Raw genomic sequence first — 57,671 nt, forward strand, 5'->3', positions numbered from 1 at the left:
CTCCAGGTTTTCGAAAGTCTTGCCTGGTACGGAAGCGTCGGAAATACCAACGGTCAGGGAGCCCGAGTCTTTGAAGACGTCATCGCCCTGAGCAGGAGCCTTGTACTCGACTTGGGTCTGGCCCGCAGCGATGGTGACCTTGTCGCCGTTGCTCAAGGTGACAGTCAGCGGACGATCCAGCGGCTGGTTCACTTTCACGGTGAACGACGGCTGCTGATCTTCAGTGACATTGCCATTGCTGACGATGGTGACGGAAACCTTGTCACCCTCGTTGCCAGTGCCCGGAGTACCAGTGCCTGGCTCATCGGTGACGTCGGTTTTCACTTCGCCCTGACCCAGAGTCAGTTTTTCGAAGTTATCGGCGCCAGTGACGGACTCCAGCTTGTTCACGATCGATGGCTGACCGCCAACGTATACGTCGTCCGGCGCATGGATGGTGATGGTGCCGGTGGCGCTGCCAGCCGGAACAGTCACTTTCGTGCCATCTGACAGAGTGAAGGTCAGACCGCCGTGGCCTTTGACGTCAAGGCCTTGGGCATTGCTCAGAGTAACGGTGTAAGTGATCTCACCGCCTTCGGAGACTGTGGTCTTGTCGGCGGTGAGGGTCGCGATCACTTCGCTTTCGGTGTCAGCAATCTGAACAGTGGCCGAACCACCGAGCTCGAGGTTTTCGAAGGTTTTGCCCGGAACACTGGCATCGGTGATGCCGACAGTCAGAGAGCCCGAGTCTTTGAAGACGTCGTCGCCCTGAGCAGGAGCCTTGTACTCGACTTGGGTCTGGCCCGCGGCGATGGTGACTTTGTCGCCGTTGCTCAGAGTGACTGTCAGCGGACGATCCAGCGGCTGGTTCACTTTGACAGTGAAGCTTGGCTGCTGGTCTTCGGTGACGTTGCCGTTGCTGACGATGGTGACGGAAACCTTGTCGCCTTCGTTGCCGGTGCCTGGAGTGCCAGTACCCGGCTCGTCGGTCACGGTAGTGGTGACGGTACCGTCACCGAGGTTCAGTTTCTCGAAGTTATCTGCACCCGTAACGCCTTCGAGTTTGTTGACGATCGAAGGTTGGCCGCCAACGTAGACATCGTCAGGAGCGTGAATGGTGATGGTGCCAGTGGCGCTGCCTGCTGGAACGGTAACTTTGGTGCCGTCGCTAAGCGTAAAGACCAACCCATTGTGGCCTTTGACGTCCAAGCCCTGAGCGTTGGTCAGCGTGACGGTATAGGTGATCTCGCCGCCTTCGGACACAGTGGTCTTGTCGGCAGTCAGGGTTGCGACAACCTCACTTTCGGTGTCAGCGATCTGCACGGTTGCCGAACCACCGAGCTCCAGGTTCTCGAAAGTCTTGCCTGGTACGGAAGCGTCGGCAATACCAACGGTCAGGGAGCCCGAGTCTTTGAAGACGTCATCGCCTTGAGCTGGGGCTTTGTACTCAACTTGGGTTTGACCCGCAGCGATGGTGACCTTGTCGCCGTTGCTCAAGGTGACAGTCAGCGGACGATCCAGCGGCTGGTTCACTTTGACAGTGAACGATGGTTGCTGGTCTTCGGTGACGTTGCCGTTGCTGACGATGGTGACGGAAACCTTGTCGCCTTCGTTGCCGGTGCCCGGAGTACCGGTACCCGGCTCGTCAGTCACCGTCGTGGTGACGGTGCCGTCACCCAGCGTCAGTTTCTCGAAGTTATCCGCGCCAGTAACACCTTCCAGCTTGTTCACGATCGACGGCTGGCCGCCAACATAAACGTCGTCAGGAGCGTTAATGGTGATGGTGCCGGTGGCGCTGCCCGCGGGAACGGTGACTTTTGTGCCGTCCGAAAGGGTAAATACCAGGCCGCCATGACCTTTGACGTCCAGGCCCTGGGCGTTGGTCAGAGTCACGGTGTAAGTGATCTCGCCGCCTTCGCTGACAGTGGTTTTGTCAGCAGTCAGGGTGGCGACAACTTCACTTTCGGTGTCAGCAATCTGAACAGTGGCGGAGCTTCCCAGCTCAAGGTTTTCGAAGGTTTTGCCCGGAACACTGGCATCGGTCACGCCAATGGTGAGCGAGCCAGAATCCTTGAAGACGTCATCGCCCTGGGCTGGCGCCTTGTACTCGACCTGAGTCTGGCCCGCCGCGATGGTGACCTTGTCGCCGTTGCTCAAGGTGACAGTCAGCGGACGATCCAGCGGCTGGTTCACTTTGACAGTGAAGCTTGGCTGCTGGTCTTCGGTGACGTTGCCGTTGCTGACGATGGTGACGGAAACCTTGTCACCTTCGTTGCCGGTGCCCGGAGTACCGGTACCCGGCTCGTCAGTCACCGTCGTGGTGACGGTGCCGTCACCCAGCGTCAGTTTCTCGAAGTTATCCGCACCAGTAACACCTTCCAGCTTGTTCACGATCGACGGCTGGCCGCCAACATAAACGTCGTCTGGAGCAGTGATAGTGACCGTACCGGTAGCACTGCCCGCCGGAATGGTGACCTTGGTGCCATCCGAAAGGGTGAAGGTCAGGCCGCCATGGCCAGTGACATCCAGGCCCTGACCATTGGTCAGGGTGACGGTGTAGGTGATCTGGCCGCCTTCGGACACGGTGGTCTTGTCGGCAGTCAGGGTCGCGACGACTTCGCTCTCGGTATCGCTGATCTGGACGGTGGCCGCACCGCCAAGCTTCAGATCCTCGAAAGTCTTGCCCGGTACGCTGGCGTCGGTCACGCCCAGGGTCACGGAGCCTGCGTCCTTGAATACGTCGTCACCCTGCGCCGGCAGGCTGTAGGTAGCCTGGGTCTGGCCAGCAGCAATGGTGACCTTGTCGCCATTGCTCAGGGTCACGGTCAGGTCGTGGTCGAGCTTCTGGCTGACTGAAACGGTGAAGGTCGGCTGCTGAGCTTCCGTCACGTTACCGTTGCTGGCAATGCTGACAGTCACAGTGTCGATGCTGTCGCTGACCACGGTCTGAGCCGGGGTCGGGTTCGGCACCAGATTCTCGAAGTTGCCGCCGGTGGTGCCGGTAATAGTGGTGCTGACCGTGCTGCCATTGACGAAGACATCATTGGCCGGGGTCTGGAAGTCGACCGAGCCACTGGTCTTGCCGGCTTCGACGGTGACGGTCTGGCCGTTGGACAGGGTGACGGTGACTGGCGTCTGTGCCGGGTTGGTCAAGGTCACGGTATAGGTGATCACGCCGCCTTCGGTGACGCTTGGCGAAGCAGTCAGGGTGGCGGTGGTGGTGTCGACCGAGTCGTTGATCACGGTCTGCGCCGGGGCCGGGTTCGGCACCAGGTTCTCGAAGTTGCCACCGGTGGCGCCGGTGATGGTGGTGCTGACCGTGCTGCCGTTGTTGTAGACGTCGTTGGGCGGGGTCTGGAAGTCGACCGAGCCGCTGGACTTGCCAGCCTCGACGGTGATTGTCTGGCCGTTGGACAGGGTGACGGTGACCGGCGTCTGTGCCGGGTTGGTCAGGGTCACGGTGTAGGTGATCACGCCGCCTTCGGTGACGCTTGGCGTCGCGGTCAAGGTGGCGGTGGTGGTGTCGATGGTGTCGGTGATCTGGGTCACCGCCGGGGTCGGGTTCGGGGTAATGACCAAGCCGTTGCCGCCGGTGGTGCCGGTAATGGTGGTGGAAATCTGGCCGCCATCGATGTAAGGCGTGTCGTTGGCCGGGATGTTGACGTTGACCGAGCCGCTGGTCTGGCCAGCCGGGATCACGATCACCGCGCCGTTGGACAGGGTGACGGTCAGGTTGCTCTGCGGCGCCTGGCCGACGGTGGCGGTATAGACGATGACGCCACCCGCTTCGCTGATCGAAGGGGTGGCGCTCAGGCTCAGGCCGGTTGGAATGGGATTGTTGTTGGTGGTGGTGTCGTTGTTGCTATCCAGCCCACCGACTTCTTCGTTTGCCAGGCCTGCGGCGAAGCCCAGGGGGCCGGTGGGGAACCCGATGCTCGGGTCGACCACGCCTGCGGTTTCTTCCAGCAGCACGAAGCTGTGACCACCACCGACCGAACCGCCACCTGCGGCAGCAGGGCCGGCAGCAGGCGCTTCCAGCTCGGTGGTCGGGTCGACACCGGAGGCAATGGCCTGTTGCAGCTCTTCGACCGAGGGCGCGGCCTGCGCGGTGGCCTGGGCCAGGTCGGTGCTGCTGTCGGGCGCATCGGCGCTCCATTGAGTGTCGCGGCCCAGGTCGAGCATGCGACCGTCGGCCAATTCCAGGGTCACGGCGCCGCCCGGGCCGGTAAGGACTTCCTCGCCTGCGAACAGGCGATCGCCTTCGATCAGCACGCGCTTGATGCCTTCCGGGGATACTGCGATGACTTGGCCAACAATGCTTTTGACGATGGCAACGACAGTGCTCATGGAAATCTCCGGGATGTGTCTCAATTGGCTTCCGGCCGGCGTGCGAACCTGCTTCCGCTGGAATGTTACAAAAATGATTTGACGCTTTTATTCGTCAAATTTCTGTCAATAATTTTCGGCTATTAAGTTTATGCCAAAGTATTGACCTTCGTCTCGCCATCCTAAACAATCGGCAAACTAATGTCACATTGATATTTGAGTAAAAACCTCTTCCTTTCGTATTAATTACGTACAGTCTCGCAAGCTCGCCAATCGTTGAGTTTAGGCCGCCATTTTCAGGGGCCAGACCCGCTTCGGCCGTGATTTGGGACAACAGCGCCACTTGGGAATCAGTAAAAATGCGTGCGTCACTTTTCACCGTTCTTCCTCTCGCCCTTGCAGCCTCCATTGCCCAAGCACAAACCCTGCCGCAAGCCATGCAACAGGCCTTGGACGTGCACCCGGAAATCCAGGCCGGGGTCAACGCCCGCACCGCCGCGGACTATCAACTGCGCGCCGCGCAGGGTGGTTACCTGCCGCGCGTCGACATGACCGCCGGCTACGGCCGCGAGGGCAGCGATTCGCCGAGTACGTCGCATCGCTGGGAGACCTTGAACCGGGGTGAGTCAAGTATCCGTCTCCGCCAAATGGTTTTTGACGGTTTTGCCACCTCCAGCGAAGTGGGCCGTCAGCAAGCCACGGTCAACGCTCGTGCCTACTCCCTGATGGGCACCTCCGAGCGCACCGCGCTGACCGTTGCCCAGGTCTATCTCGATGTCCTGTCGCGCCGCGAGATGGTGCGCCTGGCCGAAGACAACCTGCGCAACCACGAACGCATCCTCGACCAGATCAAGCTGCGCACCAGCCGTGGCGTCGGCCGTCTGGCCGACCTCGACCAGGCCGAAGCGCGCCTGGCGCAGGCGCGTAACAACCTGATCACCGAGCAGACCAACCTGGCCGATGCCAATACCAACTACCTGAGCGTGATCGGGCAAATGCCTGACGAACTGAGCGCGCCTGCGCCGTTCATCGACCTGCTGCCGGCCACCCTGGACGAGGCTCGTCACCAGATGGTCGAGAGCAGCCCGATCCTGCGCTCGGCAGAATCCGACATCGCTGCCGCCGAGAAGCAATACGAAGCGGCAAAGTCTAGTTTCTATCCGCGTTTTGATGCAGAGCTCGGACGGACGGCAGACAACAACCTCGACGGTTCGGTCGGCCACAACAATGAGTGGCAGGCCATGCTGCGCATGAACTTCAACCTTTACGCCGGTGGCAGCAACAAGGCCGACCTGGAATCGAAGTCGTATCTGGCCAACCAGGCGCTGGATATTCGCAACAACGCCTTGCGTCAGCTCAATGAGGAGTTAGGCTTGGCATGGAATGCTCTGGACAACGCCAACGCCCAGTTGCCGATCGCCCAGCAGTATGTCGATCACAGCACCCGGGTGCGCAGCGCCTACCAGCAGCAGTTCGGCCTGGGCGAGCGAACCCTGCTTGACCTGCTCGACAGCGAGAATGAAACCTTCACTGCGCAACGTCGTCTGGTAGAAGTGAAGAACACTCAGTTGTTTACTCAGTACCGAATCAAGGCGACCATTGGTCAACTGCTGAAGAGCCAGGGTGTCGTAGCCCCCATGGCGACCGTCGTACAGAACGACCTGAAGCCAAAGGTGAACCTGCCAGGCATGAACTGAAGGCGCACCTGTCCTATCCAACCGCAAGGATGAAGAGAGCGCCGCGTGGAATCTGAAGTCAGTCGAGTACAACTCAACCATGATCCACGCAGTCAGCATGACGATCCGCTACTGGACAGCCTGCTGACCCTGTGTGTCCTGCACCAGAAACCCGCCAGCCGGGCCATGCTCACCACCGGCCTGCCGCTGCCGGCGCAGCGCCTGAGCGTCGAGCTGCTGCCGCGTGCCGCAGCTCGCGCGGGTCTGCAGGGGCGCCTGCTGCAGCGCAAGCTCGAGCAGATCCCCAGCATCGCCATGCCGGCGATGCTGCTTCTTAAGGAAGGGCGCAGTGCTGTCCTGCTCGGCTGGGAAAATGAAGACACCGCACGCCTGTTGCTCAGCGAGAGCGACGGCGGGGAAGTGCTGGTCACCCGCGAGGCGCTGCTCAGCGACTACAGCGGCAAGGTGTTCTTCGCCCAGCCGCAGCACAAGTTCGACGTCAACCACGGCAACCTGATCCCGCGCGCGCGCTCCTGGTTCCGCGACACCCTGATGCGCAGCAAATGGCTGTACATCGACGCCATCGCCGCCAGCCTGGTGATCAACCTGATTGCCCTGGCGGCGCCGCTGTTCGTGATGAACGTCTATGACCGCGTGGTGCCCAACCAAGCCACCTCGACGCTGTGGGTGCTGGCAGTGGGCATCGCCGGTGCCTACGTCTTCGACCTCATCCTCAAGGGGCTGCGCAGCCTCTGTCTGGACCTTGCCGGCAAGAAGACCGACCTGATCATTTCCGCGACGCTGTTCGAGCGTATCGTCGGCATGTCGATGAAATACCGCCCCGCGCGGGTCGGCAGCTTTGCGCAGAACATCCACGAGTTCCAGGGGCTGCGCGACTTCCTCGCTTCGCTCACCCTCACCAGCCTGATCGACCTGCCGTTTACCCTGCTGATCCTGACGGTGATCGCCATCATCGGTGGGCACCTGGTATGGATCCCGATATTGGCCTTCCCGCTCGCCCTGGGCATCGGCTATGCCCTGCAGAAACCATTGATGGCGACGATGGAGCGCACCATGGCGCTGGCTTCCGAGCGCCAGTCCAGCCTCATCGAGACCCTTGCCGGGCTGGATGCGGTCAAGGTCAACAACGCCGAGAGCGAGCGCCAGTACATGTGGGAGCAGACCCTCGGCACCCTCAGCCGCCTCGAACTGCGGGTCAAGGTACTGTCGGGCCTGGCGATGAACATCACCATGCTGATCCAGCAGCTCGCCGGTGTGGCGATGATCTGCGTTGGCGTGTACCTGATCATCGACGGCAACCTCAGCATGGGCGGCCTGGTGGCCTGCTACATGCTCAGTGGTCGCGCGCTTGGCCCGCTGGGCCAGCTCAATGGTCTGCTGGCCCGCTACCAGCAGGCCAAGGTGACCATGGTCGCCACCGACCAGATGATGGAGCTGCCCCAGGAGCGCAATTTCGAAGAGCGTCCGCTGAGTCGCCAGGTGCTGCAGGGTGCGGTCGAGTTCCGTGGCGTCGAGTTCACCTATCCGAACCAGCAGAACCAGGCGCTCAAGGGCATCAACCTGGTCATTCGACCTGGCGAGAAGGTCGGCATCATCGGCCGCAGTGGTTCGGGCAAGAGCTCGCTGGCCAAGTTGATCGTCGGCCTGTATGAAGCCGACGGCGGCTCGCTGCTGGTCGATGGCGTCGATATCCGCCAGATCGACGTCAGCGAGTTGCGCCACAATATCGGCTATGTGCCCCAGGATATCCAGTTGCTGGCCGGGACCCTGCGCGACAACCTGGTCAGCGGCGCCCGCTACATCGAGGATGAGCTGATCCTGCAGGCTGCAGAGCTGGCCGGCGTGCATGAATTCGCCCGTCTTCACCCTGACGGCTATGAGCTGCAGGTTGGCGAGCGCGGCCAGAATCTCTCCGGCGGCCAGCGCCAGAACGTCGCCCTGGCCCGTGCCTTGCTGCTCAATCCGCAGATCCTGCTGCTCGACGAACCCACCAGCGCCATGGACAACACCGGCGAAGAACGCCTCAAGCAGCGCCTGGGTGCGGTGATCGAAGGCAAGACCGTGTTGCTGGTCACGCACCGGGCTTCGTTGCTGTCGCTGGTGGACCGGTTGATCGTCATCGATCGTGGACAGATCGTCGCGGATGGCCCGAAAGCCGCCGTCATGGAAGCGCTGAAGAAGGGGCAGATCAGTGTTGCATAAGCTGGATTTCGGGCGTTTCAAGGACAACCTGCGCCGCTATTTCAAGGGCTCCGAATCGCTGGCAGGCCAGCCGCTGCCAGAGGTCAACAAGGCGCTGATCGAGGATGCGCCGCGCATCGTGCGCCTGACCATCTGGGGCGTGATTGCCTTTTTCGTGTTCCTGATCGTCTGGGCCAGCGTTGCGCCCATCGATGAAGTGACGCGCGGCGAAGGCAAGGCTATTCCTTCGTCCAAGGTACAGAAGGTGCAGAACCTCGAGGGTGGCATCGTCGCGCAGATCTACGCGAAGGAAGGCGAGATCGTCGAAGTCGGCCAACCGCTGCTGCGTCTGGACGAAACCCGCTTCGCCTCCAACGTCGACGAGACCGAGGCCTCGCGCCTGGCCATGGCCCTGCGCGTGCAGCGCCTGAGCGCTGAGGTCGACGACACGCCGCTGCAGATCGATGAAGAACTGCGCAAGGCCGCGCCGAGCCAGGCTGCCAGCGAGCAGTCGCTGTACCAGAGCCGACGCCAGCAGTTGCATGACGAGATCAGTGGTCTGGAGCAGCAACTGGTGCAGAAGCAGCAGGAACTGCGCGAGTTCAACTCCAAGCGCGCCCAGTACGCCAACAGCCTGCAGTTGCTGCGCCAGGAAATCGCCATGTCCGAGCCGCTGGTGGCCCAGGGGGCGATCTCGCAGGTCGAGGTGCTGCGCCTGCGCCGTGCGGAAGTCGAGAACCGTGGCCAGATGGACTCTACCGCCCTGGCCATTCCCCGTGCCGAAGCGGCGATCAAGGAAGTGCAGAGCAAGATCGAGGAGACCCGCGGCAAGTTCCGCAGCGAGGCCCTCACCCAGCTCAACGAGGCTCGCACTGAGCTGAACAAGGCGACGGCCACCAGCAAGGCGCTGGATGACCGGGTCAACCGCACCATGGTCACATCGCCCGTGCGCGGTATCGTCAAGCAACTGCTGGTGAACACCATCGGCGGCGTGATCCAGCCGGGCAGCGACATCATCGAGATCGTGCCGCTGGACGACACGCTGGTGGTAGAGGCGAAGATCCTGCCCAAGGATATCGCCTTCCTGCACCCCGGCCAGGAAGCCACGGTGAAGTTCACTGCCTACGACTACACCATCTATGGCGGCATGAAGGCCAAGCTCGAACAGATCGGTGCCGACACCATCACCGACGAAGACAAGAAGACCACCTACTACCTGATCAAGCTGCGCACCGACAGAAGCCACCTGGGCTCTGACGAGAAGCCGCTGCTGATCATCCCCGGCATGGTCGCCACGGTGGATATCCTTACCGGCAAGAAGACCATCATGAGCTACCTGCTCAAGCCGATCATCAAGGCGCGTTCCGAGGCGTTGCGCGAGCGGTGATCCTGTGTGGGAGCGGCGCTCCTATAAGCCCGCTCCTGTATATGCATATTCGCTAAAGATATTTAAACTTCCATTCTTATGACTTTATAGTCACTCCCACTGCGTACCTGCCGACCAATCGGCGCGCCGCACGACTCGAACCCACACGGGAAATCCCCGTGCGTTTCTGAATCGATGCGCGCCCCTGAAAGTCGCGCACTGCGTGGGAGTGAACAATGTCAGCCGCCTCGAACGCCTTGTCGTCCATCGACAGCGCACAGCCGCAACGCTTCGAAATCCGCCCGTTCTCCGGTGCCGTGGGTGCCGAGATCATTGGGCTGGACCTGTCCCGGCCGGTCAACGCCGAAGATTTCAACCGTATTCATCGCGCCCACCTGGACCATCACGTCCTGGTGTTCCGCGACCAGCGCATCACCCCCGAACAGCAGATCGCCTTCAGCCGCCGTTTCGGCGTACTGCAGATCCATGTGCTCAAGCAGTTCCTGCTGGAAAACCATCCCGAGATTCTGATCGTTTCCAACATCATCGAAGACGGTCGCAACATTGGCCTGGGTGATGCCGGCAAGTTCTGGCATTCGGACCTCTCCTACAAAGAGCTGCCGAGCCTCGGCTCGATGCTGCACGCCCAGGAACTGCCCAGCGAGGGTGGCGACACCCTGTTCGCCGACATGCACAAGGCCTGGGACGCGGTGCCCGATGCGCTGCGCAAGGTGGTCGAGGGGCGCAGCGCTGCGCATTCCTATACCGCTCGTTATTCGGAAACCAAGTTCGAGGGCAACTGGCGCCCGACCCTGACCGCCGAGCAACTGGCCCAGGTCAACGAAGTCATCCACCCGGTGGTACGCACTCACCCGGAGAACGGCCGCAAGGCGCTGTTCGTCAGTGAGGGCTTCACCACTCGCATCGTCGGCCTGCCCGATGACGAAAGCCGCGATGTACTGCAGCAGCTCTACGCCCTGAGCGTGCTTGAGCAGAACATCTACCGCCACGCCTGGCAGCCCCACGACATGGTGTTCTGGGACAACCGTTCGCTGATCCACCTGGCTGCCGGCTGCCCCGCGCACCTGCGCCGCAAGCTCTACCGCACCACCATCCAGGGCGATGCCCCGTTCTGACGACTGAGGACTCTCATCATGCGTAAATCCATCAGCCGCCTGGCGGCCAGCATCGGCCTGGGCGCCAGCCTGATCGTAGGCGGCCTCGCGGCGCCGGCGGTGGCCCAGGCCGAAGGCAAGATCCGTATCGCCGAGCAGTTCGGCATCGTGTACCTGTTGCTCAACGTCGTTCGTGACCAGCAACTGATCGAGAAGCACGGCAAGGAGCAGGGCATCGACATTCAGGTCGACTGGGCGCAGCTTTCCGGGGGCGCGGCGATCAACGATGCGTTGCTGTCGGGCTCTGTGGACATCGCCGGCGCCGGCGTCGGGCCGTTGCTCACCGTCTGGGATCGCACCTACGGCCGGCAGAACGTCAAGGCCGTGGCCTCGCTGGGCAACTTCCCGTACTACCTGGTCAGCAGCAACCCCAATGTGAAGACCATCGCCGACATTTCCGAGAAGGACCGTATCGCCGTGCCGGCGGTGGGTGTTTCGGTACAGTCGCGCTTCCTGCAATACGCGGCGGCCAAGCAGTGGGGCGACAAGGAGTACAACCGCCTCGACAAGTACACCCTGGCCGTGCCGCATCCAGATGCCACAGCCGCGCTGCTGGCCGGCGGCACCGAACTCAACGGGCATTTCTCCAACCCACCGTTCCAGGACCAGGCGCTGGCCAACAAGAACGTGCACATCGTGCTCAACAGCTACGACCTGCTCGGCCCCAACTCGCCAACCCTGCTGTTCGCCACCGAGAAGTTCCGCAAGGACAACCCCAAGACCTACAAGGCGTTCGTCGATGCGCTCGCCGAAGCCGCCGACTTCGCCCAGAAAGACAAGGCCGCAGCCGCCGATACCTACATCCGCGTGACCAAGGCCAAGATCGATCGCAACGCGTTGATCAAGCTGATCGACAACCCGCAGTACGAGTTCACCATCACGCCGAAGAACACTTACCCACTGGCCGAATTCCTCTACCGGGTCGGCGCCATCAAGCACAAGCCCGAGTCGTGGAAGGACTACTTCTTCCAGGATGAGCGCCCATTGCAAGGGAGCTGATCGACCATGACCGCCCCATTGCCAGCCCACACAGCCAGCAACCTGAGCCGTGTCGACACCCTACCGCTGCTCAAGGTGGACAATCTCAGCCTCGAATACCGCACCGCGCAGCGCGTGGTGCGGGCCACTCACCAAGTCAGCTTCGAAGTCGATCGCGCCGACCGCTTCGTACTGTTGGGCCCGTCCGGGTGCGGCAAGTCGACCTTGCTCAAGGCCGTGGCCGGTTTCATCGAGCCGCGCGAAGGGCAGATCCTGTTGCAGGGCCAGCCGGTCAAGGGCCCAGGTCCTGACCGCATTGTCGTGTTCCAGGAGTTCGACCAGTTGCCGCCATGGAAGACGGTCAAGCAGAACGTCATGTTTCCGCTGCTGGTCTCTGGCCAACTCAAGCGCGCCGAGGCCGAGGCGCGGGCGCTGCACTATCTGGAGAAGGTCGGCCTGGCCGCTTTTGCCGATGCCTACCCGCACACCTTGTCTGGCGGCATGAAGGCGCGCGTGGCGATTGCCCGCGCGTTGGCCACGCAGCCGAAGGTGCTGCTGATGGACGAGCCCTTCGCGGCGCTCGACGCCCTGACCCGGCGCAAGATGCAGGAAGAATTGCTGCTGTTGTGGGAAGAGGTGCGCTTCACGCTGCTGTTCGTCACCCACTCTATCGAGGAGGCGCTGGTGGTGGGCAACCGCATCCTCTTGCTGTCGCCGCATCCGGGACGGGTACGGGCCGAGGTGCACAGCCACCAATACGATCTGGGCAGCCTGGGTGGCAGCGATTTCCAGGCCAGCGCCCGGCGTATCCATCGCCTGCTGTTCGACGAGGCCGGTGAGCCGGAGCAGGCCTCGGACCTGGGCTTCAACGATATCCGCATCGCTTACTGACAGGAGGAGCCTGCGCATGACGACCACACCTGCACGCCAGGAATACGAAGTGCCGCTGCAGCCCCTGCCAGGGCTTTCGCTGGAGCGTGATCTGCCGCTTGCCCAACGTCTGTGGCAACAGGCCTGGTTGCGCAAGACCGTGATTCTTGTGCTGCTCGCCTTGATCTGGGAGGCGGTGGCGCGCTACACCGCCAACGACCTGCTGCTGCCGACCTTTCTGCAAACGGCGGTGGCGTTCTGGGACGGGATGGTCAGTGGCGAGCTGCCGGCGAAAGTCGGGGTCTCGCTGGTGGTGCTGCTCAAGGGCTATGTGCTGGGGATCGTACTGGCCTTCGGTTTGACCAGCCTGGCGGTCTCGACCCAGTTCGGCCGCGACCTGCTGGGTACCCTGACCTCCATGTTCAACCCACTGCCGGCCATCGCACTGTTGCCGCTAGCCCTCTTGTGGTTTGGCCTGGGCGACAACAGCCTGATCTTCGTGCTGGTGCACTCGGTGCTCTGGGCACTGGCGCTCAACACCTACGCGGGCTTTCTCGGGGTGTCCGAGACCCTGCGCATGGCCGGGCGCAACTATGGCCTGCGTGGGTTGCGCCTGGTGCTGCACATCCTGGTGCCGGCGGCATTGCCGTCGATTCTCTCGGGTCTGAAGATCGGCTGGGCCTTCGCCTGGCGCACCCTGATCGCCGCCGAGCTGGTGTTCGGCGCCAGCAGCGGCAAGGGCGGGCTGGGCTGGTACATCTTCCAGAACCGCAACGAGCTGTATACCGACAAGGTGTTTGCCGGGTTGGCGGTGGTGATCCTGATTGGCTTGCTGGTGGAGGGCCTGGTGTTCAATACCCTCGAGCGGTTGACCGTACGGCGTTGGGGGATGCAGAGGTAGTTCCGCGCGCAAGCAGGTTGGGTGCCTGTTCCGCGTTATCAGGTCAGGTATCGGGCGGCCGCATTACTCAGCGTCTTGTGAATCTCATCTCTCAGCGCCTCCGGCTGCTCGACCACCACGGCCTCACCCTGGCCCAATACCCACCAGCGTAACGTCCAGCCGTCTTCTACTGTCGCCCGCAGTCGATGGCCATGGTGCAGCGCCGTCAACTGCATGTTCGCGCTCAACGGCACTTCTCGCAGCTGTCGCGCCAGCTGATCGCTGACCCACGCCTGCAGTTCCAGCCCCGTGCCCTGACGGGGCTGCTGCGGGTCGCCACGCAGGTAGTCCAGCAAGTCGAAATTGCCACGCGGCTCGCCCATGGCGCTGGCCGACCAATGCCAGCCGAATGGAATGCTCTTGTCATTGCGCTCCAGCGGGAAGATCAGCGACAGCTCGTTGAGGTCGCGCTCGACCGTACGCTTGCTGACATTGAAGCCGACATCGCGCAGGCGCCAGACCAGTTCGGCGCTGGTGACTCCCGGTGAGCGGCTGGGCAATTGACGCAGCAGCGCCCACTGGCGGCTGAGGGTGGCGCGGGTAGTGGCGAACGGCAAAGGGTAACGTCCTTGTCTAGGCTTGCGGCATTAGCATGGCGGGCACCGCGGCAGATGGCAATTCGCTACTTTGCGCTGAGATCGCGGAACCGCGATTTGGTTGCGTCGAGGTGAATCGTTCGCGACAGGTTTCGTCGTGTCGTCGCGCAGAATCGCCTCATCACAGTCGAGGTCGGAACTGTGGGACGTTCAATGAGGATGAACATGTCTGCTGCCAGCAATATCCATTCGCTGCTCGCCCGTCTCCTGCCCGAGCGCATCGTGCCTGCGCCAGCCATTCCCCGGCGACACCTGCGCCTGTTCGCTGGCGTCGGCATGCCCACCCAGTGGGCGGTGCTGGGTGAGCGCTCTGCGCTGGTGAGCCGTCTGGACGAGGCAGTGGATGTGCAGGCGATCTACACCGACCTGCGGCGCCAGGCACTGGAGGGCAATGCCGCGGTGCTCAACGACCTGGGCTGGATCTGGCTCAATGGCCGCTACTGGCGCGCCGACACGGCGCTGGCCAGCCATCTGCTGCGCATGGCCGCGCTGCAGGGCAACGCCGCGGCCTGGTTCAACCTGGGGCAACAGCACTATTTCGGCAAGGGTGTGACGGTGTGCTATGCCACCGCCGCGGAGCATTACCGGCATGCTTTCGAACGTGGCCTGTCGCACGCTGCTGCGGCCCTGGGCGACCTGTACGAGGAAGAAGTCTGCGATGCCGATCAGGACTGGGAGGTAAACCCGGCCGAGGCATACCAGTGGTTCCTGCGCGGGGCCCAGCGTGGCGAGGCACGTTGCCGGTTCGAGGTGGGCTACCGGCTGTTGCATGGGCTGCATGTCGAGTCGGATACGCGGGCGGCGCTGTACTGGCTGGAGCTTGCCGCGGGGGCGGGGGTGATGCAGGCGGCCGAGGAGCTGGCGGTGCATTTCAGTCGCAGCGATGAAGGACGCTACCTGGAGTGGCGGGACCAGGCGATCGCGCTGGGCAGCACCCTGGCCTTGACCATGAAGCTGGAGGACCAGGTTCAGCCTTGAGTCCGGTGGGATGGTGGTGAGGCCTTCGCGGGCAAGCCCGCTCCCACGAACACACTGTTCATCGCCCCCGGTTGACGAAGGGGGGAGGGCTGGGCGTATATTGATAGTTAGCAAACTATGAATATCCTCGGTTCTTCCACATGACACTCGACGCACTGCACCTGAAAGTCAGCAGCGGCATGGTCGTTGCCGGTCGCCACTGGCGGCGCATCTGCCATGCGGCACTGACCGGCTATGGCATCTCCGAAGCCTGTGCGGTGCCGTTGCTGATGATCGTGCGCCTGGGCGATGGTGTGCACCAGGTGGCCGTGGCCCAGGCCGCGGGCCTGGAAAGCCCGTCGCTGGTGCGTCTGCTCGACCAACTGTGCAAGGCCGGGCTGGTGTGCCGCACCGAGGATCCGCTCGACCGACGTGCCAAGGCGCTGAGCCTGACCGCCGAAGGCCGCACCCTGGCCGAATCCATCGAGCGCGAGCTGGTACGTCTGCGCCGCGAGGTGCTGCACGGTATCTCGGCCGCCGACCTGGAAGCCACCCTGCGGGTCATCCACGCCTTCGAAGTCGCTGCACAGGGGGCGCCGGTGTGAACGGCTTCTTCAGTTCGGTACCGCCGGCGCGCGACTGGTTCTACGGCGTGCGTACCTTCGCCGCGTCGATGATTGCCCTGTACATCGCCTTGCTGATGCAACTGCCGCGCCCCTACTGGGCGATGGCCACGGTCTACATCGTGTCCAGCCCCTTCGTCGGCCCCACCAGTTCCAAGGCCTTGTACCGCGCAGTCGGCACGCTGCTCGGTGCTGGCGGCGCGGTGCTGCTGGTGCCGCCGCTGGTGCAGTCACCGTTGTTGCTGAGCATCGCCATCGCCCTGTGGACCGGCACCTTGCTGTTCCTCTCGCTGAACCTGCGCACGGCCAACAACTACATGCTGATGCTGGCCGGCTACACCTTGCCGATGATCGCCCTGGCCGTGGTCGACAACCCGCTCGCGGTGTTCGATGTCGCCTCGTCGCGGGCGCAGGAAATCTGCCTTGGCATCGTCTGCGCCGCGGTGGTGGGTGCGATCTTCTGGCCGCGTCGCCTGGCGCCGGTGGTGGTGGGCGCCACGGGCACCTGGTTTGGCGAGGCGATCCGCTACAGCGATCTGTACCTGAGCCGAGACACTGACGCCGGAAAGGTCGCGGGCCTGCGCGGCTCGATGGTTGCCACTTTCAACAGCCTGGAGCTGATGATCGGCCAGCTCGGCCACGAAGGCGCCGGCCCGCACACCGTGAAGAACGCCCGGGAACTGCGCGGCCGCATGATCCACCTGCTGCCGGTGATCGATGCCCTTGATGATGCGCTGGTCGCGCTCGAAGGTCGCGCGCCGGAGCAGTTCGCACAAGTCCAGCCGCTGCTGGCATCGGCCCGAGAGTGGCTCAAGGGCACCGCCGACAGCGCTTCGGTCGCGCGCTGGACCGCGCTGCACGAGCAGATCGCCCGCCTGCAACCGCACGCCGATGCGCTCGATCAGCGCCATGCCCTGCTGCTGTCCAACGCCCTCTACCGCCTCAGCGAATGGCTCGATCTCTGGCAGGATTGCTGCACCCTGCAGCATGCCCTGCGCCTGGACGATACCAAGCCCTGGCGTGCGGTCTACCGTCATTGGCGGCTGGGCCGCCTGACGCCATTCTTCGATCGCGGCCTTATGCTGTATTCGGTGTTCTCCACCGTCACCGCGATCGTCGTCGCCTGTGGCCTGTGGATCGGCCTGGGATGGAACGACGGCGCCAGTGCCGTGATCCTCGCCGCCGTGGCCTGCAGCTTCTTTGCGGCGATGGATGATCCGGCGCCGCAGATCTACCGCTTTTTCTTCTGGACGCTGATGTCGGTGATCTTCTCCAGCGTCTACCTGTTCCTGGTGCTGCCGAACCTGCACGACTTCCCGATGCTGGTGCTGGCATTCGCCGTACCCTTCATCGTGGTCGGCACCCTCACCGTGCAGCCGCGTTTCTACCTCGGCACCCTGCTGACCATCGTCAACACCTCGACCTTCATCAGCATCCAGGGCGCCTACGACGCCGACTTCTTCACCTTCCTCAATGCCAACCTGGCAGGCCCGGTCGGGCTGCTGTTTGCCTTCATCTGGACCCTGGTGGTGCGCCCGTTCGGTGTGGAGCTGGCCGCCAAGCGCATGACCCGCTTCACCTGGCGCGACATCGTCGAGATGACCGAGCCTGCGACCTTGGCTGAACAGCGCAAGGTCGGTGTGCAGATGCTCGACCGCCTGATGCAGCATCTGCCGCGCCTGTCGCAGACCGGCCAGGACAGCGGCGTTGCCCTGCGCGACCTGCGTGTGGGCCTGAACCTGCTCGACCTGCTGGCCTACATGCCGCGTGTCGGCCAGCAGGCCCGCCAGCGCTTGCAGACGGTCATCGAGGAAGTCGGCGGTCACTACTCGAGCTGCCTGCGCGCCGGCGAGCGCCTGCACGCACCTGCAGCGCTGCTGCGCAACATGGAGCGGGCACGCCTGGCGTTGGCACTGGACGAGCTGAACGAGCGCGGCGAGCCCCGCGTTCACCTGCTGCATGCCCTGGCCGGCTTGCGTCTAGCGCTGTTGCCGGGCGTCGAGGTGATGCTCGAGCCGGTCGAACAACCGCAACTGCCACCTGGAATCGACGGAGCGCCGCTGTGATCGGTGAACTGGATATCAGCGGGGTGTTCCTGCCCACGCTGCTGGTGATGATGTTTGCCACCTACCTGCTGTTCCTGGGCGTGCACGCTGTGCTGGTGCGCCTGCATTTCTACCGCCTGGTCTGGCACCGGGCGTTGTTCAACGTTGCTCTCTACGCCGTACTGCTGGGTGCGGTGGATCACTTTTGCCGAAGCCTGATGCTGCCATGAAAAAACCGTTGTTGACCTTGGGCCGTGTGGTCCTGACATTGCTGGTGGTGACCTTCGCGGCCGTGCTGGTCTGGCAGATGGTCGTGTATTACATGTTCGCGCCCTGGACCCGCGACGGCCATATCCGCGCCGACGTGATCCAGATCGCCCCGGATGTGTCCGGGCTGATCCAGAAGGTGGAGGTGCGCGACAACCAGGTGGTCAAGCGTGGTGACGTGCTGTTCACCATCGATCAGGACCGCTTTGGTCTGGCCTTGCGCCAGGCCCGGGCGACCCTGGCCGAGCGCGAGGAAACCCTGGCCCAGGCCGCCCGCGAAACCCGGCGCAATCGCAAGCTGGGCAACCTGGTGGCGGCCGAGCAGCTCGAAGAGAGCCAGTCGCGCGAGGCTCGTGCCCGCTCGGCGGTGAGCGAGGCGCAGGTGGCGGTCGATACCGCCCAGCTCAACCTCGACCGTTCGGTGGTGCGCAGCCCGGTGGACGGCTACCTCAACGACCGCGCTCCGCGGGCCCATGAGTTCGTCACTGCGGGCCGACCGGTGCTGTCGGTGGTCGACAGCGCCTCGTACCATGTCGATGGCTACTTCGAGGAAACCAAGCTCAGTGGCATCCATGTTGGTGATGCCGTGGACATCCGCGTGATGGGCGATGACACACGCCTGCGCGGCCATGTCGAAAGCCTGTCGGCAGGGATCGAGGACCGTGACCGCGTCAGTGGTGCCAATCTGCTGCCCAACGTCAACCCGGCGTTCAGCTGGGTGCGCCTGGCCCAGCGGATCCCGGTGCGGATCGCCTTCGATGAGGTGCCGGCAGATTTCCGCATGATCGCCGGGCGTACCGCCACGGTGTCGATCATCGAGGGCCAGCGGCCATGAAACGCCTGATGCTTGCAGGGCTGGCGCTGTCGCTGGGGGCCTGCGCCATGGTCGGTCCCGATTACCAGGTACCCGAGGATGCCGCGGTGCAGCGCAGCGACCTGAACGGCCCGTTGCGCCAGGATGCCGCGAGCGTGGTGTCGGCGCCGGTGCCGGATGACTGGTGGCAGTTGTACCAGGACCCGCGTCTCAATGCGCTGGTGCGCCAGGCGTTGAGCGCCAATACCGAGCTGCGCGTGGCGGCGGCGAACATCGCCAAGGCTCGCGCACAGGTCGAGGTCGCCGAGTCGCAGGGGGGCTTCAGCGGCGGCGCGAAGGCCGGCGCCCAGCGCCTGCAGGAGTCTGGCGAAGCTTTCCTGCTGCCGGAAAAAGTCCCGGTGGCCAACATCGGCGAGGCGATCCTCAGCGCCTCGTACCAGTTCGACCTGTGGGGTACCTTCAAGCGCGGCACCGAAGCTGCCAAGGCCAATGCCGACGCGGTGCAGGCCGCCGCCGACACCGCGCGCATCACCCTGGTGGCCGATGTGGTCAAGGCCTACACCCAGGTGTGCTCGGCCAATGAGGAATACCACATCGCCCGCGAATCGCTCGACCTGCAGCAGCAAAGCGTGCAGTTGAACCAGCGCCTGCGTGATGCTGGCCGTGGCGACGAGACCCTCGTTACCCGCTCGCAAACCCAGTTCAAGTCGTTGCGCGCCGAGTTGCCGCGCTTCAAGGCCGAGCGCGAGGCCGGGCTCTATACCCTCGCCGCATTGCTGGCCAAACCGGTCGACCAGTTGCCGCCGGGCACCGCCGAGTGCGCCGAGCTGCCGCATCTGGCCCAACTGATTCCGGTGGGCGATGGCGCGGCGCTGCTCAAGCGCCGTCCCGACGTGCGTCAGGCCGAGCGCCAACTGGCGGCTGCCACTGCGACCATTGGCGTGGCCACCGGCGCCCTGTATCCGAACATCAGCATTGGCGCCCAGGTCGGCACCATCGGCATTCTTGAAAACCTCGGCGAGCCTTCGACCAACCGCTGGGGCTTTGGCCCGCAGATCAGCTGGGCCATCCCCACCAACGGCACCCGTGCCCGGATTCGCGAAGCCGAAGCCTCGACCCAGGCCGCGCTGGCGCATTTCGATGGCGTGGTGCTCAACGCCATCCGCGAAACCCAGACCCGCCTGGCGCAGTACAGCGCCTTGCTGGACCGTCGCGATGCACTGGCCGATGCCGAGCGCTCGGCGCGGGAAGCGGCCGACCAGACCCATCGCCGCTATGAGGCCGGGCGTGAGTCATTCCTTGCCGACCTGCAGGCGACCCGCGCCTATACCGACGTGCGTGCGCAATTGGCGGCGGCCAATACCCAGGTGGCGATGGGGCAGATTGGTGTGTTCCTGGCCTTGGGTGGCGGCTGGAAGGCGACAGCGGTGCAGTGAGTGGCACCGCGTCGTGGTATTCGTGGGCCTGTAGGAGCGGGCTTGTCCCGCGAACACGGGCGTAGCCCGTGCCAGGCAGCGCGGTGTCTTTTTCGCGGGTAAATCGGAGCGCCGAACCGCCGCCCCACAAGGTCTGCGCTATCTCTGGAGCGGGCTTGCCCGCGAAGCAGACGCCCCCATTCCACGAGCAAACCGCGTAGAAAACGTTTGCGTATTTCCCGGTCCGACACTCAAGTATTCCTCCGCGACGCCGATCTACTAGCACCAGCGTCCCGGAAGAGGGCGCGATTTCCCGTTCAATAATAAAGCGGGTGGTCAGCGTGATCAGGATGATCCCGGCCTCTTGCCAGGAGCTTCGCCATGTCTCGACCCCGTGCCCGGATTGCCTCGCAACTCGGCGTCGCCCTCGCCATCGTGCTGGCGCTGGTGATCACCGGCAGTACCCTGTTCGCCCTGCGCTCGCTGGACGACGCCAACCTCGCCACCCGCCAGCAACACCTGGCCAGTGAAGCGCGGCTGCTGGCCGACCAGCTCGACACCTTCCACGGCTCGCTCAAGGACAACACCCAGCGCTTGAGTGGCCTGTTCGAGCGCCGCTTCGCCTCGGGCCTGTCGCTGCATGCCGGCGAGACCGTGCAGGTGGCCGGCCAGGCCACGCCTGCCCTGTACCTGGGCGATCAGCTGATGAACAACGACTTTCGGGTAGTCGATGAATTCCAGCAGATGACCGCCGGCATCGCGACGCTGTTCGTGCGCAGCGGCGACGACTTCGTGCGCATCACCACCAACCTCAAGAAACAGGACGGGAGCCGGGCCATTGGCACCCAGCTGGACCGCCAGCACCCGGCCTACAGCAAGCTGCTCGCCGGGCAGATGTATGTAGGGCGTGCGGTGCTGTTCGACCGTAACTACATGACCCGTTACGTGCCGGTGAGCGATGCCAGCGGCCGGGTGATCGCCGTGCTGTTCGTCGGTTTCGACTACACCGATGCGCAGAACGCGCAGTTCGCCAATCTCAAGCGCTTCCGCATCGGCCAGACCGGCTCGCTGGCGCTGCTCGACAACCAGGGCCAGTGGCTGGTGCCGCCTGCCGGCGTGGCCGATGCGCAGGCTGCGGTTGCCGCTGTGGCCGGCCTGGGCGACAAAGGCCGCTTCTGGACCAACGGCCAGCAGCAACTGTTCAGCGTGGTCGAGCCCTTTGCCGAGGGCCCGTGGACCGTGGTGGCGAGCATGCCCGAGGCGGAAATTCGCGACGTGACCTGGAGTGTCGGCCTACGCCTGGCGATCGGCAGCCTGCTGGCGATGGTCCTGGCCGTGCTCGCCACGCTCTGGCTGCTGCGGCGCAAGCTTCGCCCACTGGACGACCTGGTGCGCCAGGCCGAAGCCCTGGGCGCGGGTGACCTCAGTGCACGCCTGGCGGTGACCAGCGAAGACGAGATCGGCCAGTTGGCGCGCAGCTTCAACCAGATGGGGGATGCCCTGGCGACCATGGTCGAGCACATTCGCAGTGCTTCCGAGCAGGTCAGCGCGCGCTCGCGCTCCCTGGCCGGGCTTTCGTCCGGTGCCTGCGAGGGCATGGAGCAGCAGTCAGGCGAGATCACCAGCATGGCTGGCGCCGTCGAGGAGTTCAGCGCCACCTCGATGAACATCGCCGAGAACATGGCCGGCACCGAGCGCATGGCCCAGGACAATGCCCAGCAGACGCGCATCGGCCGCAGCGCCATGGACCAGGCCTCCGTCTCGCTCAAGCAGATCGCCGAAGCGCTGGGTGGCACCGCCACAGTGATGGACAGCCTGGGCGCGCGTTCGCAGGAAATCGGCGGCATCGTCGGGGTCATCACCGCGATTGCCGAGCAGACCAACCTGCTGGCGCTCAACGCCGCCATCGAGGCGGCCCGCGCTGGCGAGCAGGGCCGTGGCTTCGCCGTGGTTGCCGACGAAGTACGTGGCCTGGCCGCGCGAACCCGCCAGGCCACCGATGAAATTTCCGGAATGATCGCCAGTATCCAGCAGCAGACCGGGCACGCGATCAGCACCCTGGAGCAGGGCAATCGCCTGATGCAGGAAGGCTTGGAACGCAACGAAAAGGTCGCCGAGGCACTGGCGCGCATCGACGAGCAGAGCCGCGCGGCGGGCGAGCAGTTCACCGCCATCAGCACTGCGACCCAGGAGCAGAGCAGCACCGCGAACTTGCTCAGCCGTAACCTGCAGAGCATCGCCCAGGCCAACAGCGAGCAGCACGACGTAGCCAATGAGCTGGCGGCCACGGCCAAGGAGCTCGAGGGCCTGGCCGGGCAGTTGCGCCAGGAAGTGGATCGCTTCCGGGTAGAGGGGTGATCTGATCTGAACAGGGCTGCAATGCAGCCCTGTACGCAAGTTTTTCCGCACTGTCGTCGATCCCTTCCTAGACTTGTAAGTCTCCACGAGAACTGGTCCAGGAAGAGAAGATCGCCATGTCCCAGTCGCCATCCCTGCTGCAACTGCAAGTACCCAACCCTTTTCTGCAGCGTCATCTGGGCCCGGATGCCCGCGAACAGAGCGCCATGCTCGCGGCCCTGGGGGTCGCCAGTCGCGATGCCCTGATCGAGCAGACCGTCCCGCCAGGTATCCGTTTCGGTCGCCCGCTTGACCTGCCCCCGGCCCTCGACGAGCAGGCAGCCCTGGCCAGACTGGCCGGATACGCCGGGCAGAACCAGGTGTGGACCAGCCTGATCGGCATGGGCTATCACGGTACCGTCACGCCAACCGTCATCCTGCGCAACGTGCTGGAAAACCCCGGCTGGTACACCGCCTACACACCGTATCAGCCGGAGATAGCCCAAGGCCGCCTCGAGGCGCTGCTCAATTTCCAGCAGATGATCATCGACCTCAGCGGCCTGCCGCTGGCCAACGCCTCGCTGCTCGATGAGGCGACGGCCGCCGCCGAGGCCATGGCCTTGGCCAAGCGGGTCGCACGCAGCAAGAGCAATGCGTTCTTCGCCGACGAACACTGCCACCCCCAGACGCTCTCGGTCTTGCGAACCCGTGCCGAAGGTTTCGGCTTCGAGCTGATCGTCGATTCGCTGGAGAACCTGGGCAAGCATCAAGTATTCGGTGCGCTGCTGCAGTACCCCGACACCCATGGCGAGGTCCGCGACCTGCGGCCGTTGATCGAGCAGTTGCATGGCCAGCAGGCGCTGGCCTGCGTTGCCGCCGACCTGTTGAGCCTGGTGGTGCTGACGCCGCCTGGCGAAACCGGGGCCGACGTAGTGCTCGGCTCGAGCCAGCGCTTCGGTGTGCCGATGGGCTATGGCGGACCTCATGCGGCGTATTTCGCCTGCCGTGACGACTACAAGCGGGCGATGCCCGGACGCATCATCGGCGTGTCCCGCGATGCCCGCGGCAACACCGCCCTGCGCATGGCCCTGCAGACCCGCGAGCAACACATCCGCCGCGAGAAGGCCAATTCCAACATCTGTACCGCCCAGGTACTGCTGGCCAATATCGCCGGTTTCTACGCCGTCTACCATGGCCCCGAAGGCCTGCGGCGCATTGCCCAGCGTGTGCAGCGCCTGACCCAGATCCTGGCGGCCGGGCTGCAGTCCAAGGGCATCAAGCGCCTCAATCAGCACTTCTTCGACACCCTCACCCTCGACGTTGGCGGCACCCAGGCCGCGATCATCGAAAGTGCCGAAGAAGCACGCATCAACCTGCGCATTGTAGGGCGCGGGCATCTGGGCGTGAGCCTGGACGAGACCTGTGACGAAGCGACGGTGCTCAAACTGTTCGACATCTTCCTCGGTGTCGACCACGGGCTGGATGTCGCCACCCTCGATCAGCAGCCCCTGCCCCCGGCAGTGCCGGACACTCTGCTACGCAGCACGCCGCTGCTCGAACATCCGGTGTTCAACCTGCACCACAGCGAAACCGAGATGCTGCGTTACCTCAAGCAGCTGGAGAACAAGGACCTGGCGCTGAACCAGTCGATGATTCCGCTGGGCTCGTGCACCATGAAACTCAACGCCACCAGCGAAATGATTCCCATCACCTGGCCTGGCTTTGCCCTGCTGCATCCCTTTGCACCGGCTGCACAGGTGCAGGGCTACAAGGCGATGATCGACGAGCTGGAGGGCTGGCTGTGCGCGATCACCGGTTTCGATGCGATCTGCATGCAGCCCAACTCCGGCGCCCAGGGTGAATATGCCGGGCTGATGGCCATCACCCGCTATCACCGCAGCCGCCATCAACCCCAGCGCACCCTGTGCCTGATTCCGTCGTCGGCCCACGGCACCAACCCGGCCTCGGCGCAGATGGCGGGCATGGAGGTGGTGATCGTCGACTGCGACGAGGCGGGCAACGTCGACCTCGATGATCTCAAGGCCAAGGCGCGCCAAGCCGGGGATCGATTGTCGTGCCTGATGATCACCTACCCCTCGACCCATGGGGTGTACGAGGAGGGCATTCGCGAAATCTGCGAGGTGGTCCATCAACAGGGCGGGCAGGTGTACATGGACGGCGCCAACCTCAACGCCCAGGTGGGCCTGGCGCGTCCGGCGGATATCGGTGCCGACGTCTCGCACATGAACCTGCACAAGACCTTCTGCATCCCCCACGGCGGTGGTGGGCCGGGCATGGGGCCGATCGGGGTGCGCGCACACCTGAAGCCCTTCGTCGCCAGCCATCCGGTGGTGCCGGTACCGGGCCTTGACCCGAACAACAGCGCCGTCAGCGCAGCGCCCTGGGGCAGTGCCAGTATCTTGCCGATCAGCTGGATGTACATCGCCCTGATGGGGCCACAGCTGGCCGATGCCAGCGAGGTGGCGATCCTCAGCGCCAACTACCTGGCCAACCGCCTGGCGGAGGCCTTTCCGGTGCTCTATCGCGGGCGTAACCAGCGCGTAGCCCATGAATGCATCCTCGACCTGCGTCCGCTCAAGGCGCAGACCGGGATCACCGAGGAGGACGTGGCGAAGCGCCTGATGGACTATGGCTTCCACGCGCCGACCATGTCGTTCCCGGTGCCGGGCACGCTGATGGTCGAGCCGACCGAGAGTGAGTCGAAGGCGGAACTGGATCGCTTTGTCGAGGCGATGCTGGCGATCCGTGACGAGATTGCCCAGGTGCAGGAGGGGAATTGGCCAGCGGAGGACAACCCGCTCAAGCATGCGCCGCACACGCTGGCCGATGTGCTGGCACCCTGGAATCGGCCTTATAGCCTGGAGCAGGCGGTCGCGCCCAGTGCGCATGTGCGCTTGCACAAGTACTGGCCGGCGGTGAATCGGGTGGACAACGTGTACGGCGATCGCAATCTGTTCTGTGCTTGCGTGCCGGTGGACGCGTATCGCTGAATCCGGGCCTGCTGTGGAGGCGGTGCTGCGCGGGTCTGCTCGCGCAGCCCGCTCCCGCAGCGGGCGTCGAATGCAGGTTACTGAGCGGTGAGGTTACGGGCCAGGATCGCGTTGGCCAGTTCCATGTCGCTGGCCTGGACGCCAGGGTTGTCGGCGCGCACCTGACGCATCGCCGCTTCCAGGTACGGGCCGCGGATCGAACCTTCGCTTGCCACGAAGCTGCCGGCATCGTCCTGAGCGGCCGCGACCAGTTTGTGGTCTTTGAACGTCAGGTAGGTCGAGCCGGTGGTCGCACCGGACGAAATGACGTTGCGCCAGAAGCCGTCGGCCATGGCGGAGCCGATCGGCAGGGACAGCAGGGCAGCAGCCGCAATGGCGGTTTTGAAACGCATGTGAATTACCTCGAACGATGAGGGCGGGGGATGCGAGTTTGGATCGTCGCGCGGGCCGCAAGTTCCTTTGCAGGCTGCGTATGCCGGGCGCTCAGGCACATACCCGAAGGATTTCCGCGAGGCTGGTCATGCCCCGAGCCACCCTGTCTTCACCGCAGCGGCGCAGGTCGCGCATGCCCTGGGCCAGAGCCTGCTGGCGCAGGCTGGCAAGGTCGCTGTCCGGGCCGATCCGAGTTCGCAGGGCGTTGTCCAGCACGAGCAGTTCGAATAGCCCCGTGCGCCCTTGGTAACCAGTACCGCGACACTGGCGACATGCCGTTTCACGAGTGCCGGGACGTCCCTTGCAGGCGCTGCAGAAGGTGCGTGCCAGACGCTGCGCCATCACGCCGATCAACGTGGCCTTTATCAGGTAATCGGCCACACCCAGCTCCTGCAGGCGAGTAATGGCGCTGCAAGCGTCGTTGGTGTGCAGGGTCGATAGCACCAGGTGTCCGGTCAACGCCGCCTGGACCGCCACCTGGGCGGTTTCGCGGTCGCGTATCTCGCCGATCATGATGATGTCCGGGTCCTGACGCAGCAGCGCACGCACGCCGTTGGCAAAGCCGAGGTCGAGGCCGGGCTGGACCTGCAACTGATTGAAGCCGGGCTCCAGGCGCTCGATCGGATCTTCGATGGTGCACAAGTTGACCTCTGGCGTGGCCAGGTGCTTCAGGCTGGCGTAGAGCGTGCTGGTCTTGCCCGAGCCGGTGGGGCCGGTGAGCAGGATGATGCCCTGGCGCTTTGCCAACAGCGCGTGCCACTGCTCCAGCAAGGCACCTTCGAGCCCCAGGCGCTCCAGGTCTTCGTGCAGTTGTTCGGGGTCGAAGAGGCGCAATACCAGTTTTTCGCCGAACGGTGTCGGCAGGGTCGACAGACGCAGCTCGACCTGCGCGCTGCCGGGCAGGCGGCTTTTCAGGCGTCCATCCTGTGGGCGGCGCTTCTCGGCGACATCCATTCGCCCGAGGTGCTTGAGGCGGCTGACCAGCGCCAGGACCACGCCGGCGGGAAACTGGTAGACCGTATGCAGCAGGCCGTCGATGCGGTAGCGCAAGCGACCTTCGTCGTGGTGGGGTTCGAGATGGATATCGCTGGCGCGCTGCTCGATGGCGTACTGCAGCAGCCAATCGACGATATGCACGATGTGCGCATCATCGGCGCTGATGGCGGTGCTGCGCCCACCGAGCTCCAGGAGCTGCTCAAGTTCGCCCAGGCTTGCGCGCTGCTGTTGGTGGGCGCCCTGCACGGATCGCGAAAGGCGCTGGAACGTGTCGCCGAGCTGGCGCAGTTGCACAGGGCTGGCCAGCACCCGGCGAATCGGCTGGCCTAGGCTGCGGCTCAGGTCGGCTTCCCACTCGCGTTGGTAGGGCTGTGCGCTGGCGACAGTAATGCCGGTCGCATCCAGCGCCACGGCGAGGATACCGTGGCGCTGGGCGAAAGCGGGCGAGATCAGGCCGGCGACGCGGGCCAGATCGACCTGCAACGGGTCCAGGCGCACAAAGGGTTGGCCGACCCTCTCTGCGAGCCATTGGCACAGGGTGTCGAGGTCCAGGGTATGACCGGGGCGCAGGCAGTCGCTCAGGGCCAGGCTGGCGAGGACTTCGAGCGGGTGGCCGGGCTGGCTGGCGGCGTGTTCGAGTGCACGCAGGGCATCGCCGGGGGCCAGGCGATGTTCAGCGAGCAGCGTGTCGAGGAGGCGTTTGAGGTCGAGGCTGTGATCGTGAGGGTTGTGCATGGCGGCGTCCTTGCCGAGGCTGCTGAGAGGCCCAGGCAAGGTTAGCTGCAGAGCGGGGCAGGGCTTTGGCGAAGGCGTTTCCGAATCTTGCGGGGCAGACGTCAGCCCGCCGCTACCTCAGACAGTTTTGGCACGCTTTCCAGAAAGACCTCGCCGACACACACCAGGTTACGCATCTTCTGCGCAATCACCCCGGCGCGGTGCCAGCTGAGGCCGTCGATACCGATCTCCAGCTCCAGTAGGTCGTCGCGCTGGCACACCTGCACGCTGTGTGGCGTGAGGAACTGCAGGGCGAAGAGATTGAGTACCCGGCACAGGCTGTCCGGCTCGGCCTCGATGTCGAGGCGGTAGCGGACCTCGCCATGCAGGGCGCTGGCGGCCCAGGCGTCGCTACGGGGCTGGGGGGTGTGCCGTTCGAGTGCATTCATGGAGCGTCTCCTTCGATGTGGAGAAATTCTCGCAGGTCGAAACCGGCATTTCTTCGCTATGATTCCCCTTGTTTGGTAGTTAGGCGAATAATAATCGTCGTATCTGTGGCGTTTGGAGAATTGGTCATGCAAAGCGAGCTGGATGCCTACGACAGGCGCATCCTTGAACTGCTGCAGGAGGATGCGTCGCTGTCCAGCGCGCAGATCGCCGAACGTGTCGGGCTGTCGCAGTCGCCGTGCTGGCGTCGGATACAGCGCCTGAAGGATGAAGGGGTGATTCGCGCCCAGGTCACCTTGCTGGACCGCAAGAAGGTCGGTCTGAACACGCAGATATTCGCCGAGGTGAAACTCAACGCCCACGGACGTTCGAACTTTACCGAGTTCACCGAGGCGATCCGCGGCTTTCCGGAAGTACTGGAGTGTTATGTGCTGATGGGGGCGGTCGACTTCCTGCTGCGTATCGTCACCTCGGACATCGAGGCCTACGAGCGGTTCTTCTTCGAGAAGCTGTCGAACGTACCGGGGATACAGGAAGTGAATTCGATCGTGGCGCTCTCGGAGATCAAGTCCACTACCTGCTTGCCGCTATCGAGGTGAGGCCTTCGCAGGTAAACCGGGTCGGTGCCCCGATTTACCTGCGAAGAAGCCGACGCGCGATTACACCTTGAGTAGGTGTTTCCAGGCGCGGCTCTGGTCGATGGCGCGAGCCTGCTCGATGCGGGCCTCGAACAGCGCGTCCGACAGCTCTTCGGCCAGCGGCTGCTCGGCCAGTTCGTGCAGCTTCTTCAGATCGCCGTACAGGCGGTCCAGTTGCGGCACTTCCAGCACCTGGCGGGCGTGGTGCAGCCAGGTCAGCAACTGCTCGATGCGCGGCAACTGCTCGCCCAGATCCTCTGGGCGCTGGGTGTAAAGCGGCAGTTTCAGCGCGCGGCCTTCTTCACCCAGTTGGTGGTGCAGCCAGCTGGCCAGTTGCGCCTTGCCCTGGCGCTCGCCACGGCCCTTGCGCTCGGCGGTCCAGGCGCGCGCCAGCAGCCAGCGCGAGGTTTCCAGGGAGAACTGGCCCCAGCGGGTGTCTTCCAGCTCTTCGGCGAACTGCTCGGGCGCGGCGCGGCGGATGTCTTCGTCCTCGTTGCCGGCCTGCACCAGCGGGCGCCAGTCTTCGAGCAGGGCGTCGAGGCGGGCGCGCAGGTCACGGGTGGTAGCTCGTGGCGCGGCCTGGCCCAGGCTGCTGGTGAGGGCGCGCAGCTCTGCCAGGCACTGCACCCATTCCTGCAGCAGGCGCCAGTGGCCGTTATGACGGTACTGTTCTGCCAGGCGCTGGCTGCTGCCCAGCAGTTGCCAGGCGAGCGCGGCGTAGGCGTCATCCACGGCCATTTCGGCGTCCAGCTCGGTGTGTGGCAGGCTCAACTCGTAGCTATCTGGCTCGAGCAGGCGGTAGCCGCGCTCGGCCTTGCTGATGTCGCAGGGCATCAGGGCCAGCGTGGCGGAGAGCTCGGCGGCCAGCTCCAGCAGAGCTTCAGGGGCGCCTTCACGCAGCTCCAGCTCGAGCTCGCAGATTTCTTCCTTGCGTTTGCCGGCAATGACGAAGCCTTGGTCGAGCGCGGCTTCGATCACCACCTTGGCCTTGCCGCGACCCCAGGAGATCTCGGCGTATTCGCGGGTGAAATCGGTGGTGAACAATGGCTTGATGGTCTTCTTGTCCAGCTCGGCCAATTGCTCGGGCCAGCAGCTGGCGTCGAGTTTCTTCAGGTCCAGCTTGACCTTGTCCAGGTACCACTCGTACTCGTTGCGTTCGGACAGGCCGGCAACGCTCTGCCCACGGCACTTGAGGGTCTGGATGATGACCTCGCCGTCGCGGCGCAGGCGCAGGGCGACGCGGGCTGCAGAGAGCTCGCGGTCGGGGGTGTCGAAGTACTGGTTGAGCAGTTCGCGGGTCTGCCAGCCGGACTTGTTGCGCTTCTTCAGCAAGGGGTGCTCGCGCAGGGCGGCAAGGGTCTCGCGGCTGGCGCGGAGCTTGAGTTCGGTTTCTTTGTGCATCGCTGGCTCGAAGGAAGGCGTGGTTGCCGGAGAGTCTACAGGAGTTGCCCTGCCAAGGGACGGCATTGCTATGATGACCGCCATGCTTTACGAGGAGTCCGTGCATGCCGTTGCCATCGCTCAAAGACCAGTTCGCCGCCCTGATCGCCGCCCCCTCGGTCAGTTGCACCCAGGCCGCACTGGACCAGTCCAACCGCCAGGTCATCGACCTGCTCGCCAACTGGCTGGGCGATCTGGGTTTCCGTTGCGAGGTCCTGGAGGTCACTCCAGGCAAGTTCAACCTGCTCGCCAGCCGCGGTACCGGCCCGGGCGGTCTGGTGCTGGCCGGCCACAGCGATACGGTGCCGTTCGATCCACAGTTGTGGAGCAGCGACCCGTTGAAGCTCACCGAAGTGGATGGCCGCTGGGTAGGGCTGGGCAGTTGCGACATGAAGGGCTTCTTCGCCTTGGTGATCGAGGCGGTGATCCCGCTGCTGGAGCACGACTTCAAGCAACCGCTGCTGATCCTCGCCACCTGCGATGAAGAAAGCTCGATGTCGGGCGCTCGCGCCCTGGCCGAAGCGGGACAGCCGCTGGGCCGGGCGGCGGTGATCGGCGAACCCACTGGGCTGAAGCCGATCCGCATGCACAAGGGCATCCTCATGGACCGCATCGATATTCTCGGGCGCAGCGGCCATTCGTCGGATCCAAGCCTGGGCCACAGTGCCCTGGAGGCCATGCACGCGGTGATGGGCGAACTCATGGGCCTGCGCCAGCAGTGGCAGCAGACCTACCGCAATCCGCAATTCACCGTGCCCACGCCGACGATGAACTTCGGCTGCATCCACGGCGGCGACAACCCCAATCGCATCTGTGGCCAGTGCGCCCTGGAGTTCGACCTGCGCCCGTTGCCAGGGATGGACGTGGAGCAACTGCGTGCGGCTATCCGGGCCAAGCTCAAACCTGTGGCCGAGCGCCATGAAGTGCGCATCGACTATGCGCCGCTGTTCCCCGAGGTGCCACCGTTCGAGCAGGACGCCGACGCCGAGCTGGTGCAATTGGCCGAACGTCTGACCGGCCATCGTGCCGAAGCGGTGGCCTTTGGCACCGAAGCGCCTTATCTTCAACAGCTGGGTTGCCAGACCATCGTGCTCGGCCCCGGCGACATCGCTTGCGCCCATCAGCCGGGCGAGTACCTTGAAATGTCACGAATCGAGCCTACCGTGCGTCTATTGCGTGATCTTGTCCGGCACTATTGCCTGAGCTAGGGTCTGTATGAAAAGTCTTGAGACGAAGGTCAGGCAAGGCGAAAACAGCCGAGGAAGCGGAGTTTACGGGTTGTAAATGAGCATTCCGAGGCTGTTTTCAACGCAGCATCACCGAGTATCAAGGCTTTTCGTGCAGAGCCTAAACGTCCACTGACCTGAATCGTTCCTGCCTAGAGGAGACCGCGCGTGACCGCAAGCCTGTTCCGACGATGACTTTCGAACGTTGTGCGCCTTCACCCGTCTCGTTCACTTATCCACAGGCCCCGTCATGCCCGAATACGTCAACTGGCTGCGTCATGCTTCCCCGTACATCAATGCCCATCGCGACTGCACCTTCGTGGTCATGCTCCCCGGCGATGGTGTCGAACACCCCAACTTCGGCAATATCGTCCACGATCTGGTGCTGCTGCACAGCCTGGGCGTGCGCCTGGTACTGGTCCACGGCTCGCGCCCGCAGATCGAAAGCCGGCTGGCTGCCCGCGGCCTGACCCCGCATTACCATCACGGCCTTCGCATCACCGACGCCGCGACCCTGGAGTGCGTGATCGACGCCGTCGGCGCCTTGCGCCTGGCCATCGAAGCGCGCCTGTCGATGGATATCGCCGCATCGCCCATGCAGGGCTCGCGCCTGCGTGTGGCCTGCGGCAACCTGGTGACTGCACGGCCGATCGGCGTGCTGGAGGGGGTCGACTACCACCACACCGGCGAGGTACGACGCATCGATCGCAAGGGCATCAGCCGCCTGCTCGACGAGCGCTCCATCGTGCTGTTGTCGCCACTGGGCTATTCGCCGACTGGCGAGATCTTCAACCTGGCCTGCGAAGACGTCGCCACCCGTGCCGCCATCGAACTGGGCGCTGACAAGTTGCTGTTGTTCGGCGCCGAGCCGGGCCTGCTGGACGACAAAGGCAAGCTGGTGCGTGAGCTGCGGCCCCAGCAGGTTCCGGCGCACCTGCAACGCCTGGGCAGCGACTATCAGGGTGAGCTGCTCGATGCCGCCGCCGAGGCCTGCAAGGGCGGGGTAGCGCGCAGCCATATTGTCAGCTACGCCGAGGATGGTGCGCTGCTCACCGAGCTGTTCACCCGCGACGGCGGTGGCACGCTGGTAGCCCAGGAGCAGTTCGAGATCGTTCGCGAGGCGACCATCGAGGATGTCGGCGGCCTGCTCGAGCTGATCAGCCCGCTGGAAGAGCAGGGCATTCTGGTGCGCCGTTCGCGCGAGGTGCTGGAGCGGGAAATCGAGCAGTTCAGTGTGGTGGAGCGTGACGGCATGATCATCGCCTGTGCGGCGTTGTATCCGATTGCCGAGTCCGAGGCGGGCGAGCTGGCGTGCCTGGCGGTGAATCCGGAATACCGACATGGGGGCCGGGGTGATGACCTGCTCGAGCGTATCGAGACCCGTGCGCGGCAGTTGGGCCTCAATACCCTGTTCGTGCTGACGACACGTACGGCGCACTGGTTCCGCGAGCGCGGGTTCCAGCCCAGTGGCGTGGAACGGCTGCCGGCGGCGCGGGCTTCGTTGTACAACTACCAGCGCAATTCGAAGATTTTCGAGAAGTCGTTGTAGGTCAGTACCGGCCCTATCGCGGGACAAGCCCGCTCCCACAGGCACCCCTCCGACTGTGAGACCAGCGGGTAACCTGTGGGAGCGGGTTTACCCGCGAAGCAGACACCGCCAACCTCAATGAAAAACGCCGCCCCTGAGGGCGGCGTTTTCGTTTACACGGTATGCAGATACCAGTTGTACTCGAGGTCGGAGATCGAGTGTTCGAACTCCTCCAGCTCGCTCTCCTTGCACGCGACGAAAATGTCGATGTACTTCGGATCGATGTACTTGTTCAGGATCTCGCTGTCGTCCAGCTCGCGCAGGGCATCGCGCAGGTTGTTCGGCAGGCTCTGTTCCAGCTGCTCGTAGGAATTGCCTTCGATCGGCTCACCCGGCTCGATCTTGTTGGTCAGGCCGTGGTGCACACCAGCCAGGACCGCCGCCATCATCAGGTACGGGTTGGCGTCGGCACCGGCCACGCGGTGCTCGATGCGCACGGCGTCCGGCGAGCCGGTTGGCACGCGCAGGGCCACGGTGCGGTTGTCCAGGCCCCAGCTCGGCGCGTTCGGTACGTAGAACTGCGCGCCGAAACGGCGGTACGAGTTGACGTTCGGGCAGAGGAACGCCATCGATGCGGGCAGGGTCTCGAGCACACCGCCGACAGCGTGACGAAGCGCGGCGTTCTGCTCGGGATCCTCGCTGGTGAAGATGTTGTTGCCATCTTTGTCCAGCACGGAGATGTGTACATGCAGGCCATTGCCAGCCTGGCCCGGGTAGGGCTTGGCCATGAAGGTGGTGTCCATTTCATGGTCGTAGGCGATGTTCTTGATCAGGCGCTTGAGCAGCACTGCGTAGTCACAGGCTTTCAGCGGATCAGGCACGTGGTGCAGGTTGACCTCGAACTGCGCCGGGGCGCTTTCCTTGACGATCGCGTCGGCCGGGATGCCCTGCTCCTTCGCGCCTTCGAGGATGTCCTGCAGGCAGTCGGCATACTCGTCCAGGTCGTCGATCAGGTAGACCTGGGTCGACTGTGGACGCTTGCCCGAGATCGGCGAGCGCGGCGGCTGCGGACGGCCGTTCACGTTCTCCTGGTCGATCAGGTAGAACTCCAGCTCGAATGCGGCGCAAATGGTCAGGCCCATGTCGGTGAACTTGCTCACCACCTGGCGCAACACTTCACGCGGGTCGGCGAAGAACGGCTCGCCTTCGATTTCGTGCATGGTCATCAGCAGCTGCGCGGTCGGGCGCTTCTGCCAAGGTTCGTTGGAGAGGGTGCCAGGGATCGGGTAGCAGATGCGGTCGGCGTCGCCGATGTCCAGGCCAAGGCCCGTGCTTTCGACGGTCGAGCCGTTGATATCCAGGGCGAAGAGGGAGGCGGGCAGGTTGATGCCTTTCTCGTAAACCTTGTGAAGGCTCGTGCGTTCGATACGCTTGCCACGAACCACACCATTCATATCTGCAATCAGAAGGTCAACGTAGAGAACCTCAGGATGTTCCTTAAGGAACGCGTTCGCTTCGTTAAGCTGAACGGCACGCGGGGGTACCGACATGATGCAACACCTTTGTTGTTAAAAATATCAATCAAGGGGGGCCTGCAGACCCAGTCAATCGAAAAGACAAACTGATGTCAAGCCAACCTCCTGATGCCCTGAAATGGCACATCAACGGCGGATTTGCTGCATATAAGGGCATGCCATTATCCGCTAAATCTGTAGGAAAGGGCTACGGCGATGGTGGCGTATTTTATTTTTTACGGAGGTGTTGTGAAAAAAAATGAACGAGGCTAAGCTCGGTCGCAACCCATAACAGTAATAATACGAGGGTCACATGGTCCGCCAGTCGCGACCTGAAAGCGCCGCCTGCGCTGTGCAGTCAGGTATTTTCACCGCTTGCCGAAAGGCCCTCGCGCGCCTGGCCCATCCCAGGAGCAGACTGGCCGCAATAATTGACGACCGGCACAGTCAGCCCTCGCCCCGTAGCAGTTTACTGCACGCTTTTCTTCCTTCCTGCCCTTTGCTTTCGAGATCGACACGCGTTTTGCGCGTGGAACGGCTGCCGTCCTGCGCATGGGTTTTTGCTTTGGCAACGTACACCATCCAGAATCAAGGCGTGGGCCTTGCCAGGCCCTGCCGCGCCGAATGCGCCGACATTGACCGACGCCAGGCGTCAGTAGCGCCCGCCCCGCTGGGGCTGGGACAAATGACCTCCTGAGGTATTTATGAGTAACAACCTCGACCAGCTCACCGATTGGTTGAAAGAGCACAAGATCACCGAAGTCGAATGCCTGATCAGCGACCTAACCGGCATCACCCGTGGCAAGATCTCGCCGACCAACAAATTCATCGCCGAAAAGGGCATGCGCCTGCCCGAAAGCGTTTTGTTGCAAACTGTGACTGGCGACTACGTCGACGACGACATCTATTACGACCTGCTCGACCCGGCCGACATCGACATGATCTGCCGCCCCGACCAGGACGCGGTGTTCCTGGTGCCTTGGGCCATCGAGCCGACCGCCCAGGTGATCCACGACACCTATGACAAGAAGGGCAATCCGGTCGAACTGTCGCCGCGCAACGTCCTCAAGAAGGTACTCAAGCTCTATGCCGACAAGGGCTGGCAGCCGATCGTCGCGCCAGAAATGGAGTTCTACCTGACCAAGCGCAGCGAAGACCCGGACTTCCCACTGCAACCACCGGTGGGTCGCTCCGGCCGTCCGGAAACCGGACGCCAGTCGTTCTCCATCGAGGCCGCCAACGAATTCGACCCGCTGTTCGAAGACGTCTATGACTGGTGTGAACTGCAGCAGTTGGACCTCGACACCTTGATCCACGAAGACGGCACGGCGCAGATGGAGATCAACTTCCGTCACGGCGACGCGCTGCACCTGGCCGACCAGATCCTGGTGTTCAAACGCACCATGCGCGAGGCCGCGCTCAAGCACAACGTGGCCGCGACCTTCATGGCCAAGCCCATGACCGGCGAGCCCGGCAGCGCCATGCACCTGCACCAGAGCGTGATCGACATCGCCACCGGCAAGAACATCTTCTCCAATGAAGACGGCAGCATGAGCACGCTGTTCCTGCATCACATCGGCGGCCTGCAGAAACTCATTCCCGAGGCGTTGCCGTTGTTCGCACCGAACGTCAACTCGTTCCGTCGCTTCCTGCCGGACACCTCGGCACCCGTGAACGTGGAGTGGGGCGAAGAGAACCGTACCGTCGGCCTGCGCGTACCGGATGCCGGCCCGCAGAACCGCCGCGTGGAAAACCGCCTGCCGGGCGCCGACGCCAACCCCTACCTGGCCATCGCCGCGAGCCTGCTGTGTGGCTTCATCGGCATGGTCGAGGGCATCGAGGCCAGCGCGCCAGTCCAGGGCCGTGGCTATGAGCGGCGCAACCTGCGCCTGCCGCTGACCATCGAGGACGCCCTGGAGCGTATGGAGAACAGCCGGTCGCTGGTGCAGTACCTGGGCAAGAAGTTCATTACCGGCTACGTCGCCACCAAGCGCGCAGAGCATGAAAACTTCAAGCGCGTCATCAGTTCCTGGGAGCGTGAGTTCCTGCTGTTTGCCGTGTGATCAACCCTGGGGCCGCCGCAACGTGGCCATCGGATAGTGGAGAAGCAGATGAGCGTCAACAACCCGCAAACCCGTGAATGGCAAAACCTGAGCGGCGAGCACCACCTGGCACCCTTCAGCGACTATAAGCAACTGAAGGCGAAGGGGCCGCGCATCATCACCAAGGCCCAGGGTGTGCATTTGTGGGACAGCGAGGGGCACAAGATCCTCGATGGCATGGCCGGCCTGTGGTGCGTGGCGGTCGGCTATGGTCGCGAAGAACTGGTCCAGGCGGCAGAGAAGCAGATGCGCCAGCTGCCTTACTACAACCTGTTCTTCCAGACCGCGCATCCGCCGGCACTGGAACTGGCCAAGGCCATTACCGACGTGGCACCCGAAGGCATGAGCCATGTGTTCTTCACCGGCTCCGGCTCCGAGGGCAACGACACCGTGCTGCGCATGGTTCGCCACTACTGGGCGCTCAAGGGCAAGCCGAACAAGCAGACGCTCATAGGCCGGGTCAACGGCTACCACGGCTCCACCGTCGCTGGCGCCAGCCTTGGCGGCATGAGCGGCATGCACGAGCAGGGTGGCTTGCCGATCCCGGGTATCGTGCACATCCCGCAGCCGTACTGGTTCGGCGAGGGCGGCGACATGACCCCGGATGAATTCGGGGTGTGGGCTGCCGAGCAGTTGGAGAAGAAGATTCTGGAAGTTGGCGAAGACAACGTCGCCGCCTTTATCGCCGAGCCGATCCAGGGCGCCGGCGGGGTGATCATTCCACCCGAGACTTACTGGCCGAAGATCAAGGAGATCCTCGCCCGCTACGACATCCTGTTCGTCGCCGACGAAGTGATCTGCGGCTTTGGCCGCACCGGCGAGTGGTTCGGCTCCGATTATTACGACCTCAAGCCTGACCTGATGACCATCGCCAAGGGCCTGACCTCCGGTTACATCCCCATGGGCGGTGTGATCGTGCGTGACAAGGTGGCCAAGGTGCTCAGCGAAGGTGGCGATTTCAACCACGGCTTCACCTACTCCGGCCACCCGGTGGCAGCGGCGGTGGGGTTGGAAAACCTGCGCATCCTGCGTGACGAGAAGATCGTCGAGCGCGCACGCACGGAAGTGGCACCGTACTTGCAAAAACGTCTTCGCGAACTGCAAGACCACCCGCTGGTGGGCGAGGTACGCGGCCTGGGCCTGCTCGGCGCAATCGAGCTGGTCAAGGACAAGGCGACCCGCAGCCGTTACGAAGGCAAGGGCGTGGGCATGGTTTGCCGCAACTTCTGTTTCGACAACGGCCTGATCATGCGCGCAGTGGGCGACACCATGATCATCGCGCCGCCGCTGGTAATAAGCCGCGAAGAAGTGGACGAACTGGTGGAAAAGGCGCGCAAGTGCCTGGATCTGACCCTGGAAGCGATTCGATAGGCGTTTGCTAGGCTAGCGATGTGACATTAAGTCGTTACAAGGCCCTGCTTTCCTTGAAACAGCGCCTTGTAACTTGCCAGACTAGCGGTTGTTTCAGTCGTCCAGCGCTTGCACCACGGGACCTGGCAGCTGAACAGATGGCTACTAAAAAAATTCTGGAGCATAACGCATGAAGAAAATGGGCAAGACGTTGCTGGCCGCCGCCCTGATGGGTGCCATGGCCACTGCTGTTCACGCTGAAGACAAGGTGCTGAACGTCTACAACTGGTCGGACTACATCGCTCCGGACACCATCGCCAAGTTCGAGAAGCAGACCGGCATCAAGGTCAAGTACGACGTCTTCGACAGCAACGAAACCCTGGAAGCCAAGCTGCTGGCAGGCAAGTCGGGCTACGACATCGTCGTGCCGTCCAACAACTTCCTGGCCAAGCAGATCAAGGCCGGCGTTTACGAGGAGCTCGACCGCTCCAAGCTGCCGAACTGGAAGAACCTCGACGAAGACCTGCTCAAGGCCGTTGGCGACGCCAGCGACAAAGGCAACAAGTACGCCTTCCCGTACATGTGGGGCTCCATCGGCATCGGCTACAACCCGGCCAAGGTCAAGGCCGCGCTGGGCGTGGACAAGATCGATTCGTGGGACGCCGTGTTCAAGCCGGAGAACATCGCCAAGCTCAAGAGCTGCGGCGTGAGCTTCCTCGATGCGCCGACCGAAATGCTTCCGGCCGCGCTGCATTACCTGGGCAAGCCGACCGACAGCACCACCAAGGAAGACCTGAAGGCGGCCGAGGACCTGTTCCTGAAGATCCGTCCTTCGATCACCTACTTCCACTCCTCCAAGTACATCGGCGACCTGGCCAACGGCAACATCTGCGTGGCCGTCGGCTACTCGGGCGACCTGGAGCAGTCCAAGGCCCGCGCCCACGAAGCCGGCGACAAGGTCAAGCTGGACTACATCATTCCGAAAGAAGGCGCTGGTACCTTCTACGACATGGTCGCCATCCCGAAAGATGCCGAGCATAAAGATGCCGCCTACCAGTTCATGAACTTCCTGCTGCAACCGGAAGTCATGGCCGAGATCACCAACGCCGTGCGCTTCCCGAACGGCAACAAGGCCGCGACCCAGTTCGTCGACAAGGACATCACCAGCGACCCGAGCATCTATCCGCCGGCTGATGTGAAGAAACAGCTGTACGCGATCGCTGCTCCTGAAGCGGCCGCCCAGCGTTTGATCACCCGTAGCTGGACCAAGATCAAGTCGGGCAAGTAAGCCCGATGCGGGGCTCTCTGGGTCGGGGTTTTCCGGCCCAGGGGGCATAAACCTCGATTGTCGATTGCGACATCCCAGCCACGCAGGTAAGTTGCGCGCCGGTTTTGCGTGTACGGCTGCTCCCAGCCGCCACCGAAGGCTCTGATTGTGAGGACCAACCACTTGTCTATTTCTGTATTGCGCAAGGCCATGATGGCTGGAGCAGGTCTGACGCTGGCCTGCAGCGTTCAAGCGGCGCCCACGGTGCACTTCTACAACTGGTCCGATTATGTCGGCCCGACCACGCTCGCGGATTTCGAGAAAGAGACGGGCATCAAGCCCGTGCAGGATGTCTTCGACTCCAACGAAACCCTGGAAGGCAAGCTGCTGGCCGGTAACACCGGCTATGACGTAGTGGTGCCGTCCAACCATTTCCTCGGCAAGCAGATCAAGGCGGGCGCGTTCCAGAAGCTCGACAAGCATCTGCTGCCCAATTATTCCAACCTGGACCCGGCGCTGATGAAGCGCCTGGAAAAGAACGATCCGGGCAACCAGTACGCCGTGCCTTACCTGTGGGGCACCAACGGCATCGGCTACAACGTCGACAAGGTCAAGGCCACGCTGGGCGTGGACAAGATCGACTCCTGGGCGGTGCTGTTCGAACCCGAGAACATGAAGAAGCTCTCCAAGTGCGGTGTGGCCTTCCTCGACTCGGCGGACGAGATGCTCCCGGCGGTGCTCAACTACATGGGGCTCAACCCCAACAGCACCGATCCAAAGGATTACGCCAAGGCCGAGAAGAAGCTGCTGGCGGTACGCCCGTACGTGACCTACTTCCACTCGTCCAAGTACATCACCGACCTGGCCAACGGCGACATCTGCGTCGCGGCAGGCTTCTCCGGCGATGTATTCCAGGCCAAGGCCCGTGCCGAAGAAGCCAAGAAGGGCGTGAACCTGGCCTACGCCATTCCCAAGGAAGGCGGCAACCTCTGGTTCGACGTGCTGGCGATTCCCAAGGACGCCAAGAACGTGAAAGAGGCCCACGCCTTCATCAACTATTTGCTGAAACCTGAGGTTATCGCCCAGGTCAGTGATTACGTCGGTTATGCCAACCCCAACCCCAAGGCTGGCGACCTGATGGACCAGGCTGTGAGAACTGACGCTGCGGTTTACCCACCGCAGGAAGTGCTGGACAAGATGTTCGTCAACGCGGAGTTGCCCCCCAAGGTGCAACGTCTGATGACCCGCAGCTGGACCAAGGTCAAGTCGGGCAAGTAAAAATCCAGACCCGACGCGGCCCTGCACACAGGCCGTTCGGGCACAAAAATCTTGTTGGGAGTTTCACTCATGGCAGTTGCCTCCGGTGCCTATAAGAAAGCCCTCGAGGGTGACCAGCAGCCCAAGCAGGTGCTGGTCAAGATCGACCGGGTCACGAAGAAGTTCGACGAAACCATCGCCGTGGACGATGTGTCCCTGGAAATCCGCAAAGGCGAGATCTTCGCCCTGCTGGGCGGCTCCGGTTCCGGCAAATCCACCTTGCTGCGGATGCTTGCAGGCTTCGAGCGCCCGACCGAAGGTCGGATCTTCCTCGACGGTGTCGACATCACCGACATGCCGCCCTACGAGCGGCCGATCAACATGATGTTCCAGTCCTATGCGCTGTTCCCGCACATGACCGTGGCGCAGAACATCGCCTTCGGCCTGCAGCAGGACAAGATGCCCAAGGCCGACATCGAAGCACGCGTGGCCGAGATGCTCAAGCTGGTGCACATGACCCAGTACGCCAAGCGCAAGCCGCACCAGCTCTCCGGCGGCCAGCGTCAGCGCGTGGCCCTGGCCCGCTCGCTGGCCAAGCGTCCGAAACTGCTGCTGCTCGACGAGCCGATGGGCGCGCTGGACAAGAAACTGCGTTCGCAGATGCAGCTGGAGCTGGTCGAGATCATCGAGCGGGTCGGTGTGACCTGCGTGATGGTGACCCACGACCAGGAAGAGGCCATGACCATGGCCCAGCGCATCGCCATCATGCACCTGGGCTGGATCGCCCAGATCGGCTCGCCTGTGGATATCTACGAGACGCCAACCAGTCGCCTGGTGTGCGAGTTCATCGGCAACGTCAACCTGTTCGAAGGTGAAGTGATCGACGACGCCGAAGGCCACGCGCTGATCGCCTCGCCGGAGCTCGAGCGCAAGATCTACGTCGGCCACGGTGTCACCACCTCGGTCGAAGACAAGCACATCACTTATGCGCTGCGCCCAGAGAAGCTGCTGGTGACGACGACGCAGCCCGATTTCGAGCATAACTGGTCGCGCGGCAAGGTCCACGACATCGCCTACCTGGGCGGTCACTCGGTGTTCTACGTCGAGCTGCCGAGCGGCAAGATCGTCCAGTCGTTCGTCGCCAACGCCGAACGCCAGGGCGCCCGCCCGACCTGGGGCGATGAAGTCTACGTGTGGTGGGAAGACGACAGCGGCGTGGTACTGCGCTCATGAAACCGCGAAAGCTCAAACGAGCCCTCCAGCGCATCATCCCCGAGGGACGCCATCTGGTGATCGGCGTGCCGTTCATCTGGCTGTTCCTGTTCTTCATGCTGCCGTTCTTCATCGTGCTGAAGATCAGCTTCGCCGAAGCCGACGTGGCGATCCCGCCGTACACGGAGATCTACACCTACGTCGAGGACAAGATCCAGCTGGTGCTGAACCTGGCCAACTATGGCCTGCTCACCGAGGATGACCTGTACATCTCGGCCTACCTTGGCTCGCTCAAGGTCGCCTTCTTCAGCACTTTGCTGTGCCTGCTGATCGGCTACCCGATGGCCTACGCCATCTCCAAGGCCGAGAAGGAGATGCAGACGGTCTTGCTGCTGCTGATCATGATGCCGACCTGGACCGCGATCCTGATCCGCGTCTATGCCTGGATGGGCATCCTCAGCAACAACGGGTTGCTCAACAGCTTCCTGCTGTGGACCGGGCTGATCGATCAGCCGCTGCAGATCCTCAACACCAACCTGGCGGTGTATATCGGCGTGGTCTATTCGTACCTGCCATTCATGATCCTGCCGCTGTACGCGAACCTGGTGAAGCATGACCAGAGCCTGCTGGAAGCTGCGAGCGACCTGGGCTCGAGCACCTTCAACAGCTTCTGGAAGATCACCGTGCCGCTGTCGAAGAACGGCATCATCGCCGGTTGCATGCTGGTGTTCATCCCGGTGGTGGGCGAGTTCGTGATCCCTGAACTGCTCGGCGGTCCGGAAACCCTGATGATCGGTAAAGTGCTGTGGCAGGAATTCTTCAACAACCGTGACTGGCCGGTGGCATCCGCGCTGGCAGTGGTGATGCTGGCGATCCTGATCGTGCCGATCCTGCTGTTCAACCGCAGCCAGGCCAAAGAGATGGAGGGTCGGGCATGAAGCGCTTCAGTTTCTCCAAGCTGATGCTGGTGCTCGGCTTGCTGTTCATTTACCTGCCGATGCTGATCCTGGTGATCTACTCGTTCAACGCCTCGAAGCTGGTGACGGTGTGGGGCGGCTGGTCGGTGAAGTGGTACGTCGGTCTGCTCGACAACACCCAATTGATGGGTTCGGTGATGCGCTCGCTGGAGATCGCCTGCTACACGGCAGTGGCCGCGGTGGCGCTGGGCACCCTGGCGGCCTTCGTGCTGACCCGGGTCACTCGCTTCAAGGGCCGCACGCTGTTCGGTGGCCTGGTCACCGCGCCGCTGGTCATGCCGGAGGTGATCACCGGTCTGTCCCTGTTGCTGCTGTTCGTGGCCATGGCGCAGATGATCGGCTGGCCGCAGGAGCGTGGCGTCGTCACCATCTGGATCGCCCACACCACCTTCTGTGCCGCGTATGTGGCGGTGGTGGTGTCGGCTCGCCTGCGTGAGCTGGACCTGTCGATCGAGGAAGCGGCGATGGACCTGGGTGCCAAGCCGTGGAAGGTGTTCTTCCTGATCACCATCCCGATGATCGCGCCTTCTCTGGCAGCAGGCGGCATGATGTCGTTCGCCCTGTCGCTGGATGACCTGGTGCTGGCCAGCTTCGTGTCCGGCCCGGGCTCGACCACCTTGCCGATGGAAGTGTTCTCGGCCGTGCGTCTGGGTGTGAAGCCCGAGATCAACGCCGTGGCCAGCCTGATCCTGCTGTCGGTGTCGTTGGTGACCTTCCTGGTCTGGTACTTCAGCCGTCGCGCCGAAGAACGCCGCCGCCGGGCGATCCAGCAAGCCATCGAGGAAGGTGCTGCAGCGAACGTCGGCCAACCGCAGGTACGGCGTCCGGCACAGGTTGCTGCGTCGGCCTGACCGGCCCTTTCGCGGGCAAGCCCGCTCCTACAGGTCCAGTTGTAGGAGCGGGCTTGCCCGCGAAGGCTTCACCACCGACTCAAAGCCAGACCGCATCCCAATGCGGATACTCCCGCACACTGCTGACCAGCCCTGCTCTCAGCGGATTAGCGATGATGTATCTGGCTGCCTGCAGTACATCCTCCTCCTTGCGCAAAGCCGCGTCGTGATACCCCGGCTGCCAGATCGGCACATGCCGCACTCCGGCCTTGCGCAGGGTGATAGCGCTGCGCGACTTGAACCTGCGCATCAAACTCCCAAGCGTCACCCCCCTCAATTCGATCAACCAGTGCAGATGGTCCGGCATCAGCACCCAGGCCAGCGTGCGGCTGGCGTTTTCCTGATCGGACTGGCGTAGCTGTTTCACCACCAACCGGGCGCTGCGCAGGTCGTGGAACAGTGGTTGTCGTTCGTGTGTGACGGCAGTCAGCAGGAAGCACCTACCAGGCTCTGAGCAGCGGCCGCGGCGCAGGCGGTGGGAATGGGCCAGGGGCATCGAATTTCCTCCATGAAATTGACCTTGGGAGGTTAGCGGTGCTGTTCCGACCTTGGCGCCAGTCATGGTTTCCGGATTTTGCAGTGGCCTTTTCGCCGCTTCCACAGGCCCACCCCCCTGTAGGAGCGGGTTTACCCGCGAAGGCTTCCCCGCCGATCCAAAGCCGAACCCCACCAGTGCCGTTTATTGAACCCTGGACTACGCTGACAGTCGCATCCCACGAATCATTTGCGCGCAAGCAAGGAGCCTGCATGACGTTTACGCGTGCGCTGTTGGTTGTTTGCCTGGGGTTGTTGTCAGTGCTGTCAGGCTGCAAGGAACAGGCGTCCAGCCCTGAACTGCCACGCGTCGGCGTGGCACGGGTCGAACCTACCGATTTCGCCGCCAACGTCACCCTCACCGGTGATGTGCAGGCGCGCGTACAGACCGACCTTTCATTTCGCGTGGGCGGCAAGATCATCGCCCGCAGCGTCGACGTGGGCGACCACGTCAAGACCAACCAGGTGCTGGCGCGCCTGGACCCGAAAGACCTGCAGAACAATGTCGACTCAGCCAAGGCCGAGGTATTCGCCGAGCAGGCGAGGGTCACCCAGACCCGCGCCGCCTTCGTGCGTCAGCAGAAACTGTTGCCCAAGGGCTACACCAGCCAGAGTGAATACGACTCGGCTGAAGCTGCCCTGCGCAGCAGCCAGAGCGCGCTCAAGGCGGCCCAGGCACAACTGGCCAATGCCCGCGAGCAATTGAGCTACACCGACCTAGTGTCCGAGGCGGATGGGGTGATCACCGCGCGCCAGGCCGAGGTTGGCCAGGTAGTGCAGGCGACCATGCCGATCTTCAGCCTGGCCACCGACGGCGATCGTGATGCCGTCTTCAACGTCTATGAGTCGCTGCTGGTGTCGCCACCCAGCGACGAGGGCGTGATCGTCCGGCTTGTGGATAACCCCAAGGTGCAGGCCGAAGGACGGGTTCGCGAGATCACCCCGACGGTGTCTGCCGAGAGCGGTACGGTGCAGGTCAAGGTGGCGCTGCGTAACGTGCCGGCTGCCATGCAGTTGGGCTCGCCGGTAACCGCCACGGCTCACGCCCAGGGGCGCCCAAGCATCGAATTGCCCTGGTCGGCGCTGACCAAGGCGCTGCATGAGCCGGCGGTGTGGGTGGTGGGCGAGGGCGACAAGGTCGAACTGCGCAAGGTCCAGGTGGCGCGTTATCTCACCGGACGCATCGTCATCAGCGACGGCGTGAAAAGCGGCGAAACCGTGGTGGTCAGTGGCGGCCAGGTGCTGCATCCGGGTATGCAGGTGCAGAAAGTCGACGCCAAGAGCCCCGGAGGTGAGCCATGAGACCCTTGCTGGTGTTGCTTGCCGCAGCCACCCTGCTGCCCGGTTGCAAGGGCGATGAGCCGGCGCCCGAGCCCGTACGGCCGGTGCTATCGACCCTGGTCGAGCCACAGATGCAGTCGCAGCTCGGTCGTTTTGCGGGCACCATCCAGGCACGCTTTGAAAGCACCCTGGGCTTCCGAGTGTCCGGGCGCATTGCGAGGCGCTGGGTGGACGTGGGCGCGCAGGTAAAACCGGGCGACACCCTGGCCACCCTCGATCCCACCGACCAGCAGAACCAGCTGCGCGCCGCCGAAGGCGACCTGGCGCGAGTCCAGGCGCAATGGATCAACGCCCAGGCCAATGCCCGCCGCCAGCAGCAGTTGTATGACCGCGGCGTCGGCGCCCAGGCCCAGCTGGACATTGCCCAGACCGACCTGAAGACCACCGGCGCCTCGCTCGAGCAGGCCCGTTCGGCGGTCAGCCAGGCACGCGACCAGCTCGGCTACAGCACGCTCAAGGCCGACCATGGCGCCGTGGTCACGGCCTGGCGCGCCGAAGCCGGGCAGACGGTCAGTGCCGGCCAGGAAGTGGTCACGCTGGCGCGCCCGGACGTCAAGGAGGCGGTGATTGACCTGCCGATCTCAGTCGCCGAGCAGTTGACCCCGTCGCTGGTGTTCACCGTGGCATCGCAACTGGAGCCGGCCATCAGCACCACCGCCACGCTGCGCGAGCTTGAGCCGCAGGCCGATGCCACTACCCGCACCCGACGTGCGCGGCTAAGCCTGGCCAGTACGCCGCAGGCGTTCCACCTCGGCACCGCTATCAGCGTCACGCTCAGCTCGGCGATCGCGCCGCGCACCGAGCTGCCGGCCACCGCCCTGCTGGAGCGAGACGGCAAGACCCAGGTCTGGGTGGTCGATCCGCAGCACAAGACCGTGTCCACCCGTGAGGTCACACTCGTGGAGCGCAGCGAACGGCGCGTTGTGCTGGGCGCCGGTGTGCAGCCGGGCGAACGGGTGGTGACGGCGGGTGTGAACAGCTTGAAGCCGGGCCAGCAGGTCAAATTCGACGAGGACGCACGATGAAAGGAAGCTTCAACCTGTCGGACTGGGCCCTGAAGCACCAGTCCTTCGTGTGGTACCTGATGTTCGTCGCCTTGCTGATGGGCGTGTTCTCCTACATGAACCTGGGCCGGGAAGAAGACCCGTCCTTCACCATCAAGACCATGGTGATCCAGACCCGCTGGCCCGGTGCGACCCAGGACGAAACCCTTTACCAGGTGACCGACCGGATCGAGAAGAAGCTCGAGGAGCTGGACTCGCTCGACTACGTCAAGAGCTACACCCGGCCCGGCGAGTCGACGGTTTTCGTCTACCTGCGCGATACCACCCAGGCCGAGGATATCCCGCAGATCTGGTACCAGGTGCGCAAGAAGATCCAGGACATCCGCGGTGAATTCCCCCAGGGCCTGCAAGGGCCGGGTTTCAACGACGAGTTCGGTGATGTGTTCGGCTCGATCTACGCCTTCACCACCGATGGCCTGGACCTGCGCCAGTTGCGCGATTACGTCGAGCAGGTGCGCGCCGAAGTGCGCGAGGTGCCGAATATCGGCAAGGTCGAAACCATCGGCGTGCAGGATGAAGTGCTGTACCTGAACTTCTCCACCCGCAAGCTGGCGGCGCTGGGCATCGACCAGCGCCAGGTGATGCAGGCGCTGCAATCGCAGAATGCGGTGACTCCGGCCGGGGTGATCGAAGCCGGACCAGAGCGCATCTCGGTGCGCACCACCGGCCAGTTCGCCTCGGAGAAGGACCTGCAGGTGGTCAACCTGAGAATCAACGACCGCTTCTTCCGCCTGGCCGACATCGCCGATATCGAGCGCGGTTTCCAGGATCCGCCCGCCCCCATGTTCCGCTACAACGGCCAGTCGGCCATCGGCCTGGCGATCGGCATGAAGAAGGGTGGCAACATCCAGGCGTTCGGCAAGGCACTGCGCGACAAGATGGACAGCATCACCGCTGAGCTGCCGGTGGGTGTGGGCGTGCATACCGTGTCGAACCAGGCCGTGGTAGTCGAGGACGCCGTGGGCGGCTTCACCAGTGCGCTGTTCGAGGCGGTGATCATCGTGCTGGTGGTCAGTTTCATCAGCCTGGGCATACGCGCAGGCCTGGTGGTGGCCTGTTCGATCCCGCTGGTGCTGGCGATGGTTTTCGTGTTCATGGAGTACAGCGGCATCACCATGCAGCGCATCTCGCTGGGTGCATTGATCATCGCCCTGGGCCTGCTGGTCGACGATGCAATGATCACCGTAGAGATGATGGTCACGCGCCTGGAGATGGGCGAGAGCAAGAACGACGCGGCGACCTATGCCTATACCTCGACGGCATTCCCGATGCTCACCGGCACTTTGGTCACCGTTGCCGGCTTCGTGCCCATCGGCCTGAACGCCAGCTCTGCGGGCGAATACACCTTCACCCTGTTCGCGGTGATCGCGGTGGCGCTGCTGGTGTCGTGGGTGGTGGCGGTGTTCTTCGCGCCGGTGCTGGGCGTGCATATCCTCAGCAGCAAGGTCAAACCCCATGATGAGGAACCCGGCCGCATCGGCCGCGCCTTCGAAAGCGGCTTGCTGTGGTGCATGCGCAACCGCTGGCTGACCATCGTTGGCACCGTGGTGCTGTTCGCCCTGGCGGTGTTTAGCATGCGGTTCGTGCAGAACCAGTTCTTCCCGTCTTCGGATCGCCCGGAGATCCTGCTGGAACTGAACCTGCCGCAGAACGCGTCGATCCAGGAAACCCGTCGTGCGGTCGATCGCCTGGAGGCCACCCTCAAGGACGATCCGGACATCGACCACTGGAGTACCTATATCGGCCAGGGCGCGGTGCGTTTCTACCTGCCGCTCGACCAGCAGTTGCAGAACCCGTACTACGCGCAACTGGTCATCGTCAGCAAGGGGCTGGAGCAGCGCAACACGTTGATTCCCAAGCTGCAGGAGCGGCTGCGCAATGATTTCGTCGGCATCGGCACCAATGTGCAATCGCTGGAGATGGGCCCTCCAGTGGGGCGTCCGATCCAGTACCGGGTCAGCGGCAAGGATATCGACCAGGTGCGCAAGCACGCCATCGACCTTGCGACCCTGCTCGACCAGAACCCCAACATTGGCGAGATGATGTACGACTGGAACGAGCCCGGCAAAGTCCTGCGGGTCGAGATCGCCCAGGATAAGGCGCGCCAACTGGGCCTGTCGTCCGAAGACGTCGCCAACGTGATGAACAGCATCGTCACCGGTGCACCGGTGACCCAGGTCAACGACCAGATCTACCTGGTGGACGTGGTCGCGCGCGCCAAGGACAGTGAGCGCGGCTCGCCCGATACCCTGCAGAACCTGCAGATCGTCAGCCCCAGCGGCACCTCGATCCCCTTGCTGTCGTTCGCCACGGTGCGCTACGAGCTCGAACAGCCATTGGTTTGGCGGCGTGACCGCAAGCCGACGATCACCATAAAGGCGTCGGTCAACGGCGAGATCCAGCCCACCGATCTGGTGGCCCAGCTCAAGCCGAAGATCGAAGAGTTCGCCGCTTCGCTGCCGGCCGGTTACGAAGTAGCCACCGGCGGCACCGTGGAGGAGAGCGGCAAGGCGCAGGGGCCGATCGCTCAGGTGATTCCGCTGATGCTGTTCCTGATGGCGACCTTCCTGATGATCCAGTTGCACAGTGTGCAGAAGCTGTTCCTGGTGGTCAGCGTGGCGCCGCTGGGGCTGATCGGCGTGGTCCTGGCGCTGGTGCCGACGGGAACGCCGATGGGCTTCGTTGCGATCCTCGGGATTCTTGCGCTGATCGGCATCATCATCCGCAACTCGGTGATCCTGGTGACCCAGATCGACGAATTCGAGGCCCAGGGCTACTCACCTTGGGACGCGGTGGTCGAGGCGACCAACCATCGGCGCCGGCCGATCCTGCTCACGGCCGCCGCGGCCAGCCTGGGGATGATCCCCATCGCCCGCGAGGTGTTCTGGGGCCCGATGGCCTACGCCATGATCGGCGGGATCATCAGCGCAACGCTGCTGACCTTGCTGTTCCTGCCGGCGCTCTACGTGGCCTGGTACAAGATCCGAGAGCCGCAGGCGCAGAATTGAAGCCTCGCCCCCTGTAGGAGCGGGCTTGCCCGCGAATGCAACAGTGGCTGCACCACGGCATTCGCGGGCAAGCCCGCTCCCACAGCCACCTACTGGGCTGTTCAGTAATTCAGTTATATAAACATTCTTAAACAGTATTTTTAAGAATATCCCGCCGTCACTAAGATTGCCCTCAAGCCAGGCGCAATCCCCTTCCTCTGCCCGGCACCCTTACTCAATGGAGAACGAGCATGAGTGCATCTCTGCGTAGCATCGACGGTCAGGACGAAGCCACCATTCTGCGTGAAATCCAGAGCGCGCTGCGCGACCTGCGCTTCGGTGCAGTGGAGATCACCGTGCACAACGCTCAGGTCGTGCAGATCGAGCGCAAGGAGAAATTCCGCCTGCAGCAGCCCGGCAACAAGTCCGGCTGACTCCGACACATCCAACTAGAAAAAATGCCAATCGGGAGCTTCACCATGTCCATCCGCCGTTATGCGCTCGCCGCTCTGGCCAGTGCCGTTTTTGCCGGTTCCGCCATCGCCAAGGATTACGAACTGCTCAACGTGTCCTATGACCCGACCCGTGAGCTGTACCAGCAGTACAACGCCGAATTCATCAAGCACTGGCAGCAGACGCATCCGGACGACAAGGTGAAGATCCAGCAATCGCACGGCGGCTCGGGCAAGCAGGCCCGCGCGGTAATCGACGGCCTGCGCGCCGACGTGGTGACCCTGGCCCTGGCTGGCGACATCGACGAAGTCGCCAAGCTCGGCAAGACCCTGCCGGAGAACTGGCAGACCCGTCTGCCGGATGCCAGCACCCCCTACACCTCGACCATCGTGTTCCTGGTGCGCAAGGGCAACCCGAAAGGCATCAAGGACTGGGGTGACCTGGTCAAGAAAGACGTCTCGGTCATCACTCCGAACCCGAAAACCTCCGGCGGCGCGCGCTGGAACTTCCTCGCCGCCTGGGCCTATGGCCTGAAATCCGGTGGTAGCGAAGCCAAGGCCAAAGAGTACGTGCAGGAACTGTTCAAGCACGTACCGGTGCTGGATACCGGCGCCCGCGGCTCGACCATCACCTTCGTCAACAACGGCCAGGGCGATGTCCTGCTGGCCTGGGAAAACGAAGCCTTCCTGGCACTGAAGGAAGACGGTGGCAGCGACAAGTTCGAGATCGTCGTGCCGTCGCTGTCGATCCTCGCCGAACCGCCAGTGGCGGTGGTCGACAAGAACGCCGAGAAGAAGGGCAACACCGCGATCGCCACCGAATACCTGAAACACCTGTACAGCCCTGCTGGGCAGAAGATCGCTGCGGAAAACTTCTACCGTCCGCGTGACGAGAAAGTCGCCGCCGAATTCGCCAAGCAGTTCCCGAAACTTGACCTGGTGACTATCGACAAGGACTTCGGTGGCTGGAAAACTGCTCAGCCGAAGTTCTTCAACGACGGCGGTGTGTTCGACCAGATCTACCAGGCGCAGTAAGGCCCGAGGACAGCGGGGCCGCTCTTGCAGGGGAACGCGATCCCTGCAGGAGCGGCCTTGTGCCGCGAATGGGCTGCGCAGCAGCCCCAGGATTCAAAAGTTTGCACCGGCCCGGGATTCTTCCGGGCCAAGTGCGTTCAACCAGGGATATTTATGTCACGTCGCATCTCCCCCGTCATACCCGGCTTCGGGCTGACGCTGGGCTACACCTTGGTGTACCTCAGCCTGATCGTGCTGATACCGCTGGCGGCCATGTTCATTCATGCCTCGCAGCTTACCTGGGAGCAGTTCTGGAACATCATCAGTGCACCGCGGGTCATCGCGGCGCTCAAGCTGAGTTTCGGTACCGCCCTGTTCGCCGCCATCATCAATGGCGTGATCGGCACCCTGCTGGCCTGGGTGCTGGTGCGCTACACCTTCCCCGGGCGCAAGATCATCGAAGCGATGATCGACCTGCCGTTCGCCCTGCCCACCGCCGTCGCCGGTATCGCCCTGACTGCCCTGTACGCCCCTGCGGGCTGGGTCGGCCAGTTCGCCACCGACCTGGGCTTCAAGATCGCCTACACCCCGCTGGGCATCACCCTGGCCCTGACCTTCGTCACGCTGCCGTTCGTGGTGCGTACGGTGCAGCCGGTGCTGGCGGACATCCCGCGTGAGGTCGAGGAGGCCGCCGCCTGCCTGGGCGCCAAGCCGTTGCAGGTGTTCCGCCATGTGCTGGCGCCGGCACTGCTGCCGGCCTGGCTGACCGGCTTCGCCCTGGCATTCGCCCGGGGCGTGGGCGAGTACGGTTCGGTGATCTTCATCGCCGGCAACATGCCGATGAAGACCGAGATCCTGCCGCTGCTGATCATGGTCAAGCTCGACCAGTACGACTACACCGGCGCCACGGCCATCGGCGTGCTGATGCTGGTGGTTTCCTTCATCCTGCTGCTGCTGATCAACCTGCTTCAGCGGCGCATCGAAACCCCTTGAAGGAGGCCCGGTCATGTCTTCGTCATCCATAACTGCAAGCTCCGCCGCCAATGCCGCGCGCCGTGGCAGCGCCACTTCGCGCCGCGTACTGATCGGCCTTGGCTGGCTGGTGTTCGCGCTGTTCCTGCTGCTGCCGCTGGTGATCGTGGTGTCCCAGGCGCTGAAGAATGGCTTCGGCACCTTCTTCGAGGCGATCTTCGAGCCTGATGCGCTTTCGGCGCTCAAGTTGACGCTGCTTGCGGTGGGCATCTCGGTGCCGCTGAACCTGGTGTTCGGGGTCAGCGCCGCCTGGTGCGTGAGCAAGTACAGCTTCCGCGGCAAGAGCTTGCTGGTCACCCTGATCGACCTGCCGTTCTCGGTCTCGCCGGTGATCGCTGGCCTGGTCTACGTGCTGATGTTCGGCGCCCAGGGCCTGCTCGGCCCCTGGCTGCAGGACCACGATATCCAGATCGTATTCGCCCTGCCGGGCATCGTGCTGGCGACCATTTTCGTCACCGTGCCTTTCGTCGCCCGTGAGCTGATCCCGCTGATGCAGGAGCAGGGCACGCAAGAGGAAGAGGCCGCGCGCCTGTTGGGCGCCAACGGCTGGCAGATGTTCTGGCATGTCACCCTGCCGAACATCAAATGGGGCCTGATCTACGGCGTGGTGCTGTGTACCGCGCGGGCCATGGGCGAGTTCGGTGCGGTGTCGGTGGTCTCCGGCCATATCCGCGGCGTCACCAACACCTTGCCGCTGCATGTGGAGATCCTCTACAACGAGTACAACCATGTCGCGGCCTTCAGCGTGGCCAGCCTGTTGCTGATCCTGGCGCTCTTCATCCTGCTGCTCAAGCAGTGGAGCGAGAACCGTATTAACCGCCTGCGCCACAGCGCAGCGGAGGAATAAGTCATGTCGATCGAAGTTCGTAACGTCAGCAAGCGCTTCAACAGTTTCCAGGCCCTGAACAACATCAACCTGGATATCCACAGCGGTGAGCTGGTCGCGCTGCTCGGCCCCTCCGGCTGCGGCAAGACCACCCTGCTGCGCATCATCGCCGGCCTGGAGACGCCGGATGACGGCAGCATCGTGTTCCACGGCGAGGACGTCTCGGGCCACGATGTGCGCGATCGCAACGTCGGGTTCGTGTTCCAGCACTATGCGCTGTTCCGCCACATGAGCGTGTTCGACAACGTCGCCTTCGGCTTGCGCATGAAACCCAAGGGCGAACGTCCGAGCGAGAGCAAGATCGCCGAGAAGGTCCATGAGTTGCTGAACATGGTCCAGCTCGACTGGCTCGCCGACCGCTATCCCGAGCAGTTGTCGGGGGGCCAGCGCCAACGTATCGCCTTGGCCCGTGCCCTGGCGGTGGAGCCGAAGGTGCTGCTGCTCGACGAGCCGTTCGGCGCCCTCGATGCCAAGGTGCGCAAGGAGCTGCGCCGCTGGCTGGCGCGGTTGCACGAGGATATCAACCTGACCTCGGTGTTCGTCACCCACGATCAGGAAGAGGCCATGGAAGTGGCCGACCGCATCGTGGTGATGAACAAGGGCGTGATCGAACAGATCGGCTCGCCGGGCGAGGTGTACGAGAAACCGGCCAACGACTTCGTCTACCACTTCCTCGGCGATTCCAACCGCCTGGCCTTGAGCGAGGGCAACCATGTGCTGTTCCGTCCTCACGAGGTGTCGCTGTCGCGCCATGAGACCGAGGGCCACCACGCTGCCGAAGTCCGCGACATTCGCCCGCTGGGCGCGACCACCCGAGTGACGCTGAAGGTCGAGGGGCAGAGCGAGCTGATCGAGGCTGAAGTGGTCAAGGACCACGACAGCCTGACCGGGCTTGCGCGCGGCGAGACCCTGTTCTTCCGGCCGAAGGTCTGGCAGAAGGTGGCGGATATCTAAGCTGCCGAGTGCATGAAAAACCCGGGTTTGCAGCCCGGGTTTTTTATTGCCTGGGCGAAGGTCGGGGCTCCTGCGCAGCCCTTCGCGAGTAAATCCGCTCCCACAGGCTCCCCCTCGGCTTCAAGGACAGCGCTGTGCCTGTAGTAGCGGGCTTGCCCGCGAAGGGCCGCGCAGCCCTCGCCGGATTTCGATACCTTCCACGAATATTTTGCATGCCGCACGTGCATGATTTTTCCCGATCATCGTTACAGCCCTTGTGCCACGCGGCTTTGCGGGAACCCCTAAAATCTTATATTCGATAAAGGCATAGCTTTAATTTTAAACATTACTTTCAGAGATAAGCCCCTGGAATGGATGATTCAGCCACGAGGACCGGCCAAGGTCCGAAGACCTGCATCACGTTTCCAGGAGTCGATTCAATGGGTAATGTCCAGACGGCCGCGAGGGCCTACGACCAGCCATGGCGCCCGGCCCCGGGCGACCTGGTCGAGCTTGGACGCACGCTTCGCCTGCCGCTGGCGCAGCTGCGCCTGCAGCGCACGCCGGTCAGTGGTCTCAAGCGTCGCGACAAGCTGGCGCTGGGGTTGCTGGTGCTGGTCCTGCATGGCGCTGCGGCCTACTGGGTCAGTCAGCGACCAACCCCCGAGCTGCCGGTGATTCCGCCAGAGATTCCGCCGATGACCATCGAGTTCGCCGCCCCGGCGCCGCCGGTCGTCGAGCCGCCACCGCCTGTGCCTGTGGTCGAGCCGCCACCGCCACCACCACCGGTGGTCGATGAGTTGGCCGCCAAGCCTGCACCGAAGCCGGTACCTAAACCAAAACCGGTGCCAAAGCCCGTACCCAAGCCGCAGCCCAAACCGGTCGAGGCGCCACCACCGGCACCGACCCCAGCGCCTGCACCGCCTGCTCCGGCACCTGCACCACCAGCACCGGCACCGGTCACGCCCGCTTCAGCCAACGCCGCGTACCTGAAGAACCCGGCGCCGGAATACCCGCAACTGGCCCAGCGCCGTGGCTGGGAAGGCACCGTGTTGTTGCGGGTGGAGGTACTGCCTAGCGGCAAGCCGGGGCAGATCCAGATCCAGAAGACCAGCGGCCGCGATGCCCTGGATGCTGCCGCGCTCGCTGCGGTGAAGCGCTGGAGCTTCGTGCCGGCCAAGCAGGGTGACGTGGCCCAGGTGGGCTGGGTCAGCGTCCCGATCGATTTCAAGCTTCGTTAACTCGCGCCATCGAACCGAACATAGGAAGACTTCATCATGAGCCTGTTGGCATCCCCTCTCGAATCCGTTGAAAGCGCCGTCATCTGGCTGCTGGTTGGTTTTTCCGTGGTCACCTGGGCGTTGGCCCTGGTCAAGGTCGTGCAGTTCGTGCGGCTGAAGAACCAGGACAAGCGCTTCCATGCCCAGTTCTGGGCCGCTTCAAGCCTCGACTCGGCAGCCGAGATCAGCCACGAGCAGCCAGGCCCTGCGGCCCGCGTCGCCCAGGCCGGTTATGCCGCCATCGCCGTCGGCGAGCCGGGCCAGGCGGCCGACCTGAGCCATGCGATCAATCATCAGGACCGCCTCGAGCGCGCCCTGCGCCAGCAGATCGTGCGTGAGCGTCGTTCGCTGGAAACCGGCCTGGCCGTGGTCGCCAGTATTGGCAGCACCTCGCCGTTCATCGGTCTGTTCGGCACCGTGTGGGGCATCATGGAAGCGCTCAAGGGCATCAGCGCTGCCGGTTCCGCCAGCCTGGAAACCGTGGCCGGCCCGATCGGCGCGGCGCTGGTCGCCACGGGCGTGGGTATCGCCGTCGCGGTGCCGGCGGTGCTGGTCTACAACTACTTCCTGCGTCGCCTCAAGCTGACCGCTGCCGACCTCGACGACTTCGCCCACGACTTCTACAGCCTGGCGCAGAAGAGTGCCTTCCGCGTCCTGGTTCACCCGACCCTGCAAAAAGCCCAGGCCGGTTTCGGCCAGCCGGTGAAGGAGGCTTCCTGACATGGCGTTCTCGACCCAGGACAGCGACGAAGTCCTCAGTGAAATCAACGTCACGCCGCTGGTGGACGTCATGCTGGTGCTGCTGGTGGTGTTCATCGTCACCGCGCCGCTGCTGACCAACGCCATCCCGATCAACTTGCCCAAGACCGAGGCCGTCGCGCCGGTGGAGCAGAAAGACCCGCTGGTGGTGAGCATCGATGGCGGCGGCAAGCTGTTCATCAACAAGGATGAGATCCAGCCGGACCTGCTGGAAACCAACCTCAAGGCGGCCAGGGAAAAGGACGCGGATGTGCGTGTACAGCTGCAGGCTGACGACGGTGTCAACTACGGCGAAGTGGCGCGGGCGATGGCGGCCATCGAACGTGCCGGGATCAGCAAGCTGGCGGTGATCACCGCGCGTTGATCGGCAATACCCTCTTCAGGCAAGTGCTTCAGGGCCATTTCTCTTGGCAGGGGATGGCCCTTTTTTTATGCACCTCCCTGTAGGAGCGGGCTTGCCCCGCGATGGCGTCCACGCAGGCGACGATGTTGCCCAGGCGGACGTCATCGCGGGGCAAGCCCGCTCCTGCAAAGGGGCGTGCAATTACCTTGATTATGGTTATTAATAAATAGCTTCTTATTCCTTTACGAATATAACTGCCTCCCTATACTTGGTTCCCAAGCACGCAAACTTCCAAGGAGGCGTCCCCATGCGCAATGAGTCGATTCGTTACCTGATTGTGCCGGGCTGGCAAGGATCGCCAGACAATCATTGGCAAAGCCACTGGCAGCGCAGCCTGCCCAACAGCGCCCGGGTCGAGCAGCGAGATTGGCTCACCCCGCAGCGGCGCGACTGGGTGCAGGCGCTTGAGCAGGCGATTGCCGCCGAACGCTCGCCGGTGATCCTCATCGCCCACAGCCTGGGCTGCATCACCGTCGCCCACTGGGCCGCGCAGGCCAGCCATGCGCTGCTGCGCCGGGTGCGAGGGGCGCTGCTGGTGGCGCCAGCGGACGTCGAACGGCCGACCTGCGCGCCGGCCTTGCGCAACTTTGCGCCCATCCCGCTGCACACGCTGCCGTTCCCCAGCCAGGTGGTCAGCTCGGACAACGATCCGGCCGTCAGCGTGCCGCGTGCACTGTACCTGGCCAAGGCCTGGGGTGCGGAAGCGGGGCTGTTGAGCAATGCCGGGCACATCAACGTCAAATCCGGTCACGAGCGCTGGGAACAGGGCTTCGCTTATCTGTATCGCCTGCAAGGCCGGATCGAGCAGCGCTCCCTGCGCCGCGCCTGACCTGGTCTCAACCGATTTCGCTGACTCCCCGGTCGCCTGCGGCCGGGGCGGGAGTTTTCCATGAGTTTCAACAATCCCTTCGGCCAGCCGCTGCTGACGTTCCCCGAGCTGGACAAGAGCCCGCTGAGTATCCGTGCCAAGGCGCTGGTATTCGTCGATGCACGTTCGCAGCAACTGCGCGAAGCGCTCGAACGCCTGGCGCCGCAACCGCTGCCGGTGCTGATCCGTGGTGAGACCGGCACCGGCAAGGAGCTGCTGGCCAGGCAGATCCACCGCGCCAGCGATCGCGCGGGGCTGTTCGTCTCGGTCAATTGCGCAGGCATCAGCCACACCTACGCCGATGCCGAGCTGTTCGGCTACAGCGCCGGTACCCATGGCGGCACGGCCAGCAGTCGCGCAGGCTGGTTCGGTTCGGCCAATGGCGGCACCTTGTACCTGGACGAGATCGCCGACCTGCCGTTGGCCATCCAGGGCAAGCTGCTGGCGGCACTGGAAAACCGCGAGGTCACCCGGGTCGGCGCCCACCAGCCACAGGCCGTGGATGTGCGCCTGGTGGCCGCCTCCAGCATCGACCTGGCCCAGGCAGTGCG

General features: G+C 63.5%; 46 protein-coding genes (1 of these 46 running past the window's edge). 38 read left to right on the plus strand and 8 right to left on the minus strand.

All coding sequences use genetic code 11. The annotated features are described in order from the left end of the window. A partial coding sequence (locus ACNFHO_RS10900) for a retention module-containing protein (RefSeq protein ID WP_416766243.1) occupies positions 1-4,326 on the minus strand: 4,326 nt, incomplete at its 3' end. 338 nt (positions 4,327-4,664) lie between these two features. Here ACNFHO_RS10900 and ACNFHO_RS10905 point away from each other — a divergent pair. From ACNFHO_RS10905 to ACNFHO_RS10935, 7 genes are all read left to right on the plus strand, one after another. Continuing rightward, positions 4,665-6,002: a TolC family outer membrane protein gene (locus tag ACNFHO_RS10905; protein ID WP_063541776.1), complete on the plus strand. Its 1,338-nt coding sequence runs from the start codon at positions 4,665-4,667 to the stop codon at positions 6,000-6,002. Between the two features lie 45 nt (positions 6,003-6,047). Continuing rightward, positions 6,048-8,204, plus strand: a complete 2,157-nt coding sequence (locus tag ACNFHO_RS10910; protein WP_065862334.1) for a type I secretion system permease/ATPase — start codon at positions 6,048-6,050, stop codon at positions 8,202-8,204. After that, on the plus strand, positions 8,194-9,570 hold the full coding sequence (locus ACNFHO_RS10915; protein WP_065862335.1) for an HlyD family type I secretion periplasmic adaptor subunit: 1,377 nt from the start codon (positions 8,194-8,196) through the stop codon (positions 9,568-9,570). Before ACNFHO_RS10910 ends, ACNFHO_RS10915 begins: the two co-directional genes overlap by 11 nt. 215 nt (positions 9,571-9,785) lie before the next feature. Continuing rightward, positions 9,786-10,685, plus strand: a complete 900-nt coding sequence (locus ACNFHO_RS10920) for a TauD/TfdA dioxygenase family protein (RefSeq protein WP_063541772.1) — start codon at positions 9,786-9,788, stop codon at positions 10,683-10,685. 18 nt (positions 10,686-10,703) lie between these two features. Beyond that, the gene (locus tag ACNFHO_RS10925) at positions 10,704-11,723 is read left to right on the plus strand and encodes an ABC transporter substrate-binding protein (protein ID WP_054895007.1); all 1,020 of its coding nucleotides are present in this window, start codon (positions 10,704-10,706) and stop codon (positions 11,721-11,723) included. A 6-nt stretch (positions 11,724-11,729) separates the two neighbouring features. Then, positions 11,730-12,593: an ABC transporter ATP-binding protein gene (locus ACNFHO_RS10930; protein ID WP_416766245.1), complete on the plus strand. Its 864-nt coding sequence runs from the start codon at positions 11,730-11,732 to the stop codon at positions 12,591-12,593. Between the two features lie 16 nt (positions 12,594-12,609). Then, positions 12,610-13,473: an ABC transporter permease gene (locus tag ACNFHO_RS10935; protein ID WP_054895005.1), complete on the plus strand. Its 864-nt coding sequence runs from the start codon at positions 12,610-12,612 to the stop codon at positions 13,471-13,473. Positions 13,474-13,511: 38 nt separating this feature from the next. Here the strand turns inward: ACNFHO_RS10935 and ACNFHO_RS10940 are convergent, their stop codons facing one another. Next, positions 13,512-14,069, minus strand: a complete 558-nt coding sequence (locus ACNFHO_RS10940; protein ID WP_054895004.1) for a WYL domain-containing protein — start codon at positions 14,067-14,069, stop codon at positions 13,512-13,514. Between the two features lie 204 nt (positions 14,070-14,273). On the opposite strand from ACNFHO_RS10940, the gene ACNFHO_RS10945 reads away from it, so the two are divergent. The 8 genes from ACNFHO_RS10945 to gcvP all read left to right on the plus strand — a co-directional run bounded on the left by ACNFHO_RS10945 (position 14,274) and on the right by gcvP (position 25,577). Then, entirely contained in the window at positions 14,274-15,086 is an 813-nt protein-coding gene (locus ACNFHO_RS10945; RefSeq protein ID WP_416766247.1) for a tetratricopeptide repeat protein, read from the plus strand. A gap of 140 nt (positions 15,087-15,226) precedes the next feature. Beyond that, entirely contained in the window at positions 15,227-15,670 is a 444-nt protein-coding gene (locus ACNFHO_RS10950) for a MarR family winged helix-turn-helix transcriptional regulator (RefSeq protein ID WP_063541766.1), read from the plus strand. After that, a complete protein-coding gene (locus ACNFHO_RS10955) occupies positions 15,667-17,754 on the plus strand; it encodes an FUSC family protein (protein WP_416766249.1) in 2,088 nt (695 codons plus the stop codon). Before ACNFHO_RS10950 ends, ACNFHO_RS10955 begins: the two co-directional genes overlap by 4 nt. Further along, positions 17,751-17,963: a DUF1656 domain-containing protein gene (locus ACNFHO_RS10960; RefSeq protein ID WP_054895000.1), complete on the plus strand. Its 213-nt coding sequence runs from the start codon at positions 17,751-17,753 to the stop codon at positions 17,961-17,963. Before ACNFHO_RS10955 ends, ACNFHO_RS10960 begins: the two co-directional genes overlap by 4 nt. Beyond that, positions 17,960-18,835: an HlyD family secretion protein gene (locus ACNFHO_RS10965; RefSeq protein ID WP_063541762.1), complete on the plus strand. Its 876-nt coding sequence runs from the start codon at positions 17,960-17,962 to the stop codon at positions 18,833-18,835. The genes ACNFHO_RS10960 and ACNFHO_RS10965 overlap by 4 nt, the downstream gene beginning before the upstream one ends. Next, complete coding sequence (locus tag ACNFHO_RS10970) at positions 18,832-20,250, plus strand: efflux transporter outer membrane subunit (protein WP_416766251.1); 1,419 nt, start codon at positions 18,832-18,834, stop codon at positions 20,248-20,250. The genes ACNFHO_RS10965 and ACNFHO_RS10970 overlap by 4 nt, the downstream gene beginning before the upstream one ends. A 360-nt stretch (positions 20,251-20,610) precedes the next feature. Beyond that, on the plus strand, positions 20,611-22,587 hold the full coding sequence (locus ACNFHO_RS10975; protein ID WP_416766253.1) for a methyl-accepting chemotaxis protein: 1,977 nt from the start codon (positions 20,611-20,613) through the stop codon (positions 22,585-22,587). 116 nt (positions 22,588-22,703) lie between these two features. Continuing rightward, on the plus strand, positions 22,704-25,577 hold the full coding sequence (gene gcvP, locus ACNFHO_RS10980; protein WP_416766255.1) for an aminomethyl-transferring glycine dehydrogenase: 2,874 nt from the start codon (positions 22,704-22,706) through the stop codon (positions 25,575-25,577). Positions 25,578-25,654: 77 nt separating this feature from the next. Here the strand turns inward: gcvP and ACNFHO_RS10985 are convergent, their stop codons facing one another. The 3 genes from ACNFHO_RS10985 to ACNFHO_RS10995 form a co-directional block, all read right to left on the minus strand. Further along, positions 25,655-25,969 (minus strand): DUF2388 domain-containing protein, encoded by a 315-nt coding sequence (locus ACNFHO_RS10985; protein WP_054894995.1) that lies wholly within the window; start codon positions 25,967-25,969, stop codon positions 25,655-25,657. 91 nt (positions 25,970-26,060) lie between these two features. Then, positions 26,061-27,740, minus strand: coding sequence for a GspE/PulE family protein (locus ACNFHO_RS10990; protein WP_416766257.1), 1,680 nt, complete (start codon positions 27,738-27,740; stop codon positions 26,061-26,063). 101 nt (positions 27,741-27,841) lie between these two features. Beyond that, a complete protein-coding gene (locus ACNFHO_RS10995; RefSeq protein WP_065862344.1) occupies positions 27,842-28,168 on the minus strand; it encodes a hypothetical protein in 327 nt (108 codons plus the stop codon). Positions 28,169-28,294: 126 nt separating this feature from the next. Between ACNFHO_RS10995 and ACNFHO_RS11000 the strand changes: the two genes are divergently transcribed. Next, complete coding sequence (locus ACNFHO_RS11000; RefSeq protein ID WP_063541750.1) at positions 28,295-28,765, plus strand: Lrp/AsnC family transcriptional regulator; 471 nt, start codon at positions 28,295-28,297, stop codon at positions 28,763-28,765. A gap of 60 nt (positions 28,766-28,825) precedes the next feature. Here the strand turns inward: ACNFHO_RS11000 and ACNFHO_RS11005 are convergent, their stop codons facing one another. After that, the gene (locus ACNFHO_RS11005; protein ID WP_416766260.1) at positions 28,826-30,205 is read right to left on the minus strand and encodes an inorganic triphosphatase; all 1,380 of its coding nucleotides are present in this window, start codon (positions 30,203-30,205) and stop codon (positions 28,826-28,828) included. 104 nt (positions 30,206-30,309) lie between these two features. Here ACNFHO_RS11005 and argE point away from each other — a divergent pair, with 104 nt between their 5' ends. After that, positions 30,310-31,452 carry an acetylornithine deacetylase gene (argE, locus tag ACNFHO_RS11010; RefSeq protein ID WP_416766262.1) on the plus strand — a complete coding sequence of 381 codons (1,143 nt, stop codon included), beginning with the start codon at positions 30,310-30,312 and terminating at the stop codon, positions 31,450-31,452. Positions 31,453-31,720: 268 nt separating this feature from the next. Next, positions 31,721-33,019, plus strand: a complete 1,299-nt coding sequence (argA, locus tag ACNFHO_RS11015; protein ID WP_054894989.1) for an amino-acid N-acetyltransferase — start codon at positions 31,721-31,723, stop codon at positions 33,017-33,019. 152 nt (positions 33,020-33,171) lie between these two features. On the opposite strand, the gene ACNFHO_RS11020 is transcribed toward argA, so the two are convergent. Then, positions 33,172-34,548 (minus strand): glutamine synthetase family protein, encoded by a 1,377-nt coding sequence (locus ACNFHO_RS11020; protein ID WP_054894988.1) that lies wholly within the window; start codon positions 34,546-34,548, stop codon positions 33,172-33,174. Between the two features lie 668 nt (positions 34,549-35,216). Here ACNFHO_RS11020 and ACNFHO_RS11025 point away from each other — a divergent pair. The 7 genes from ACNFHO_RS11025 (at position 35,217) to ACNFHO_RS11055 (ending at position 43,528) form a co-directional block, all read left to right on the plus strand. After that, a complete protein-coding gene (locus ACNFHO_RS11025) occupies positions 35,217-36,575 on the plus strand; it encodes a glutamine synthetase family protein (protein WP_054894987.1) in 1,359 nt (452 codons plus the stop codon). Between the two features lie 48 nt (positions 36,576-36,623). After that, complete coding sequence (locus ACNFHO_RS11030; RefSeq protein ID WP_416766265.1) at positions 36,624-37,985, plus strand: aspartate aminotransferase family protein; 1,362 nt, start codon at positions 36,624-36,626, stop codon at positions 37,983-37,985. A gap of 169 nt (positions 37,986-38,154) precedes the next feature. After that, positions 38,155-39,252, plus strand: coding sequence for a polyamine ABC transporter substrate-binding protein (locus ACNFHO_RS11035; protein WP_063541740.1), 1,098 nt, complete (start codon positions 38,155-38,157; stop codon positions 39,250-39,252). Between the two features lie 162 nt (positions 39,253-39,414). After that, positions 39,415-40,509, plus strand: coding sequence for a polyamine ABC transporter substrate-binding protein (locus ACNFHO_RS11040; protein ID WP_063541738.1), 1,095 nt, complete (start codon positions 39,415-39,417; stop codon positions 40,507-40,509). 69 nt (positions 40,510-40,578) lie between these two features. Further along, the gene (locus tag ACNFHO_RS11045; protein WP_054894983.1) at positions 40,579-41,721 is read left to right on the plus strand and encodes an ABC transporter ATP-binding protein; all 1,143 of its coding nucleotides are present in this window, start codon (positions 40,579-40,581) and stop codon (positions 41,719-41,721) included. A gap of 35 nt (positions 41,722-41,756) precedes the next feature. Further along, positions 41,757-42,638 (plus strand): ABC transporter permease subunit, encoded by an 882-nt coding sequence (locus ACNFHO_RS11050; RefSeq protein WP_172964842.1) that lies wholly within the window; start codon positions 41,757-41,759, stop codon positions 42,636-42,638. After that, a complete protein-coding gene (locus ACNFHO_RS11055; RefSeq protein WP_054894981.1) occupies positions 42,635-43,528 on the plus strand; it encodes an ABC transporter permease subunit in 894 nt (297 codons plus the stop codon). Before ACNFHO_RS11050 ends, ACNFHO_RS11055 begins: the two co-directional genes overlap by 4 nt. 79 nt (positions 43,529-43,607) lie before the next feature. Here the strand turns inward: ACNFHO_RS11055 and ACNFHO_RS11060 are convergent, their stop codons facing one another. Beyond that, entirely contained in the window at positions 43,608-44,063 is a 456-nt protein-coding gene (locus ACNFHO_RS11060; protein WP_054894980.1) for an REP-associated tyrosine transposase, read from the minus strand. A 251-nt stretch (positions 44,064-44,314) separates the two neighbouring features. Between ACNFHO_RS11060 and ACNFHO_RS11065 the strand changes: the two genes are divergently transcribed. From ACNFHO_RS11065 to ACNFHO_RS11125, 13 genes are all read left to right on the plus strand, one after another. After that, complete coding sequence (locus ACNFHO_RS11065; protein WP_416766268.1) at positions 44,315-45,403, plus strand: efflux RND transporter periplasmic adaptor subunit; 1,089 nt, start codon at positions 44,315-44,317, stop codon at positions 45,401-45,403. Beyond that, positions 45,400-46,467: an efflux RND transporter periplasmic adaptor subunit gene (locus tag ACNFHO_RS11070; protein ID WP_416766270.1), complete on the plus strand. Its 1,068-nt coding sequence runs from the start codon at positions 45,400-45,402 to the stop codon at positions 46,465-46,467. The genes ACNFHO_RS11065 and ACNFHO_RS11070 overlap by 4 nt, the downstream gene beginning before the upstream one ends. Continuing rightward, complete coding sequence (locus ACNFHO_RS11075; protein WP_414154490.1) at positions 46,464-49,514, plus strand: efflux RND transporter permease subunit; 3,051 nt, start codon at positions 46,464-46,466, stop codon at positions 49,512-49,514. The genes ACNFHO_RS11070 and ACNFHO_RS11075 overlap by 4 nt, the downstream gene beginning before the upstream one ends. Before the next feature lie 230 nt (positions 49,515-49,744). After that, on the plus strand, positions 49,745-49,927 hold the full coding sequence (oscA, locus tag ACNFHO_RS11080) for a sulfur starvation response protein OscA (protein WP_016489716.1): 183 nt from the start codon (positions 49,745-49,747) through the stop codon (positions 49,925-49,927). 45 nt (positions 49,928-49,972) lie between these two features. Beyond that, positions 49,973-50,980, plus strand: a complete 1,008-nt coding sequence (locus ACNFHO_RS11085; RefSeq protein WP_416766273.1) for a sulfate ABC transporter substrate-binding protein — start codon at positions 49,973-49,975, stop codon at positions 50,978-50,980. A 153-nt stretch (positions 50,981-51,133) separates the two neighbouring features. Continuing rightward, a complete protein-coding gene (gene cysT, locus ACNFHO_RS11090; protein ID WP_054891099.1) occupies positions 51,134-51,952 on the plus strand; it encodes a sulfate ABC transporter permease subunit CysT in 819 nt (272 codons plus the stop codon). 13 nt (positions 51,953-51,965) lie between these two features. After that, the gene (gene cysW, locus ACNFHO_RS11095; RefSeq protein ID WP_125931150.1) at positions 51,966-52,838 is read left to right on the plus strand and encodes a sulfate ABC transporter permease subunit CysW; all 873 of its coding nucleotides are present in this window, start codon (positions 51,966-51,968) and stop codon (positions 52,836-52,838) included. Between the two features lie 3 nt (positions 52,839-52,841). Continuing rightward, a complete protein-coding gene (locus ACNFHO_RS11100; protein ID WP_054891101.1) occupies positions 52,842-53,831 on the plus strand; it encodes a sulfate/molybdate ABC transporter ATP-binding protein in 990 nt (329 codons plus the stop codon). A gap of 419 nt (positions 53,832-54,250) precedes the next feature. After that, positions 54,251-55,051 (plus strand): energy transducer TonB, encoded by an 801-nt coding sequence (locus tag ACNFHO_RS11105; protein WP_063541728.1) that lies wholly within the window; start codon positions 54,251-54,253, stop codon positions 55,049-55,051. 36 nt (positions 55,052-55,087) lie between these two features. Further along, positions 55,088-55,810, plus strand: coding sequence for a MotA/TolQ/ExbB proton channel family protein (locus ACNFHO_RS11110; protein ID WP_054891103.1), 723 nt, complete (start codon positions 55,088-55,090; stop codon positions 55,808-55,810). A 1-nt stretch (position 55,811) separates the two neighbouring features. Continuing rightward, positions 55,812-56,213: an ExbD/TolR family protein gene (locus tag ACNFHO_RS11115; RefSeq protein WP_054891104.1), complete on the plus strand. Its 402-nt coding sequence runs from the start codon at positions 55,812-55,814 to the stop codon at positions 56,211-56,213. 286 nt (positions 56,214-56,499) lie between these two features. Continuing rightward, positions 56,500-57,081, plus strand: a complete 582-nt coding sequence (locus ACNFHO_RS11120; RefSeq protein WP_416766277.1) for an alpha/beta hydrolase — start codon at positions 56,500-56,502, stop codon at positions 57,079-57,081. A 60-nt stretch (positions 57,082-57,141) separates the two neighbouring features. Beyond that, a protein-coding gene (locus ACNFHO_RS11125) for a sigma 54-interacting transcriptional regulator (protein WP_151926463.1) crosses the window boundary here: on the plus strand, positions 57,142-57,671 show its 5' portion. 418 nt of this gene lie beyond the right edge of the window; only the first 530 of its 948 coding nucleotides appear in the window; the start codon lies at positions 57,142-57,144; the stop codon falls past the right edge of the window.

The sequence above is a fragment of the Pseudomonas sp. NY15374 genome (genome assembly GCF_048068255.1).
Classification (GTDB): domain Bacteria; phylum Pseudomonadota; class Gammaproteobacteria; order Pseudomonadales; family Pseudomonadaceae; genus Aquipseudomonas; species Aquipseudomonas machongensis.

Bases quoted from the DNA above. Each gene is read 5' to 3' on its own strand.
- ACNFHO_RS10905 (WP_063541776.1), top strand. From the start codon at position 4,665: ATGCGTGCGTCACTTTTCACCGTTCTTCCTCTCGCCCTTGCAGCCTCC.
- ACNFHO_RS10920 (WP_063541772.1), top strand. From the start codon at position 9,786: ATGTCAGCCGCCTCGAACGCCTTGTCGTCCATCGACAGCGCACAGCCG.
- ACNFHO_RS10925 (WP_054895007.1), top strand. From the start codon at position 10,704: ATGCGTAAATCCATCAGCCGCCTGGCGGCCAGCATCGGCCTGGGCGCC.
- ACNFHO_RS10930 (WP_416766245.1), top strand. From the start codon at position 11,730: ATGACCGCCCCATTGCCAGCCCACACAGCCAGCAACCTGAGCCGTGTC.
- ACNFHO_RS10935 (WP_054895005.1), top strand. From the start codon at position 12,610: ATGACGACCACACCTGCACGCCAGGAATACGAAGTGCCGCTGCAGCCC.
- ACNFHO_RS10945 (WP_416766247.1), top strand. From the start codon at position 14,274: ATGTCTGCTGCCAGCAATATCCATTCGCTGCTCGCCCGTCTCCTGCCC.
- ACNFHO_RS10950 (WP_063541766.1), top strand. From the start codon at position 15,227: ATGACACTCGACGCACTGCACCTGAAAGTCAGCAGCGGCATGGTCGTT.
- ACNFHO_RS10965 (WP_063541762.1), top strand. From the start codon at position 17,960: ATGAAAAAACCGTTGTTGACCTTGGGCCGTGTGGTCCTGACATTGCTG.
- ACNFHO_RS10970 (WP_416766251.1), top strand. From the start codon at position 18,832: ATGAAACGCCTGATGCTTGCAGGGCTGGCGCTGTCGCTGGGGGCCTGC.
- ACNFHO_RS10975 (WP_416766253.1), top strand. From the start codon at position 20,611: ATGTCTCGACCCCGTGCCCGGATTGCCTCGCAACTCGGCGTCGCCCTC.
- gcvP (WP_416766255.1), top strand. From the start codon at position 22,704: ATGTCCCAGTCGCCATCCCTGCTGCAACTGCAAGTACCCAACCCTTTT.
- ACNFHO_RS10985 (WP_054894995.1), bottom strand. From the start codon at position 25,969: ATGCGTTTCAAAACCGCCATTGCGGCTGCTGCCCTGCTGTCCCTGCCG.
- ACNFHO_RS10990 (WP_416766257.1), bottom strand. From the start codon at position 27,740: ATGCACAACCCTCACGATCACAGCCTCGACCTCAAACGCCTCCTCGAC.
- ACNFHO_RS10995 (WP_065862344.1), bottom strand. From the start codon at position 28,168: ATGAATGCACTCGAACGGCACACCCCCCAGCCCCGTAGCGACGCCTGG.
- ACNFHO_RS11000 (WP_063541750.1), top strand. From the start codon at position 28,295: ATGCAAAGCGAGCTGGATGCCTACGACAGGCGCATCCTTGAACTGCTG.
- ACNFHO_RS11005 (WP_416766260.1), bottom strand. From the start codon at position 30,205: ATGCACAAAGAAACCGAACTCAAGCTCCGCGCCAGCCGCGAGACCCTT.
- argE (WP_416766262.1), top strand. From the start codon at position 30,310: ATGCCGTTGCCATCGCTCAAAGACCAGTTCGCCGCCCTGATCGCCGCC.
- argA (WP_054894989.1), top strand. From the start codon at position 31,721: ATGCCCGAATACGTCAACTGGCTGCGTCATGCTTCCCCGTACATCAAT.
- ACNFHO_RS11020 (WP_054894988.1), bottom strand. From the start codon at position 34,548: ATGTCGGTACCCCCGCGTGCCGTTCAGCTTAACGAAGCGAACGCGTTC.
- ACNFHO_RS11025 (WP_054894987.1), top strand. From the start codon at position 35,217: ATGAGTAACAACCTCGACCAGCTCACCGATTGGTTGAAAGAGCACAAG.
- ACNFHO_RS11030 (WP_416766265.1), top strand. From the start codon at position 36,624: ATGAGCGTCAACAACCCGCAAACCCGTGAATGGCAAAACCTGAGCGGC.
- ACNFHO_RS11035 (WP_063541740.1), top strand. From the start codon at position 38,155: ATGAAGAAAATGGGCAAGACGTTGCTGGCCGCCGCCCTGATGGGTGCC.
- ACNFHO_RS11045 (WP_054894983.1), top strand. From the start codon at position 40,579: ATGGCAGTTGCCTCCGGTGCCTATAAGAAAGCCCTCGAGGGTGACCAG.
- ACNFHO_RS11055 (WP_054894981.1), top strand. From the start codon at position 42,635: ATGAAGCGCTTCAGTTTCTCCAAGCTGATGCTGGTGCTCGGCTTGCTG.
- ACNFHO_RS11060 (WP_054894980.1), bottom strand. From the start codon at position 44,063: ATGCCCCTGGCCCATTCCCACCGCCTGCGCCGCGGCCGCTGCTCAGAG.
- ACNFHO_RS11065 (WP_416766268.1), top strand. From the start codon at position 44,315: ATGACGTTTACGCGTGCGCTGTTGGTTGTTTGCCTGGGGTTGTTGTCA.
- ACNFHO_RS11070 (WP_416766270.1), top strand. From the start codon at position 45,400: ATGAGACCCTTGCTGGTGTTGCTTGCCGCAGCCACCCTGCTGCCCGGT.
- ACNFHO_RS11075 (WP_414154490.1), top strand. From the start codon at position 46,464: ATGAAAGGAAGCTTCAACCTGTCGGACTGGGCCCTGAAGCACCAGTCC.
- oscA (WP_016489716.1), top strand. From the start codon at position 49,745: ATGAGTGCATCTCTGCGTAGCATCGACGGTCAGGACGAAGCCACCATT.
- ACNFHO_RS11085 (WP_416766273.1), top strand. From the start codon at position 49,973: ATGTCCATCCGCCGTTATGCGCTCGCCGCTCTGGCCAGTGCCGTTTTT.
- cysT (WP_054891099.1), top strand. From the start codon at position 51,134: ATGTCACGTCGCATCTCCCCCGTCATACCCGGCTTCGGGCTGACGCTG.
- cysW (WP_125931150.1), top strand. From the start codon at position 51,966: ATGTCTTCGTCATCCATAACTGCAAGCTCCGCCGCCAATGCCGCGCGC.
- ACNFHO_RS11100 (WP_054891101.1), top strand. From the start codon at position 52,842: ATGTCGATCGAAGTTCGTAACGTCAGCAAGCGCTTCAACAGTTTCCAG.
- ACNFHO_RS11105 (WP_063541728.1), top strand. From the start codon at position 54,251: ATGGGTAATGTCCAGACGGCCGCGAGGGCCTACGACCAGCCATGGCGC.
- ACNFHO_RS11110 (WP_054891103.1), top strand. From the start codon at position 55,088: ATGAGCCTGTTGGCATCCCCTCTCGAATCCGTTGAAAGCGCCGTCATC.
- ACNFHO_RS11115 (WP_054891104.1), top strand. From the start codon at position 55,812: ATGGCGTTCTCGACCCAGGACAGCGACGAAGTCCTCAGTGAAATCAAC.
- ACNFHO_RS11120 (WP_416766277.1), top strand. From the start codon at position 56,500: ATGCGCAATGAGTCGATTCGTTACCTGATTGTGCCGGGCTGGCAAGGA.